This is a genomic window from Sphingomonas sp. Leaf67 (assembly GCF_001421965.1).
In the GTDB taxonomy this organism is placed as follows: domain Bacteria; phylum Pseudomonadota; class Alphaproteobacteria; order Sphingomonadales; family Sphingomonadaceae; genus Sphingomonas.
This window is the reverse complement of the sequence record NZ_LMLP01000012.1, coordinates 1-57,553: the sequence shown is the minus strand read 5'-3', so window position 1 is coordinate 57,553 and position 57,553 is coordinate 1. Positions and strand designations below refer to the sequence as shown.

The 57,553-nt window shown below is 66.7% G+C and carries 49 protein-coding genes and 1 tRNA gene (1 of these 50 cut by a window edge); 27 read left to right on the top strand and 23 right to left on the bottom strand.

All coding sequences use genetic code 11. The annotated features are described in order from the left end of the window. A protein-coding gene (locus ASE90_RS07935; protein ID WP_162235070.1) for a hypothetical protein crosses the window boundary here: on the top strand, positions 1 to 849 show its 3' portion. It extends 75 nt beyond the left edge of the window; only the last 849 of its 924 coding nucleotides appear in the window; its start codon lies beyond the left edge, outside the window; it ends in the stop codon at positions 847 to 849. A gap of 66 nt (positions 850 to 915) precedes the next feature. On the opposite strand, the gene ASE90_RS07930 is transcribed toward ASE90_RS07935, so the two are convergent. The 3 genes from ASE90_RS07930 to queF all read right to left on the bottom strand — a co-directional run bounded on the left by ASE90_RS07930 (position 916) and on the right by queF (position 5,088). After that, on the bottom strand, positions 916 to 2,196 hold the full coding sequence (locus ASE90_RS07930; protein WP_055998632.1) for a glycoside hydrolase family 130 protein: 1,281 nt from the start codon (positions 2,194 to 2,196) through the stop codon (positions 916 to 918). A gap of 37 nt (positions 2,197 to 2,233) precedes the next feature. Further along, the gene (locus ASE90_RS07925) at positions 2,234 to 4,501 is read right to left on the bottom strand and encodes a glycosyltransferase family 4 protein (protein WP_156361504.1); all 2,268 of its coding nucleotides are present in this window, start codon (positions 4,499 to 4,501) and stop codon (positions 2,234 to 2,236) included. 143 nt (positions 4,502 to 4,644) lie between these two features. Further along, the gene (queF, locus tag ASE90_RS07920; protein ID WP_055998628.1) at positions 4,645 to 5,088 is read right to left on the bottom strand and encodes a preQ(1) synthase; all 444 of its coding nucleotides are present in this window, start codon (positions 5,086 to 5,088) and stop codon (positions 4,645 to 4,647) included. A gap of 30 nt (positions 5,089 to 5,118) precedes the next feature. Here queF and ASE90_RS07915 point away from each other — a divergent pair, with 30 nt between their 5' ends. From ASE90_RS07915 to ASE90_RS07895, 5 genes are all read left to right on the top strand, one after another. Further along, positions 5,119 to 6,666 (top strand): cryptochrome/photolyase family protein, encoded by a 1,548-nt coding sequence (locus ASE90_RS07915; protein WP_055998626.1) that lies wholly within the window; start codon positions 5,119 to 5,121, stop codon positions 6,664 to 6,666. A gap of 32 nt (positions 6,667 to 6,698) precedes the next feature. Beyond that, complete coding sequence (locus ASE90_RS07910; RefSeq protein ID WP_055998625.1) at positions 6,699 to 7,520, top strand: sulfurtransferase; 822 nt, start codon at positions 6,699 to 6,701, stop codon at positions 7,518 to 7,520. Next, positions 7,517 to 8,710 (top strand): cystathionine beta-lyase, encoded by a 1,194-nt coding sequence (gene metC, locus ASE90_RS07905; RefSeq protein WP_055998624.1) that lies wholly within the window; start codon positions 7,517 to 7,519, stop codon positions 8,708 to 8,710. The genes ASE90_RS07910 and metC overlap by 4 nt, the downstream gene beginning before the upstream one ends. After that, a complete protein-coding gene (locus tag ASE90_RS07900; protein WP_055998622.1) occupies positions 8,707 to 9,987 on the top strand; it encodes a mechanosensitive ion channel family protein in 1,281 nt (426 codons plus the stop codon). Before metC ends, ASE90_RS07900 begins: the two co-directional genes overlap by 4 nt. Positions 9,988 to 10,140: 153 nt before the next feature. Then, positions 10,141 to 11,271: a GNAT family N-acetyltransferase gene (locus ASE90_RS07895; protein WP_055998620.1), complete on the top strand. Its 1,131-nt coding sequence runs from the start codon at positions 10,141 to 10,143 to the stop codon at positions 11,269 to 11,271. Between the two features lie 4 nt (positions 11,272 to 11,275). Here ASE90_RS07895 and ASE90_RS07890 read toward each other — a convergent pair whose 3' ends face one another. From ASE90_RS07890 to ASE90_RS07880, 3 genes are read right to left on the bottom strand one after another with little or no spacing between them, the layout of a single operon-like run. Then, positions 11,276 to 11,593 carry a hypothetical protein gene (locus tag ASE90_RS07890; protein WP_055998618.1) on the bottom strand — a complete coding sequence of 106 codons (318 nt, stop codon included), beginning with the start codon at positions 11,591 to 11,593 and terminating at the stop codon, positions 11,276 to 11,278. 12 nt (positions 11,594 to 11,605) lie between these two features. After that, positions 11,606 to 13,228 carry a hypothetical protein gene (locus ASE90_RS07885; protein WP_055998616.1) on the bottom strand — a complete coding sequence of 541 codons (1,623 nt, stop codon included), beginning with the start codon at positions 13,226 to 13,228 and terminating at the stop codon, positions 11,606 to 11,608. A gap of 49 nt (positions 13,229 to 13,277) precedes the next feature. Next, positions 13,278 to 15,062: a hypothetical protein gene (locus ASE90_RS07880; protein WP_055998614.1), complete on the bottom strand. Its 1,785-nt coding sequence runs from the start codon at positions 15,060 to 15,062 to the stop codon at positions 13,278 to 13,280. 95 nt (positions 15,063 to 15,157) lie between these two features. Between ASE90_RS07880 and ASE90_RS07875 the strand changes: the two genes are divergently transcribed. After that, positions 15,158 to 16,348: a glycosyltransferase family 2 protein gene (locus tag ASE90_RS07875; protein WP_055999187.1), complete on the top strand. Its 1,191-nt coding sequence runs from the start codon at positions 15,158 to 15,160 to the stop codon at positions 16,346 to 16,348. A gap of 61 nt (positions 16,349 to 16,409) precedes the next feature. Here ASE90_RS07875 and ASE90_RS07870 read toward each other — a convergent pair whose 3' ends face one another. The 6 genes from ASE90_RS07870 to ASE90_RS07845 form a co-directional block, all read right to left on the bottom strand. After that, entirely contained in the window at positions 16,410 to 17,000 is a 591-nt protein-coding gene (locus ASE90_RS07870) for a class I SAM-dependent methyltransferase (protein WP_055998612.1), read from the bottom strand. 106 nt (positions 17,001 to 17,106) lie between these two features. Continuing rightward, a complete protein-coding gene (locus ASE90_RS07865; protein WP_055998610.1) occupies positions 17,107 to 18,324 on the bottom strand; it encodes an argininosuccinate synthase in 1,218 nt (405 codons plus the stop codon). A gap of 245 nt (positions 18,325 to 18,569) precedes the next feature. Then, the gene (locus tag ASE90_RS07860; RefSeq protein WP_055999184.1) at positions 18,570 to 21,971 is read right to left on the bottom strand and encodes a chromosome segregation SMC family protein; all 3,402 of its coding nucleotides are present in this window, start codon (positions 21,969 to 21,971) and stop codon (positions 18,570 to 18,572) included. Positions 21,972 to 22,017: 46 nt separating this feature from the next. Continuing rightward, entirely contained in the window at positions 22,018 to 22,749 is a 732-nt protein-coding gene (locus ASE90_RS07855; RefSeq protein WP_055998608.1) for a thioredoxin domain-containing protein, read from the bottom strand. Between the two features lie 25 nt (positions 22,750 to 22,774). Continuing rightward, entirely contained in the window at positions 22,775 to 23,467 is a 693-nt protein-coding gene (locus ASE90_RS07850; RefSeq protein WP_055998607.1) for a DsbA family protein, read from the bottom strand. Further along, positions 23,467 to 24,000 carry a DUF721 domain-containing protein gene (locus ASE90_RS07845; RefSeq protein ID WP_055998606.1) on the bottom strand — a complete coding sequence of 178 codons (534 nt, stop codon included), beginning with the start codon at positions 23,998 to 24,000 and terminating at the stop codon, positions 23,467 to 23,469. Before ASE90_RS07845 ends, ASE90_RS07850 begins: the two co-directional genes overlap by 1 nt. Positions 24,001 to 24,028: 28 nt before the next feature. Here ASE90_RS07845 and ASE90_RS07840 point away from each other — a divergent pair, with 28 nt between their 5' ends. From ASE90_RS07840 to nudC, 3 genes are read left to right on the top strand one after another with little or no spacing between them, the layout of a single operon-like run. After that, positions 24,029 to 25,060 (top strand): A/G-specific adenine glycosylase, encoded by a 1,032-nt coding sequence (locus tag ASE90_RS07840; RefSeq protein ID WP_235531716.1) that lies wholly within the window; start codon positions 24,029 to 24,031, stop codon positions 25,058 to 25,060. Beyond that, a complete protein-coding gene (locus tag ASE90_RS07835) occupies positions 25,057 to 26,379 on the top strand; it encodes a serine hydrolase domain-containing protein (RefSeq protein WP_055998605.1) in 1,323 nt (440 codons plus the stop codon). The genes ASE90_RS07840 and ASE90_RS07835 overlap by 4 nt, the downstream gene beginning before the upstream one ends. Next, a complete protein-coding gene (nudC, locus tag ASE90_RS07830; protein WP_055998603.1) occupies positions 26,376 to 27,227 on the top strand; it encodes an NAD(+) diphosphatase in 852 nt (283 codons plus the stop codon). Before ASE90_RS07835 ends, nudC begins: the two co-directional genes overlap by 4 nt. A 153-nt stretch (positions 27,228 to 27,380) precedes the next feature. Here the strand turns inward: nudC and ASE90_RS07825 are convergent, their stop codons facing one another. Beyond that, positions 27,381 to 28,271: a prephenate dehydratase gene (locus tag ASE90_RS07825; protein WP_055998601.1), complete on the bottom strand. Its 891-nt coding sequence runs from the start codon at positions 28,269 to 28,271 to the stop codon at positions 27,381 to 27,383. Between the two features lie 142 nt (positions 28,272 to 28,413). Here ASE90_RS07825 and ASE90_RS07820 point away from each other — a divergent pair, with 142 nt between their 5' ends. Beyond that, entirely contained in the window at positions 28,414 to 29,094 is a 681-nt protein-coding gene (locus tag ASE90_RS07820; protein WP_055998600.1) for a c-type cytochrome, read from the top strand. Positions 29,095 to 29,146: 52 nt separating this feature from the next. On the opposite strand, the gene ASE90_RS07815 is transcribed toward ASE90_RS07820, so the two are convergent. After that, positions 29,147 to 29,830, bottom strand: coding sequence for an HAD family hydrolase (locus ASE90_RS07815; RefSeq protein WP_055998598.1), 684 nt, complete (start codon positions 29,828 to 29,830; stop codon positions 29,147 to 29,149). 16 nt (positions 29,831 to 29,846) lie between these two features. Further along, the gene (locus tag ASE90_RS07810; protein WP_055998596.1) at positions 29,847 to 30,509 is read right to left on the bottom strand and encodes a YggS family pyridoxal phosphate-dependent enzyme; all 663 of its coding nucleotides are present in this window, start codon (positions 30,507 to 30,509) and stop codon (positions 29,847 to 29,849) included. A 22-nt stretch (positions 30,510 to 30,531) separates the two neighbouring features. Between ASE90_RS07810 and ASE90_RS07805 the strand changes: the two genes are divergently transcribed. Continuing rightward, on the top strand, positions 30,532 to 31,059 hold the full coding sequence (locus tag ASE90_RS07805; protein WP_055998594.1) for a thiamine phosphate synthase: 528 nt from the start codon (positions 30,532 to 30,534) through the stop codon (positions 31,057 to 31,059). Here the strand turns inward: ASE90_RS07805 and ASE90_RS07800 are convergent. Together ASE90_RS07800 and ASE90_RS20275 are read right to left on the bottom strand one after the other, a co-directional pair. Beyond that, complete coding sequence (locus ASE90_RS07800; protein ID WP_200910847.1) at positions 31,042 to 32,901, bottom strand: TonB-dependent siderophore receptor; 1,860 nt, start codon at positions 32,899 to 32,901, stop codon at positions 31,042 to 31,044. The genes ASE90_RS07805 and ASE90_RS07800 overlap by 18 nt on opposite strands. A gap of 6 nt (positions 32,902 to 32,907) precedes the next feature. After that, on the bottom strand, positions 32,908 to 33,153 hold the full coding sequence (locus tag ASE90_RS20275; RefSeq protein WP_200910837.1) for a hypothetical protein: 246 nt from the start codon (positions 33,151 to 33,153) through the stop codon (positions 32,908 to 32,910). 152 nt (positions 33,154 to 33,305) lie between these two features. Here ASE90_RS20275 and ASE90_RS07795 point away from each other — a divergent pair, with 152 nt between their 5' ends. Continuing rightward, positions 33,306 to 34,376, top strand: a complete 1,071-nt coding sequence (locus ASE90_RS07795) for an AI-2E family transporter (RefSeq protein WP_162235069.1) — start codon at positions 33,306 to 33,308, stop codon at positions 34,374 to 34,376. A 181-nt stretch (positions 34,377 to 34,557) separates the two neighbouring features. Here the strand turns inward: ASE90_RS07795 and ASE90_RS07790 are convergent, their stop codons facing one another. The 4 genes from ASE90_RS07790 to crtY form a co-directional block, all read right to left on the bottom strand. Continuing rightward, positions 34,558 to 35,484: a phytoene/squalene synthase family protein gene (locus tag ASE90_RS07790; protein WP_055998590.1), complete on the bottom strand. Its 927-nt coding sequence runs from the start codon at positions 35,482 to 35,484 to the stop codon at positions 34,558 to 34,560. Next, a complete protein-coding gene (locus ASE90_RS07785) occupies positions 35,481 to 36,062 on the bottom strand; it encodes a TIGR00730 family Rossman fold protein (RefSeq protein ID WP_055998588.1) in 582 nt (193 codons plus the stop codon). The genes ASE90_RS07790 and ASE90_RS07785 overlap by 4 nt, the downstream gene beginning before the upstream one ends. Before the next feature lie 204 nt (positions 36,063 to 36,266). Beyond that, positions 36,267 to 37,745 carry a phytoene desaturase gene (locus tag ASE90_RS07780; RefSeq protein WP_055998586.1) on the bottom strand — a complete coding sequence of 493 codons (1,479 nt, stop codon included), beginning with the start codon at positions 37,743 to 37,745 and terminating at the stop codon, positions 36,267 to 36,269. Then, positions 37,742 to 38,905: a lycopene beta-cyclase CrtY gene (gene crtY, locus ASE90_RS07775; RefSeq protein WP_055998584.1), complete on the bottom strand. Its 1,164-nt coding sequence runs from the start codon at positions 38,903 to 38,905 to the stop codon at positions 37,742 to 37,744. The genes ASE90_RS07780 and crtY overlap by 4 nt, the downstream gene beginning before the upstream one ends. Before the next feature lie 229 nt (positions 38,906 to 39,134). On the opposite strand from crtY, the gene ASE90_RS07770 reads away from it, so the two are divergent. The 6 genes from ASE90_RS07770 (at position 39,135) to ASE90_RS07745 (ending at position 45,950) form a co-directional block, all read left to right on the top strand. Beyond that, on the top strand, positions 39,135 to 39,947 hold the full coding sequence (locus ASE90_RS07770) for a sterol desaturase family protein (protein WP_055998582.1): 813 nt from the start codon (positions 39,135 to 39,137) through the stop codon (positions 39,945 to 39,947). Further along, complete coding sequence (locus ASE90_RS07765) at positions 39,889 to 40,302, top strand: DUF2141 domain-containing protein (protein ID WP_235531714.1); 414 nt, start codon at positions 39,889 to 39,891, stop codon at positions 40,300 to 40,302. The genes ASE90_RS07770 and ASE90_RS07765 overlap by 59 nt, the downstream gene beginning before the upstream one ends. A 67-nt stretch (positions 40,303 to 40,369) precedes the next feature. Next, positions 40,370 to 41,239: a MipA/OmpV family protein gene (locus tag ASE90_RS07760; RefSeq protein WP_055998580.1), complete on the top strand. Its 870-nt coding sequence runs from the start codon at positions 40,370 to 40,372 to the stop codon at positions 41,237 to 41,239. Between the two features lie 520 nt (positions 41,240 to 41,759). Then, the gene (locus ASE90_RS07755; RefSeq protein ID WP_055998578.1) at positions 41,760 to 43,445 is read left to right on the top strand and encodes an ABC transporter transmembrane domain-containing protein; all 1,686 of its coding nucleotides are present in this window, start codon (positions 41,760 to 41,762) and stop codon (positions 43,443 to 43,445) included. Beyond that, positions 43,429 to 44,514, top strand: coding sequence for an efflux RND transporter periplasmic adaptor subunit (locus ASE90_RS07750; protein ID WP_055998576.1), 1,086 nt, complete (start codon positions 43,429 to 43,431; stop codon positions 44,512 to 44,514). The genes ASE90_RS07755 and ASE90_RS07750 overlap by 17 nt, the downstream gene beginning before the upstream one ends. Further along, positions 44,511 to 45,950, top strand: coding sequence for a TolC family protein (locus ASE90_RS07745; RefSeq protein WP_082449656.1), 1,440 nt, complete (start codon positions 44,511 to 44,513; stop codon positions 45,948 to 45,950). Before ASE90_RS07750 ends, ASE90_RS07745 begins: the two co-directional genes overlap by 4 nt. 385 nt (positions 45,951 to 46,335) lie before the next feature. Here the strand turns inward: ASE90_RS07745 and ASE90_RS07740 are convergent. Beyond that, positions 46,336 to 46,422: transfer RNA gene (locus ASE90_RS07740), tRNA-Leu, on the bottom strand. Positions 46,423 to 46,557: 135 nt separating this feature from the next. On the opposite strand from ASE90_RS07740, the gene ASE90_RS07735 reads away from it, so the two are divergent. The 6 genes from ASE90_RS07735 (at position 46,558) to gltB (ending at position 55,236) form a co-directional block, all read left to right on the top strand. Beyond that, the gene (locus tag ASE90_RS07735) at positions 46,558 to 47,502 is read left to right on the top strand and encodes a complex I NDUFA9 subunit family protein (protein WP_055998575.1); all 945 of its coding nucleotides are present in this window, start codon (positions 46,558 to 46,560) and stop codon (positions 47,500 to 47,502) included. Further along, positions 47,499 to 48,344 (top strand): undecaprenyl-diphosphate phosphatase, encoded by an 846-nt coding sequence (locus ASE90_RS07730; protein WP_055998574.1) that lies wholly within the window; start codon positions 47,499 to 47,501, stop codon positions 48,342 to 48,344. The genes ASE90_RS07735 and ASE90_RS07730 overlap by 4 nt, the downstream gene beginning before the upstream one ends. A gap of 151 nt (positions 48,345 to 48,495) precedes the next feature. Beyond that, complete coding sequence (locus tag ASE90_RS07725; RefSeq protein WP_055999175.1) at positions 48,496 to 49,941, top strand: NAD(P)-dependent oxidoreductase; 1,446 nt, start codon at positions 48,496 to 48,498, stop codon at positions 49,939 to 49,941. Further along, the gene (locus ASE90_RS07720) at positions 49,938 to 50,237 is read left to right on the top strand and encodes a nucleotidyltransferase domain-containing protein (RefSeq protein ID WP_055998573.1); all 300 of its coding nucleotides are present in this window, start codon (positions 49,938 to 49,940) and stop codon (positions 50,235 to 50,237) included. The genes ASE90_RS07725 and ASE90_RS07720 overlap by 4 nt, the downstream gene beginning before the upstream one ends. Then, complete coding sequence (locus ASE90_RS07715) at positions 50,234 to 50,707, top strand: hypothetical protein (protein WP_055998572.1); 474 nt, start codon at positions 50,234 to 50,236, stop codon at positions 50,705 to 50,707. Before ASE90_RS07720 ends, ASE90_RS07715 begins: the two co-directional genes overlap by 4 nt. Beyond that, on the top strand, positions 50,704 to 55,236 hold the full coding sequence (gene gltB, locus ASE90_RS07710; RefSeq protein WP_055998570.1) for a glutamate synthase large subunit: 4,533 nt from the start codon (positions 50,704 to 50,706) through the stop codon (positions 55,234 to 55,236). The genes ASE90_RS07715 and gltB overlap by 4 nt, the downstream gene beginning before the upstream one ends. A 65-nt stretch (positions 55,237 to 55,301) precedes the next feature. Here gltB and ASE90_RS07705 read toward each other — a convergent pair whose 3' ends face one another. Continuing rightward, positions 55,302 to 55,889: a hypothetical protein gene (locus ASE90_RS07705; protein ID WP_156361503.1), complete on the bottom strand. Its 588-nt coding sequence runs from the start codon at positions 55,887 to 55,889 to the stop codon at positions 55,302 to 55,304. 45 nt (positions 55,890 to 55,934) lie between these two features. Here ASE90_RS07705 and ASE90_RS07700 point away from each other — a divergent pair, with 45 nt between their 5' ends. Both ASE90_RS07700 and ASE90_RS19650 read left to right on the top strand, forming a co-directional pair. Then, positions 55,935 to 56,606 (top strand): glutathione S-transferase family protein, encoded by a 672-nt coding sequence (locus tag ASE90_RS07700; RefSeq protein WP_055998566.1) that lies wholly within the window; start codon positions 55,935 to 55,937, stop codon positions 56,604 to 56,606. Between the two features lie 170 nt (positions 56,607 to 56,776). Then, positions 56,777 to 57,534, top strand: a protein-coding gene (locus ASE90_RS19650; protein ID WP_156361502.1) for an IS5 family transposase whose coding sequence is annotated in 2 segments (ribosomal slippage) — positions 56,777 to 57,095 and positions 57,095 to 57,534 — 759 coding nt in all. Because the reading frame shifts where the segments join, the coding sequence is not laid out codon by codon here. The last annotated feature ends 19 nt before the right edge of the window (positions 57,535 to 57,553 follow it).

Sequence of the window (57,553 nt, the reverse complement as noted above, 5' to 3'; positions counted from 1 at the left end):
ATCCGGTACGAACGGCCCGATCCGGCGCTGGCCGACTATACGACCGGCTATCACCTCTATGCCGCCAGCGGACCGGCATCGATCGGGATGGAGAACTGGTTCCTGCCCGGCACCGCCAATGTCCGGGTGACGCTGAACGCAGGGCCGATCGCGGTGTCGATCGGGCGGCGGATATTCAACCCGATGCCGCAGGCCAGCCTGTGCGGGCCGAGCAGCCATGCGCTGCATACGCTGACCAATGGCGGGATCATGATCGGCTTCGGGGTCAGTGCGCTCGGCTGGTCGCGGTTCTTTGCGGAAGGCGCCGACCGCTATGCCGACCGGATCGTGCCGCTGGACGATGTCGCGTCGCCGGGGTTCGCCGAGCGGCTGGTCGCGACGCTGTCGGCGGTGGAGGACGAGCATGGCGTGAAGGCTGCACTCGACCGGTTCCTGCTCGCCGAGATCGGACCGCCCAGTCCCGACGAAGCGCTGATTCGGCGTATTGCCCTGCTGGTCGTCGACGATGCGCCGGGCGGGCTGGCGCAAGCGGCGCGGGAATGGGATATCTCGCCCGAAGCGCTGCGGCGGATATGCCGCCGGCATTTCGGTTTCCTCCCCAAAACGCTGCTGATCCGCTCGCGTTTCCTGCGTTCGTTGATCCCGTTGATCGAGTCGCGCGGTGAGATCGATTATTCGAGCATCGATCCGGCCTATTTCAGCGCCTCGCATTTCCTGCGGGACTCACATGCGGTGCTTGGCACGACACCGCGGCGGTTTTTGCACGAACAGATCGATTTTCTGGTCGCCAGCCTGCGAGCGCGGGCGGCGGTGCTGGGAACCGCGACACAGGCGCTGCACCGGTTGTGAACCGGTGGCGACGTGGCGGCGGGCACGCCGTTCGTTGGCACGGTTCGCAGCGCCACTAAAGGCGCGTCACATCGCGCCGAGCAGCGCCTCGATCGTAACGAACGCGAAGGCGACCGAGCTGTCGGCGACGCCGTACGGAATGAAGATCCGGTCGCCATGGCGGATCGCGCCGCACGAATAGACGACGTTGGGGACATAGCCCTCGCGGTCCTCGTTCGCCGCTGCAAGGATCGGGTCGCGGGTGCGGCCGATGACCTTCGACGGATCGTCCTTGTCGAGCAGGACCGCACCGATCGCATATTTGCGCATCGCGCCGACGCCATGGGTCAGCAGCAGCCAGCCTTCGTCGATCTCGATCGGCGGACCGCAATTGCCGATCTGCACCAACTCCCATGGATAGACGGGCTTGAGCAGCATCTCGCCCTCGTCCCAATGGGTCAGCCTGTCGGATTTGATGAGGAACAGGTTCTCGCCGTCCTGCCGGCCGATCATCATATATTGCCCGCCGATCTTGCGCGGGAACAGGCCCATGCCCTTGTTACGGGCGGCGCTGCCGGTCATCGGCACGAGATCGAACGCGCGGAAATCGCGGGTGCGCAGCAGTTCGGACTGGATCATCGACCCGTTATAGGCGGTGTAGGTGCCGAGCCATTCGAAGCTGCCGTCATCATGCTGGAAGCGGACGAGGCGCATGTCCTCCAGCCCCTTCGACTGGGCCTGCGTGATCGGGAAGATCACCGTGCCCGACAGCGTCGAATCGCGGTGGCGGAAGACGGTCACCTCACCCTCGGGCGCTTCGTCCTCTTCGCCGATCGCGTCGGCGGCGGTGGCGAAGGGCGGCTCGGGCGCCAGCGTCAGTTCGTTTTCGTCGGTGATGATGCCTTCGCGGAACGCGACCGACGAAATATGGCCTTCGCCCACCGCGCGCAGCGACATCAGGATGCGCAACGACCCGTCGGGCATCCCGGTCTGGTCGAAATGCGGCACCGCGCTGGGGTTCATCAGCGCGGCGGCCGCGTAGCTATATTCGTGACAGAAATAGGCACCGATCAACTGGCGCTTTTCGTCGCCGATCTCGGCACCGTTCAGTCCCAGTACCGTCTCGATCTCGTCATAGCGGGTCATGAACACGCGGCGCGTCTGCCAGTGGCGTGCCTCGAAATCCTTGAGCACGGTTTCGAGTTGCGCGCGCGTTTCCTGCGCCGACATCGCCAGTACTTCGCCGACCAGTCGTTCGGTCCGGCTGGGGGCGGAGCCGTTGCGCTGCCACGCGATATGAAACGGGCGCACCACCACGCGCGAGGGATCGGCGTACAGCCGCATGGGGTGGTTGTAGATATCCAGCATTCGCGCGTCCAATAGTCCCGGCCGAAACCGTAGCCGGTCAGGCTACGGCGCGGCGCGGGTCTGCCACGGATGCGCGGCCCTTTGAAAGGGAAGAAATGGCGCAGGATGCCAATTGCAGCGCGAGAATCGACTCCGCACCCTGATTGCGGTTCAATCCGGTCGGCATCAGTCCGTCGAAACAGCCGCCATCGGCGACGGTCGCCAGCGGCAGGTCGAGATCGTTGGCCCCCAGATACCAGTTATACGCCCTGACCGCTTCGTCCATCCAGCGCCGGTCGCGCGTGGCTTCGAAGGCAGCGGCGCAGGCTTCGACCGTCGCCTGCGCCTCCAGTGGTTGCTGATCGAAGGGCAGCGGGTCGGCATAGGCACGATGGAAGCTTTCGGTGCCGACCGCGCGGAAGCGACCCTCGGGCGAGGTTTGCTGCCCGACGATCCAGTCGAGCGTTTCCAGCCCGACCTTCAGGTAATCGTCGCGCTTCAGCGCCTTGCCGGCGCGGATCATCGCCTCGGGCAGGCGGGCATTGTCATAGGCCAGCACGATTTCGAACCAGCGCCATTCGGGACGACGAGCCGCGTCGAGCAAGGTTACCAGTTCGGCACCGAAACGGGTCGCGATCTCCGTCGAGAGCGCGTGACCGGAATTGACTTCCAGCATCGCCACCGCTGCCAACATCGCAAAGGCACGAGCACGTGGCGAGCCCAGATCGAGTGCGATCGACGCCGTTTGTTCGTACAGGGCGGTCGCCCAGTCGCGATGCTTGCGCGAACGCGCGTCGCGGGCGGTGATGGCCAACGCCCAGAGCGCACGGCCGTTCGAGTCTTCCGACCCTTCATCCTCGCACCAGGTCCGGTCGAAATTCATGAAGTTTCGGAAACGCAGCTTGTCCGGATTCCACGCATATTGGACAAACGATGCATAGATCGTGGTCCATTTGTCGCGTTGAACCTCGTCAAGGTCGTCGATCTGGGACATCAGGATCAGTGCGCGGGCATTGTCGTCGATGCAATATCCGTGGCGGCGATCGGGCACCGAATAGATCGAGTGCTGCAACATGCCGGTCGCATCGCTCATCCGTTCTACTGCGGCAAAATCGGGCGTCAGCGCGGTCAGGTCGGTGCTGGGCCGCACCCGACTGGGACGGGCGGCGACGGCGCGCTCGATCTCGACCATCGCCGCTTCGGCGAGGCACGGGAACAACATCGTCCGGCCACGGGCATAGGCGCGGAGCGCCAGCGTGTCGCGGCGCAGGTCGTTGTCGAGCAGGTCGTTGATTTCGCGCGCGAACGCATCGGCATCGCCGAAATCGACGATCACGCCGTGTTCGTCGGCGAGGATTTCGGTAGCATGGACGTACGGAGTCGATACCACGACCTTGCCGACGCCCACCGCATAGGACAGCGTGCCCGACGTGATTTGCGCCGGATTGCTGTACGGGGTGACGTACAGGTCGGCCGCCTGCAGATAGTCGAGCAGTTCGTCCTGTTCGACGAAGCCGTCGAGGAAACAGACATTGTCGGCGACGCCCAGCCGGGCGGCCTGCGCCTTCAACCGGTCGCGATATGCCTCGCCCTCATGCGCCACGAGATGCGGGTGGGTCGCGCCCAGCACGACATACAGCGCATCGGAATGCTTTGCCGCGACCTGCGGCATCGCATCGATCATCGTTTCGATGCCCTTGTTCGGCGCCAGCAGGCCGAAGGTCAGGACCACGGGACGGCCGGTCCAGCCGAAACGACCCTTCATCGTGTCGGGCACAACGAACGGACGATCATGAACACCGTGCGGGATCGTCACGATCTTGCGCGCATCGGTTCCGTGAACGCGCATCAGGATCTCACGACCCTTGTCGGCCATCACCACCACCTTGGCAGCGCGGCGCAGCAGCGCTTCGAGCACGCGGCGCTCATCCGCATTGGGGGTTTCGAGGATCGTGTGCAGCGTGATAATGACCGGTACGTTCACCCGGTCGAGCAGGCCGACGATATATTCGCCCGCCGACCCGCCATAGATGCCATATTCGTGCTGAACCCAAACCGCCTGCGCCCCGCTCGCCTCAATCCGGCGAGCGGCTTCGAAATAGGCGATACGGTCGTTCTGATCGATCGCGTGGGTAACTTCGGGGGGATAGTCATAGGCGCCGGGCCGGTCGTCCATCGCATAGACGTCGACCGCCAGATCGGGAAACCGATCGCGCAACGCATTATAGGTGTCGGTCGTAAAGGTCGCGAGCCCGCATTTACGCGGCAGGAAGTTACCGATCAGCGCGATACGATCGAGCGGCTTCGTGGCGACCATTCGGTCCATCTGCGTTCCTCTTTGCGATGCGGTGAGCCGCTCCCCGAAGGGGCGGTGTCCATAACCAGAAACATTCCGATACGCATAAAAGTTGCATGATTTGTGCGTTGCGGCAGGATTCGACCGTCGAAACGTTGCCGCAACGCGACGAATCAGCCGCGTCCGCGATATCCGGGCACGTCCTGTTCAGGAATCCACACGCCGGCGGGTTTTTCCCCCGATTGCCAGAACACGTCGATCGGAATGCCGCCTCGCGGATACCAGTAGCCGCCGATACGCAGCCACACCGGGTTCATTTCACGGAACAGGCGCTCGCCGATACCGACGGTGCAATCCTCGTGAAACGCCGCATGGTTACGAAAGGCGCCAAGGAACAGTTTCAGTGATTTCGATTCGACGATCGTCGCACCCGGCACATAATCGATCACCAGATGCGCGAAATCGGGCTGTCCGGTGACCGGGCATAGCGAGGTGAATTCGGGCGAGGTGAAACGCACCAGATACGGCGTGCCGCGCGGGTTCGGAACATAATCGAGTTCGGCGGCTTCCGGGTTGGCGGGAAGCGGGCTGGCCTGGCCAAGGAATTTCGGGTCCATGGCTGCGTATGTAGGAAAAGGCGGGCGCGAATGGAACGGGTGCTGATCCCGGTGCTGGGCGACCAGTTGTCGATGGGCCTGTCGTCGTTGCGCGACGCAGACCCCGGCTGCACCACGATCCTGATGATGGAGGTGGTCGAGGAGGCGACCTATGTCCGCCATCATCCCAAGAAGATCGCGTTCCTGTTCGCTGCGATGCGGCATCATGCGGCCGCGTTGCGGGAGGCGGGTTGGCGCGTCGACTATGTAACGCTCGACGATCCCGACAATGCCGGCAGCTTCACCGGCGAGGTCGCGCGGGCGGTCGAACGGCATGATCCGACGCGGATCGTCGTCACCGAAGCCGGCGAATGGCGGGTGCAGGCGATGCTGGAGGCATGGGAGACGGTCTTCGGCATACCCGTCGATGTCCGCGCCGACACGCGATTCCTGTGTTCGCACGACCGGTTCGCTGCGTGGGCGGACGGACGACGCGAATTGCGCATGGAATATTTCTATCGCGACATGCGCCGCGAGACCGGTCTGTTGATGGAGGGCGACAAGCCGGTCGGCGGCAAATGGAATTTCGATCACGACAATCGCAAACCCGCCCAGCGCGACATGCTGATGCCGCGACCGCTGTCGTTCGCACCGGACGACGTGACGCAAGCGGTGCTGGCGTTGGTCGGCGAACGCTTCGGCGATCATGCCGGGTCGCTCGACGGGTTCGACTTCGCCGTTACCCGCAAGGACGCCCTGCGCCAGCAACGCGCCTTCCTGACCCATGCCTTGCCGGGGTTCGGCGACAATCAGGACGCGATGCTGACCGACGAACCGTATCTGTGGCACGCGGTGCTGTCGCCCTACCTGAATGCCGGGCTGCTCGATCCGCTCGACCTGTGCAAGTCGGTCGAGAAGCAGTTCTTGGGCGGCAAGGTGCCGATCAACGCCGCCGAGGGCTTTATCCGGCAGGTCATCGGGTGGCGCGAATATGTTCGTGGCATCTATTGGCGCGAGGGACCGGACTATGTCGAGCGCAACTTCCTGAATGCGAAGCGCGACCTGCCCGGATTCTACTGGACCGGCGAGACCGACATGCACTGCCTGTCCCAAGCGATCGGGCAGACTTTGTCCAACGCCTATGCCCATCATATCCAGCGGTTGATGATTACCGGCAACTTTGCCTTGCTCATCGGGGCCGAGCCGCAACAGGTGCATCGCTGGTATCTGGAAGTGTATGCCGACGCCTATGAATGGGTCGAGCTGCCCAATACGCTGGGGATGAGCCAGTTCGGCGATGGCGGGCTGCTGGGGTCGAAGCCCTATGCATCGTCGGGTGCCTATATCGACCGGATGTCCGATTATTGCAGGTCGTGCCGCTATGACGTGAAGCAGCGCACCGGGCCGGATGCGTGTCCGTTCAACGCGCTGTATTGGGACTTCGTGGTCCGCAACCGCGACAAGTGCGGCAACAATCCGCGCATGGCGATGCCGTATCGCAGCTGGGACAAGATGGCCGGGGAAACGCAGCAGGCGCTCCGCCAACAGGCGGCGGGGTTTCTCGAGGCACTCGATGAACTGCCGCGGTACGGGGATTGACCGGCGGGACCGCTCGCCTAAGCCTCTCCCCCATGCAATCGCTCCTTTCCACCGCATGGCTGGCCGACCGGATCGGTACCCCCGGCCTGATCGTCCTCGACGCGACCTTCGTGCCCGTACAGCCCGATCCGCCGCGCGACGAAGCCGCGGAATATGCCGCCGCGCATGTGCCCGGCGCGCGCTTTCTCGACCTGCGTAGCCTGTCGACGGGCCAGGCGACGTCGCTGCCGACGGCGGACACCTTCGCCGGGCGGTTGGGTGCGCTCGGCGTCGGGCAGGATGCGCAGATCGTGCTGTACGACAATTCGCCGCACCATACGGCGGCGCGCGCGTGGTGGCTGTTCCGGCGGTTCGCGCCGGCGCTGCCGGTTGCGATCCTCGACGGCGGCCTGCCGAAATGGCGCAGTGAGGGCCGCCCGGCCGAGCGCGGCATCGCGACGTCCGAACCGACCCGCTTCGTCGCCGATCCCGATCTGGCCGCGGTGCGCACCAAGGCGATGATCCTTGCCGGTGATGGCGCGCAGCTGGTCGATGCCCGCTCGCCGGCGCGCTTTGACGGCAGCGAGGCCGATCCGCGCGGGCTGCCGTCGGGGCATATTCCGGGCAGCCGCAACCTGCATTATGCACGCTTCTTTCGGGACGACGGGACGTGGCGGTCCCCTGAGGAACTGGCGGCGCTGTTCGCGGGCGAGGGCGTCGATCTCGACCGGCCGGTGACGACCACCTGCGGGTCGGGCGTCACCGCCGCGATCCCCGCTTTTGCACTGCATCTGCTGGGGCGCAGCGCCGCATTGTATGACGGTAGCTGGACCGAATGGGCCGCCGATCCGCAGACGCCGAAGGTGACCGCATGAGCAAGCACGATACGCCCCAATCGCCCGCGACGCGCGTCGTCACCGGCGGCCGGCGCGATGAATGGACCGGCGGCGTGGTCAACGTACCGGTGTGGCGCGCGTCGACGATCTTGTACGACGACGTCGCCGACCTGCGCGCGGCGGCGGGCGGCGATACCCATCATCGCCTGTTCTACGGCCGGCGAGGCACGCCGACCCAGTGGTCGCTGGCCGAGGCGTTGACCGGACTGGAGCCGGGGGCGGAGGGCACGTTGCTCTATCCATCGGGGGTCGCGGCGATCACGACGGCGCTGCTCGCCTATCTCAAGCCCGGCGATCACCTGTTGCTGCCCGACAGTGCCTATGATCCGACCCGCGCCTTCGCGCTGGGAATGCTGCGCACGATCGGGGTCGAGACGACCCTGTACGATCCGATGATCGGGGCGGGCATCGCCGAGTTGATGACGCCGAAGACGCGGGTGCTGTTCCTCGAAAGTCCCGGCAGCCTGACCTTCGAGGTACAGGACGTGCCGGCGATGACCGCCATCGCGCGCATGCGCGGTATCACCACCATCCTCGACAATACCTGGGCGACGCCGCTGCTGTTCCCGGCCATGGCGCACGGGGTCGATGTGACGATCATGGCCTGCACCAAATATGTCGTCGGCCATTCCGATGCGATGCTGGGATCGGCGACGGCGGTGGCATCGCACTGGCAGGCATTGCGCGACGCGACCTATCAACTGGGCCAGCATGTCGGGCCGGACGATGCCGCGCTCGGCGCACGCGGCCTGCGGACGATGGCGGTGCGGTTGAAGCAGCATGGCGAATCGTCGATCCGGATCGCGACATGGCTCGGCGAACAGCCGGGCGTCGCGCGGGTGCTGCACCCCGCGTTGCCGGGCAGTCCGGGACACGACATCTTCGTCCGCGATTTCCGGGGCAGCGCCGGGCTGTTCGCCTTCGTCCTCGACGGCGGCAGCGACGATGCCCGCGCGGCGCTGATCGACGGCCTCACGCTGTTCGGTATCGGGTATAGCTGGGGCGGGTTCGAAAGCCTCGCGCTGCCGATCGATCCGCATCGCTATCGCAGCGTCACCCGCACCCCGGCGGAGGGGCCGATGATCCGGTTGCAGATCGGGCTGGAGGACGTGGACGACCTGATCGCCGATCTCGACGCCGGTCTGGCGCGGTTCCGGGCGACGCGGTGAACGGGATCGCCGGCTGGCTGACGGCGCGCGGCCTGCCGGTCGGGGATGGCGCGCAACTGGCCGAGGCCGGGGTGGCGCTCGGCTGCGTGCTGTTGTCGCTCGCGCTCGGCTGGTTCGTCGGGCGCTGGGCCGGGCCGGGGCTGACCGGCCTGTGGCGCGACCGGGTGGGCGACCATGCCACCGGCATCGTCGAGCGGCTGTGCGACATCGTCCGCCATCTGGTCGCGGTACTGGCGCTGGCGGTGGTGGGGAAGGCGCACGACTGGGGCGCGTTGGCCGACATCGTCGTCGGGCTTGCGCTGGGCGCGGCGGTGGCGCGGCTGGTAGTGCAGCTGTTGCGCGGCGTCCATCTGGCACGGTGGATGGCGTGGGTGGTCGGGTTCATCCTGTTCGTCGCCGTGCTGTCCGGGGCCGTCGGCGGGCTGGAGCCGATCACCGATACGCTCGACGCGATTGGATTTTCGATCGGGCGGCGGCGATTGTCGCTGCTGGCGCTGGTCAGTACCCTGCTGACCGCGGTCGTGCTGTATGCGGTCGTGCGGATCGTCAACAAACTGGTCGCGCATGGCGTCGCGCAGGCCAAGGGACTGGACCCGGCGCAGAAATTGCTGGCGCAGAAGCTGGCATCGATCGCGGTGGTGATTACCGCGTTTTTCTTCGGGATCGATGTGCTCGGCATCGACCTGACGACCTTTGCGATCTTTTCCGGTGGCCTTGGCCTTGCGGTCGGATTCGGGTTGCAGAAGACGGTCGGCAATCTGATCGCGGGCATCATCCTGTTAATGGACCGGTCGATCAAGCCGGGCGACGTGATCGTGGTCGGCGACAGCTTCGGATGGGTCAACAAGATCGGCGTGCGCGCGGTGTCGGTCATCACCCGCGACGGCAAGGAGCACCTGATCCCCAACGAAAACCTGATGACGCAGGAGGTGGAGAACTGGTCCTTTTCCGACCGCAACGTCCGGGTCCGCATTCCGGTGGGCGTGGGATACGAGACCGATTTGCGGCTGGCGCAGAAGCTGATGTTGCAGGCGGCGACCGAAAGCCCGCGCGTGCTGCGCAGTCCCAAGCCCAATGTCTGGCTGATCTCGTACGGCGACTATGCCGTCGAGCATGAGATACTGGCGTGGATCAGCGACCCCGAACAGGGCGTCGGCAATGTCCGGTCCGATGTGCTCAACCGGCTATGGGATCTGTTCAAGGAGAATGGGATCGAGATTCCGGTCCCTCGGCGCGAGCTGTTGTTCCGGGATGGGTTGAAGGTGACGAAAGACTGATCGGTTCGTCATTCCGGCGAAGGCCGGAATCCACGGACAGACCGGCGCCGCGCCTCTTACCGGGAGGGCCGTATCCATGGATCCCGGCCTGCGCCGGGATGACGGTGTGAAGGGGGCTACCCGACGCCTGCCATCACCCCTATCTTCGCCCATGTGACGACCATCACCGCCCGCATCGCCGAGGGCGTCCGCGCCGTTCCCGCCGACCAGTGGGACGCCTGCGCGGGCAAGGGCAATCCGTTCCTGTCCCACGCCTTTCTGTCGGCGCTCGAACAATCGGGCAGCGTCGGTGGACGGTCGGGGTGGCAACCGCTGCCGATCATCGTCGCCGATGCCGACGGCGTGCCGGTCGCGATCGCGCCGGCCTATGCCAAGTCACATAGTCAGGGCGAATATGTGTTCGATCACGCATGGGCCGATGCGTGGGAGCGGGCCGGCGGCGATTATTACCCCAAGCTGCAGATTGCCGTGCCCTTTACCCCGGTGCCCGGCCCTCGGTTGCTGCTGCGCGATCCGGCGCAGGCATCGGCGCTGATCGCGGCGGTCGAGGCGGTAGTCCGGCAGAACGGGCTGTCGTCGGCGCACGCGACGTTCGTCGACGAAGCGCAATTGCCGGCGTTGCAGGCGGCGGGCTGGCTGACGCGGGCGGGGACGCAGTTTCACTGGGCCAATCGCGGCTATGACAGCTTCGATGATTTCCTGAACGACCTTGCCAGCCGCAAGCGCAAGGCGATCCGCAAGGAACGTGCGGCCGCGCTCGACGGGCTGACCGTGCGGCACCTGACCGGGCGTGACATCCGGCCGGAGCATTGGGATGCGTTCTGGGCGTTCTATCAGGACACCGGCAATCGCAAATGGGGTCGGCCGTACCTCACGCGCAGCTTCTTTCCGCTGCTGTCGGAGGCGATGGGCGACGACGTCCTGCTGATCCTCGCCGAGCGCGACGGCCGGCCGATCGCGGGCGCGCTGAACCTGATCGGCGGCGATGCGCTGTACGGGCGCTATTGGGGCGCGGTGGAGGAGGTGCCGTTCCTCCATTTCGAGCTATGCTATTATCAGGCGATCGATGCCGCGATCGCGCGGCGGTTGCAGCGGGTCGAGGCGGGGGCGCAGGGCGAGCACAAGCTGGCGCGCGGTTATGTCCCGGTCACGACGTGGTCGGCGCATTTCCTGCCCGACCCTGGTTTCCACCGCGCGGTCGCCGAATTCGTCGATCGCGAGCGCGCGGCGATCGGGCAGGAGCAGGAATATCTGGGCGAGATGACCCCGTTCCGGCGGGGCTGACGCCTTACTTCCGCCCGAACATGCCGCCGAGATTGCCGAGCAGGTCGCCCGCGCCGCCCTTTGCATCGATGTCGAAGCCGAATGCCTGTGCCACCTGTCCCAGCGCGTCGGCCCCGCCGATTTCGGAAAGGATCGATTCGATCTGATGACGCGATACGCCGCTATGGTCGGCGGCGTCCTGTGCCGGGTCGGCATGGCCGGCGAACTTGCCGAGCAGGCCGATGACCGTCTGTACCTGTTCGGGGGTGATGCCAGCCTTTTCGGCAATGGCGGGCAGGTCGAAGCGGCCGGCAAGGTTCAGCGCGTTGTTGAGAAAGTCCATGAAGCGTCTCCTTTACCGGACGATGGTGTCGCGCGCCGCCATCTGGCGCGACGGGCGGCGGCGGGGTTTGGCAAACGGCCGATTGCCCAGATCGCTCCAGGTCAGCACCGGCGGGGGGATGCGGTGGTCGATCCGGAACAGCGCGCTGCTGCCATTGCGCCAGACCGGGATCAAGCCCTGTTCCAGCCGCCGGTCATATTTGGGCGGGCGGATCAGCCAGACATAGTCGAACGCGTCGCGCGGGAACTTGTAGAGCGCGCCGGCGATCGGCCGCCAATATTCGCGCGGGCATTTGACGTCGGTGACCAGTTCGGACGGGTCGTGCGAAAATCCGCGCGCCGGGAAATAGCGCACCGTCAGCAACTGCCCGCCGGCCATCGACCATTGGTCGTTGGCATAGGCCAGCCGCCGGGTCAGCGCCATGCCGGGCAGATGTTGCAGCCGGGTCATCCGCCATTCGTTGTAGCACGTCTCCCCGACGAAGGTGACCAGCCGCGCGCCGATCGGCACATGGTCGAGCGCCGCCAGTTCGCGGTCGTACGCGCGGTCGTACAGCCAGAAGCTGGCGGTGGTCGCACCGATCCGCCCGACGAAGATGGCCAGCCCGATCGCGGCCAGTACCGAGGCGTTTCGGATCGACGTACCGGGTTTGGGACGCAGGGCGATCAGGCAGATGCCGAAGAGATACGGGACCAGCCGCATATCGGCATAGGCCGACCCGAACACGATGCGCGGCAACAGGACATAGACCGCGATCAGGAACAGCGCCGACAGGCCCAGATTGCGCGAATAGCCGATATTGGGATCGCGCACCCCCTTGAACAGCACGAGATAGAAGACCGCGACCGAGGCGAGGTCGTAGAGCTGCCACCGGTCGCGCAACGTCATGGTCAGCCACAACATCTTCGCGCGCCAGTTGAACCAGTCGGCGGTCTGCCCGCCGACATGCCCGCCCGACCGCCACAACAGCATCAACAGCGCCGGCGGGGCAAGGACGAGGCAGTGGAGCCCGGCATGGAAGGCGGCGGCGAACCAGTTGCGCCGCTTGTCATGCTCGCGGATCAGTTCGGCCGATGCGGCGAGCACGCCGAGCGTCCCCCAGCCGAACGTATGGGTCAGCCAGACCAGTCCGGCGATCGGCACGAACACGATCCCGCGCAGCAGCAGCCGCCCCTGCCGCCCCAGCCGCAGCCACAGTGCAAAGGCGTTGAGCGCCAGCGCCATCGACAGCGCGAAATTGGCGAACCCGAAATGCAGCGGAAAGCTGTAAACGATCGGCAGCGCGAACAGCGCGGTGGCCGGAATGCGGCCATGCACCTCGCGCGCGATCCACAGCAGCCCGATGGCGGTCAGCGGCGGAATGGCGAGGATGATAAGCTTGACGGTCGGTTCGAGACCGAGCAGCGGTTCGAACAGCCAGACGAGCAGGTCGACGCCGAGATTGCCGATCAGGCTCCAGTCGAAATTATACCAGTCGTGAAACCAGGGGGCCTGTCCGGTGTCCCACAGTTGCTGGACGCGATATCGCCCCATATGACCGGGCAGGTCGACCATCGGCGGAACATCGGGCCACAGCAGCGGCACCGCCGCCAGTATGGCCATCAGCGCGACGAACCACCGCGTCTGCCACCACATACGGCGGTGTTCACCTGCCAACGTCTCTATTCCCCGTATGCCCGCGCCTCTAGTCGAGTCTGCGATAAAGCCGGAGCGGCGTTCCGTGCAAGGGGACACGCACAAAGCCTGGCGGCGTTCCACCATGGGTCAGGACCGTGGCGAGGCTGTTCGGATAGGTCCGCTCGACCTTGATCTCCGAAAAATCGCCGGGGCAGAACATCACATAGTCGGCCCGCCACGCCCGCACGATGGGATCGCCCACGCCCGGCGGCGACAGAAAATAACGGTACATGTCCATGTTCGCACGGTCGTTGCGGTGATAGCCCGCGCCCACCGTCTTCATATGCGTTGCCCCGATCATGTACGATGCCATGTTGGTCGGTGCCATCACGACCCCTGCGGGCAGCCGGTCGACCTGTTCCCAGGTATCGCCGCTGTTGCACGCCATCTGCGGCGTCGCGTACGCCGCCCGCCCCTTGGCAAGCAGGGCGGCGGGCGGCGGGTTCAGCCAGCGATCGATATAGGACGGAACTACCAGATACGTGACGCCGGCACCGGCCAGCCAGGCGGCCACAACCAGCAGCGGCCGTCCGTCTCGCCGTGCCGTAACGACCCACCCTGCGAGCAGCGGTACGCTGAGTGGCGCGCCGATATAGACGCCGCGGACCTGCGACAGCGTGATCAGCCCCGATACCACCACGACTGCCGCGATCGGTGCCCATAGCGGCCAGCGTCGCGAGGCATGCCACGTGGTCCAGCCGCAGGCGACGAGGCCCGCCGCCATCAACCCCGCCAGCGAAACCATGCGCCACCACAGCGTTTGCGCAAAGATGCTGTTCGCTTCGTCGATATGGGCAATGAACCGGATGCGCAGGAACGGCGATACCTGTCCGTACGGCCCGGTCATGCAGGCAGGATAGCGCGCCAGTACCAAGGCGATCACCAGTCCGCCGAGCGACGCCCCTACCCCCAGCCGCTGCCAGGGGGACGTCAGGCGCGGTGTCAGCCATGCCAGCAACGCCAGCACACCCGATACAAGGATGATCGCGCTGGCCGAGGCGGGGGTGAAGGCATCGCACAGCGTGTCCGACCAATAGGTCGGCCGCATCGTCAGGTAGAAGACCAGCGTCAGCCCGGTGAATCCGGCCGCCAGCATGGTCAGCCGCGCCGAGTCGCGCTGCCCCCGCACCGCCCAGCCGACCGCGGCGACGCCGATCAGCGCCACGACCTGCGGCGCGGTCTCCAACCCGATCATCATGCTGCACGCCAGCGCCAGTCCGGCGATCGTTGCCGCAACGCGTCCGGGCGTCATGAGCGCCAGAACCGCGATCTGGATCGCGACCACCTGCAATGCGTGATGATCGATCCGGCCGGGAATGAACAACGTCGTTCCCGGATAGGCCAGCCCGGCGAGCACCACCGCCGGCACGCCCGCACGTTCGCCCCACAGCCGCCGGGCGATACGGGCACCCAGCAGCATCGAGACGAACAGCAGCAGCAGCGGATAGCCGACCACCGTAACCAGTTCGGCAAGATAGCGGCCAAAGATCGGCGTCAGTGTCAGGATCGATGCCGCCGGGATCAGGTCGTTCAGCCGCGACCAGTGCATCGGCGAGCCCATCGGCGGCGCCATGCGATATTGCGTCCAGTCGTTCATCGCCTGCCCGCCGATCCAGTCGCGAATCTGCGCGAGGCGCATCATGTCGTCGGCATCGGGCAGGATCAGCCGAGACAACCGCCCGATATCGGCAAGTCCCCAGCTGAGCCCGAGAATCGTCACCATCGCCAGCGCGATCACGGTTTCGATCAGGCCGGGGCGGGACACGGCGCGGGCGGGGCGTGGCGAGGTCATCGCCGGCGACGATAGCCGACAATGGTTAACCGTCTTTTCAACCTTCCGGCCTAGCTTTGTGGCGTATCTGGTACAGGGGAATACGCGTGCAGGCCATGATCATCCCGACCGCGCCGGTCGATGTCCCGCATCAACCGGCCATCGACGACATCGAACTGTCGATCGTCATGCCCTGCCTCAACGAGGCGGAGACGCTCGCGCTTTGCATCCGGAAGGCCAGAACCTTCCTCGATTCCAGCGGTATTGCGGGGGAGATCATCGTCGCTGACAACGGTTCGACCGATGGGTCGCGACAGATCGCCAATGCGATGGGTGCGCGGCTGGTCGGGGTCGAGGCACGCGGCTATGGCGCGGCGCTGATCGGCGGGATCGCGGCTGCGCGCGGACGCTATGTGATCATGGGCGATGCCGATGACAGCTATGACTTCTCGGCGCTGATGCCGTTCGTCGATGCCCTGCGCGCGGGCGGCGAGCTTGTGATGGGCGATCGTTTCCGTGGCGGGATTGCCAAGGGTGCGATGCCGCTTCTGCACCGATATCTGGGCAATCCGGTACTCAGCTTTCTCGGTCGGCACCTTTTCGATTCGTCGGTCGGCGATTTCCATTGCGGGCTGCGCGGGTTCTGCCGCGACAAGGTTCTGGCGCTCAACCTCGCCTCTCCCGGCATGGAATTCGCCAGTGAAATGGTGGTCAAGGCGGTCCTAAACCGGCTCGACGTGCGGCAGGTGCCGACGACGCTTTCACTTGATGGACGCAGTCGCGCGCCGCACCTGCGCACATGGCGTGACGGGTGGCGGCACCTGCGCTTCCTGTTGACCCATGCGCCGCGGCACCTCTTTCTGTATCCGGGCATAGCGCTGGGTGCGGTCGGTGGGATCGGGGTCGCCGTCCTGTCAACGACCAGCGTCGAGCTGGGTCGCGTGGAACTGTCAGGTACGACGCTGCTGTTCTGTGCGCTTGCCGCGTTTCTGGGCAGCCAGTTGATCGGGTTCGGCGCGGTCGCCCGCCTGTATGGCGTTGCCAGCAAATTGTGGCCGACCAGTGCGGGCGTCGAGCGGTTCCGCCGCCACTTCACCGTCGAGCGCGGCTGTTTACTGGGCGGTGGGCTGTTCGTGACGGGGTTGGCCGGGCTGGGCGGCGCGGTGGCGATGTGGATGGACAACGGCTTCGGTCCGATGGAACCCGTGACCATGCTGCGGCTGACCATCCCGGCGATGCTCGCGACGCTGATCGGGTTGCAGACGGTCTTTACCAGCTTTCTGATCGGGCTGATCGACCCGCGCTGATCCGTCGGCACAAGCAAAGGGCCGCGCGGGGATTGTCTACGCGAACCCTTTTCGCCTGATGTCAGCGCGACAGGATGGTCACGAAATGCAGCCCACGGTCGAACGCCCAGCTGAACGGGCGGGGGTAGAGCGACAGGCGGCTACCGAATTCGCTCGGCTTGAGCGTCAGCCTGTCCCAGATCGCGCTCCATTCGCAACGCGAGAGGTAATTGTACGGCAAGCGCACGCCGTGTGCGGCATTGCCGACCCAGTCCATGAAGCGCAGCGTGATCCCGGCGGCGATGCCGTCCCGTAGATGGTCTTTGAGAATGACGACCTTTGCCACGCGTGCGATTTCCGCCAGCACCGCTTCCGGGTCATCGGTGTGGTGGAGCACGTCGACGACGATTGCCGCATCGAACGCCCCGTCGGCGTGCGGAATGTTCGCACCGTCATAGGCTTCGACAGGAATGGCGGTATCGAGCCGGACCAGCACGTCGATGCCGCGAATGGTGACATCGGGTCGCAGCGTCACGATCAGCGCGGCCAGATCGCCGCTGCCGCAGCCGACGTCGAGGACGCGCGCGTTTCGTGGCAGTCGGCCGGCGATCTCGCGCGCGAGTGTCGCGATGCGCCGCCCGAACACCAATTTGCCATGTAACTCACCCAACATCGCCGATTCTCCCGGTCACTCATCGGCCCCACCATGGCGGTGAAGCCAATGAAGAATGGTTAACGGCAGGCAGGTGCTGGAGGCGGCCGTGCCGCGGACGACAGACTTACCGGTCGCGACGCCCCAGCAGGCGTAGGCGCAGTGCGTTCAGCTTGATGAAGCCCGCCGCGTCGCGCTGGTCATAGGCGCCCTGATCGTCCTCGAACGTCACGACCTTTTCGCTGTAGAGCGAATTGGGCGAACGGCGGCCGGTGACATGGACGCCGCCCTTGTACAGCTTCAGCCGGACTTCGCCCGACACCTTGTGCTGGCTGTGGTCGATCGCGGCCTGCAGCATCTCGCGCTCCGGCGAGAACCAGAAGCCGTTATAGACCAGCTCGGCATAGCGCGGGGCCAGTTCGTCCTTGAGATGCGCGGCACCGCGGTCGAGCGTGATCTGTTCGATCGCGCGGTGCGCGGCGTGCAGGATCGTGCCGCCGGGCGTTTCGTACATCCCGCGCGACTTCATGCCGACGAAGCGGTTCTCGACCAGATCGAGCCGGCCGATGCCGTGCGCGCGGCCGAGGTCGTTCAGCTTGGCGAGCAGCGTCGCGGGCGACATCCCTTCGCCATCGACCGCCACTGCATCGCCGCGTTCGAACGCGATCGTGACGACCTGTGGCGTGTCGGGCGCGTCCTCCGGGCTGACCGTCCGCGAGAAGACATATTCGGGGACTTCGTCCCACGGGTCCTCCAGCACCTTCCCCTCGGACGAGGTGTGCAGCAGGTTCGCATCGGTCGAGAAGGGCGATTCGCCGCGCTTGTCCTTGGGCACCGGGATCTGATGCTGTTCGGCAAAGGCGATCAGCGCGGTGCGGCTGGTCAGATCCCATTCGCGCCACGGGGCGATGACCTTGATATCGGGCTGCAGCGCGTAATAGCCGAGTTCGAAGCGGACCTGGTCGTTGCCCTTGCCGGTCGCGCCGTGGCTGACCGCGTCGGCATTCACCTGACGCGCTATCTCGATCTGGCGCTTGGCGATCAGGGGCCGTGCGATCGAGGTGCCGAGCAGGTACAGCCCCTCGTACAGCGCGTTCGAGCGCATCATCGGGAACACGAAGTCGCGGACGAATTCCTCGCGCAGGTCGTCGATGAAGATGTGCTCGGGCTTGATGCCCATCAGCTCGGCCTTCTTGCGCGCCGGTTCCAGCTCCTCGCCCTGGCCGAGGTCGGCGGTGAAGGTCACCACCTCGCACTTATATTCCTGCTGCAGCCATTTCAGGATGACGCTGGTATCGAGGCCGCCCGAATAGGCGAGTACGACGCGGTTGATGGACTCGGCCATGGGCAGGCTCCTTGAGGCTCGCAATTTGGTGTTGGCGCGCGACTAGGCGAGGCGGGGCCGGTGCGCAAGGATGCGCGAGGGGCGCTTTCTCTCACCCGCCCCCACCGCTTGCTTCGAGCGTAGGTTCGAGCTTGTCGAGAACCGAAGTCGAGAAGGTGGTGCCACAGGTGAGGGGGTTCTCGACGGACGCTTCTCGACAAGCTCGAAGCTGCTCGAACCAAACGGGATGGGGTGGGCGAAGGAGGCTACTCCGCCGCCAGCAGACTGGTCGCGCCGCCCAGATCGACCGACACCAGCCGGCTGACGCCGCGTTCGATCATCGTCACGCCGAACAAGCGGTGCATCCGGCTCATCGTCGCGGCATTGTGGGTGACGATCAGGTAGCGGGTGTCGGTATCGGCGGCCATCCGGTCGAGCAGGTCGCAGAAGCGGTCGATATTGGCATCGTCGAGCGGCGCATCGACTTCGTCGAGGACGCAGATCGGCGCGGGGTTGGTCAGGAACAGCGCGAAGATCAGTGCGACGGCGGTCAGCGCCTGTTCGCCGCCGGAGAGCAAGGTCAGCGATTGCAGACGCTTGCCCGGCGGCTGGACGAGGATTTCGAGACCTGCTTCCAAGGGATCGTCCGAATCGATCAGTTCGAGCCGGGCCTGCCCGCCATCGAACAGCGCACCGAACAGCCGGCGGAAATGCGCGTCCACCGCTTCGAACGCCGCCAGCAGGCGTTGCCGTCCCTCGCGGTTCAGCGTGCCGATCGATCCGCGCAGCCGCTGGACCGCCTCGGCCAGATCGGCGCGTTCGGCGGCGGTTTCGCCCTGTGCGGCCTCCAGTTCGGCGAGTTCGGTCTCGGCGATCAGGTTGACCGGGCCGATCCGGTCGCGATCGGCGAGCAACCGGTCATGCGCCGCCGTCTCGGCCGCCGCGTCGCCGACCTCGGCCGCGACGAAGCCGATGCGCGGCAAGAGCGGCGGGGGGCATTGGAAACGCTCGCCCGACAGCCGGCCCGTTTCCAGCCGGCGTTGTTCATGCCCCTCGGCACGCGCCGATGCGCCGGCGCGGGTTTCGCGGGCGGCGGCGAGCATTTCGGCAATGCCGCTCACGATGCGCTCGGCGGCACGCAGGCGCGCGTCGGCGGCCTGTTCCGCAGCAGCCGTCTCGGCAGCGGCAGCGCGCAACCGGGCGAAGTCGCTTTCGATCCGCGCCAGTTCGGCGGCGAGCGCGGCGGGCCGATCGCGCAGGGCGTCGCGGTCGGCGGCGATGGTCGCCATGCGCTCGTCGATCTCGGCGATCCGGCCGGCGGCGTCGGCGGCGCGGGCGTGCCACGACGCGATCTCGCTCGCTGCCGCCCCGGCACGCTCGCGGTCGCGGACCAGCGCGGCGTCGAGCGCCGACCGGGCGGCGCGGGCGTCGGCGACCCGCATGCGGGCGGCATCGGCTTGCGCCAGCGAACCGGCGACCCTTGCGGTGGCCATGGTCCGGTCGGGCAGTTGCGCGACCGCAGCGGCGGCGCGGTCCGCATCGGCCAGTGCTTCGGCGAGGTCGCCGCGCAGACGCTGCAGGCGGGCCGCGACATCGTCGGCGCGCGCCTGTGCCCGTTCGATCGCGGCGGCAGCGCGGTCTTCGGCACGGGCGGCATCGCGGGCGGTGGTCTCGGCAGCGTCGAGCGTACGACGCGCGGCGGTCAGGGTCGTGCGCGCTTCGGTGATCGCGGTATCGGCCGAACGCAGCGCGGCATCGGCAACGTCGCGTCGATCGACCAGCGCCGGCCGCCCGTCGCGCAACAGGCGCAGCCGGTTGGTCCGCGCCAGCCGCTCCGCCGCCGCCGCTCCCGATCCGGCGCGGCTGCGCAAACCGTCCCAACGGCGGAGCGCCCCGTCGAGCGTCACCAGCCGCTGCCCGACCGCCAAGGGCGTACCCTCGTCGCGTTCGACGACCAGGATCTGCGCCAGTCGCCGGGCGAGGAGCGGGGCGGCGACATGCGCCGACAGCCGGCCAACCCCGATCGGTATCGCCGGTCCATCGGTCGGACCATCGTCACCCTGCCAATAGCGATCGTCGGCCGGATTGGTACCGGCATCGAGATCGTCACCCAGCGCCGCCGCCAATGCCGCTTCGAAGCCGGGTTCGACCACGACCGAATCGATGATCCGGGCGCGCCCGCCGCGGCGGAGCGCACGGTCGAGCGCCGCTATCTCGCTGTCGATCGCGGCGAGTTCGGCGGCGGCGGCGGCGCGGTCGGACTGGGCGCGATCCCGGGATTCCTGTGCGGACCGGTCGGCGGCTTCGGCATTGGTGATTGCCGCACGAGCCGTGTCTGCGTCGGTCAGCGCCGCGGCCCGTCGTTCGGTCGCCGCCGTGCGTTCGGCGAACAGCGGCGCGACCGCCGACAGCGCCACTTGTTCGGCGAGCAGCCGCGCTTCGTCGCGCCGGACGCGGTCGAGCCGGGCGCGGGCGGCATCGTGCGCGGCAGTGGCGACGCGCGCTTCGGCCAGTTCGGCGGCCTGTGCCGCCAGCGCCTCGGCATGGGCGGTGTCGGCCATCGCGGCGGCGCGGGTCGCCGCGTCCAGCGCGGTATCGAGCAGGGGCAGGCGGGCGGTGGCTTCGGCCAGCGTGTCGGCCAGTCGTGCGCGTTCGGCCTCGAGTCGCGCGACGGCCGTTTCGGCGTCGCCGGCCAGCGCCGCCTCGCGTGCCCGGTCCTCGGTCAGGCGCGCCGCCTGCGCCGTCAGGTCGGCCAGCCGCCGGGTCGCCGCATTGGCCTGTGCCTGCACCCGTTCGCGGGCATGGCCGACATCGCCGACCTGCTGGCGCAGGCGTTCGGCATCGGCGCGGGCGGTGGCGAGCGCCTGCGTGGCGCCGGACAGTTCGCCGGCAGCCTGTCCCTGCGCCCCGGCCTGACCGGCGACCAGCGCCTCGGCGGCCTTCGCTTCCGCCGTCGCCGCGTCGGCAGCCGCCACCGCGTCGCGCCACCGCGCATAGATCGCCCGCGCCTCCGCCACCCGGATCGCATCGGTCAGTTCACGGTAGCGCGCGGCGACCCGCGCCTGCCGCCGGAGCGTCGCGGCGCGGGCATCCTGTTCGTGCGCCATCTCGCCCAGTCGATCGAGATTGGCCTCGGTCGCGCGCAGCTTGCCCTCGGCATCCCTGCGCCGGACGTGCAGTCCGGCGATGCCGGCCGCTTCCTCCAGCATCGCGCGGCGTTCGGCGGGGCGGGCGGCGATGACCGCGCCGATCCGGTTCTGGCTGACCAGCGCGGGCGAATGCGCGCCCGTCGCGGCATCGGCGAACAGCAGCGACACGTCCTTGGCCCGCACGTCGCGACCGTTGATGCGATAGGCGGAACCGGCACCGCGTTCGATCCGGCGGACGATCTCGACCTCGTCGCCATTCGCGTCTTCGGCAAGAATCGCGACTTCGGCGAAGTCGCGTTGCGGGCGGGTGGCGGTGCCGGCGAAGATGACGTCGTCCATGCCGGCACCGCGCAGCGATTTCGCGCTGTTCTCACCCATGGTCCAGCGCAGCGCTTCGAGCAGGTTCGACTTGCCGCAGCCATTGGGGCCGACCACGCCGGTCAGCCCGGCCTCGATCACCAGATCGGCGGGATCGACGAAGCTCTTGAACCCGCCGAGCCGCAGCCGCCGGAGCGTCAGCCCCGGCGCGCGGGGGATGGCCGCGTCATCCGGCGCGGCCATGGGGTCAGGCGCCGGCGGCCTTCAGCGCCGCTTCGATCTGTGGCCAGCTGACCGCATTCTCGACCTTTTCGCCGTTGATCAGGAAGGTCGGGGTGCCGGTGACGACCGAACCGCCTTCTTCGGTGATCTTGACCACCTGTTGCAGCAGATTCTGGTCGGCGAGGCACTGGCGTGCCTTTGCTTCCGGCACGCCGCGTTGCTTGACGAAATCGACGAAGCCGGCGGCATCCGCCCATGCCGAAACCGCCTGCAACGGCGGGATCGACTGGAGCCGGGCCTGTTCGGCCTGCGGCAGCGCCTGCATCCGGTCGAGCGTGGCGGCCTGATCCTGATACATCGCTTCGAGCAGCGGGAAGAAGGTGGCGGTGCCGTTGCAACGACCGAGGACCGCCGCGGCAAGATCGGGCGCGCCATGGACGGCGAAGTCGCGGAATTCGAAGCTGACCTTGCCGGTCGAGACATAGTTGTTGATGAGCGGTTCGTTGCCTTCGCGACCGAACGCGCCGCAGGTCGGGCAGGTGCGCGAGCCATATTCGAGCAGCTTCACCGGCGCGTCGGGATTGCCGATGCGATAGCCGCCCTCCGGGGTGACCGCGACCATGTCGGACCATTTCTGTCCGGCGGGCGCGGCGACATTGGCGACCGGCGCGGCGGCGCTGCCATTACCGCCGGTATCACCGCCGCCGCCACAGGCCGACAGCGAAGCAAGCGCGATCAGGGGAAGTGCGAAACGCATGGGGAATACTCTCTTGCGAACGGGGTTATTTGGCGGTGAGCAGCGGCTTCAGGGTCGCCCAGTCATGGACGTCGGCCTTCTGACCGTTGACCTCGAAGCTGGGCGTGCCGGCGATACCGGCGGCCTGCGCTGCTTCGGCGATGGCGATGACCCGCTTCTGCGCGGCTTCGTCGTTCAGGCAGGCGGTGATCTTCGCATCGTCGAGGCCGTGGCCGCGCATCAAGGCGCGCAGACCGGTCGCCTCGGCCAGCTGTTGCAGGCGGATCGCGATCGTCGCGGCGCGGGTCTGCGCGGCGGGCGTCTGGGCAAAGGCATCGGCCTTGTCGAGCATCGCCGCCTGTTGCGCCATGATCGCGTCATGCGCGGCGATGAAGCGGTTCGGACCGCCGCAACGCACGAGCAACGCCGCCGCGAGGTCGAGCGCGTCGCGCGGCAGCGTGCGATATTCGACCCGTACCTTTCCCGACCGCAGCAATGCCGGCAGCTCGGCCCGCGCATCCTTGGCGAAGGCGGCGCAGTGCGGGCAGGTATAGCTGGCCCATTCGACCAGCTGCACCCGCGCCATCGGGTTGCCGACGACGATCCCGCCGGTCGGCAGCATCGTGACGTTGGTCGACCAGTCGCGGCCGGCGGTAGCGCGGACCGGTGCCTGCGCCTTGGCCGGGGGCATGCCGAACAGCGCCAGCAGGAACGAACAGACCAGAATGAGGATACGCATCAGCGGACCTTGCCAAGAATCGGAATGGCGGGGGGCGGCGGGGCGGCGACGGCACCGGCCAGCGCGGCAAGCACCGCGCGCAGTTCGGGATCGGCGATGTCGCGGATCGATTCGCCCATATCGGCCGGGACCGGCAGCGGATCGCGCCGGACCGGGATCGCGCGGCGCGGACGGACCTCGCCATGCCGGAACTGCAATCGCGCGACTGCGGGATAGCCAAAGAAACGGTTGACCCGTTCGACGATTTCCGGCGCGATATGCTGCATCATCGTCCCGTGCGCGCCCGATACGGTCAGCGTCAGCGTACCATCGGCGCGCTTGCCCGGCGGGAAGCGGATCGATTCGGGCGCGGATACGCGGGCGAAGCGTTCGCCGACGATCTCTCCCCAGCGGCTGACCACCGCCGACTGCACGAACCCGAATTTGCGGAAGGCCGCGCCGCCGATATCGGGCAGCAATTCGGCCACGGCGCGCGCGCCACCACGGCGGCGGGGTTCGGGAATCGTCGCATGGGGGCGGGGACGCGTCGTCATTGTCGACACCCCATGCCATAGAGCCGCGGTGGACGCCAAGCATCTCTCTGTCGCCGAACGGTTGCTCGACTGGTACGACCGCAATCATCGCAGCCTGCCATGGCGGAGCCCGCCCGGCGCCCCGCCGCCCGATCCGTATCGCGTGTGGCTGTCGGAAGTGATGCTGCAACAGACGCAGGTCGCAACCGTCCGGCCGTATTTCCTGGACTGGACGGCGCGCTGGCCATCGTTCGCGGCGCTGGCGGCGGCGGCGGATGCCGATGTCATGGCAGCATGGGCCGGGCTCGGCTATTATGCGCGGGCACGCAATCTGCTGGCGTGCGCACGGGTCGTCGCGGCGCGGGGCGCGCTGCCCGATACCGAGGATGGCTTACGCGCCCTGCCGGGGATCGGCGACTATACCGCCGCCGCAATCGCCGCGATCGCGTTCGGGCGGCGGGCGGTGGTGGTCGATGCCAATGTCGAGCGCGTCGTCTCGCGGCTGTTCGCGATCGGTGCCCCCCTGCCCGCCGCCCGGCCGGCGATTCGCGCCGCGACCGACACCATCACGCCCGACGACCGCGCGGGCGATTTCGCGCAGGCGATGATGGATCTGGGGTCGATGGTATGCAAGGTGCGGGGGCCGCGCTGCCTGTTGTGCCCGCTGCGCGACGATTGCACCGCATTTCGCGCCGGGACGCCCGAAGCCTTTCCGGTCAAGGCCGCGAAGAAAGCCAAGCCGCAACGCTTCGGCACGTTGTTCTGGGCGGAGCGCGATGGACGGGTGTTGCTGGTGCGGCGTCCCGACAAGGGGCTGTTGGGCGGGATGCGCGCGCTGCCGACCGGGCCATGGGTCGACAGCGATCCGGGGATGGAGGGCGCGCCCTTTGCTGCCGACTGGCGCAGCATCGGGTTGGTTCGCCACGGTTTCACCCATTTCGATCTTGCCTGCACGGTCATGGTGGCGGATGCAGGCGACGAACCCATGCAGGGCGAATGGTGGCCGGTGGCGGAGATCGCCGATGCCGGGCTGCCGACGCTGTTCGCGCGGGCGATAGCGGTGGTGGAGGGAATGCGATGACGATCGGACGATGGGCGCACGGATCGATGGCGCTGGCGGTGCTGCTGGCGCAACCGGTGGCGGCCTTTGCTCAGGCGGCACCGCCTCGCGCACCGGCCGCTCCCGCAACGCGTTCGCTGCCGGCGACCGGGGCGATGGTCAAAACCTATGTTACGGACAAGAAGGTCCCGGGCATGGTCGTGGTCGTCGGCGGTCCGACGTGGACCAGCGCGCAGGCCGCCGGACGCACCGCCGCCGATGCGAGCGCGCCGGCGGCCAATGTCGATACGCTGTGGCGCGTCTATTCGATGACCAAGCCGATCACCGGCATCGCGGCGATGATGCTGGTCGAGGACGGCAAGCTGAAGCTCGACCAGCCGATCAGCGACTTCATCCCCGCGTTCAAGTCGATGAAGGTGCTGACCGATCCCGACAACAGCCTTGCCAGCCGCGCGGCGACCAAACCGATCACGGTCCGCAACCTGCTGACCCATACCGCCGGGCTTGGCTATACCATCGTGACCAAGGGGCTGCTGCTCAAGGAATATGAGCGGTTGGGCATCGTGCCGGCGGCGGTCAACGCCCAGACCGAGGTCGCGATGGCACAGGCTCGGCCCAAATCGCTGGAAGAATTCGCCAACCGGGTCGCCTCGCTGCCGCTGATCGCCGAACCGGGGACGAAATGGAGCTATTCGATCGGTCTCGACGTGATGGGCCGGGTGATCGAGGTCGCGAGCGGCATGTCGTTCGAGCGCTTCCTGCAATCGCGGATGTTCGGCCCGCTCGGCATGACGTCGACCTATTGGCAAGTGCCGGAGCTTGAGAAGGCGCGGCTGGCGACCAACTATGCGTGGGCGGGCGACACGCTAACCCCGGTCGATCCGGCGGCGACGTCGGTCTGGTTGCAGAAGCCAAGTTTTCCCTATGGCGGCGCGGGGCTGGCGATGTCGGCGCGCGATTACGACCGGTTCCTGCACATGTTGCAGAATGGCGGGACGCTGGACGGCAAGCGGGTGATGAAAGCGGAGACGGTCGCGCTGGCGATGTCGAACCTGCTGCCTGACGGCGTCCCCTTCGGCGGGGTCGACGGTGCGACCGGTGGGCAGGCGGGCCCGAAAATGGGCTTCGGTGCCGGCGGTTCGGTCTATCTGGAAACGTTGCCGGGGCGGCCGGGCAAGGGTACCTATGGATGGGGCGGCGCAGCGGGCACCGTCGCGTTCGTCGATCCGGTGCGGCAGGTGCGTGGCACGGTAATGGTCAATTATTTCCCGGCCGATCGTTTCCCGCTGCGCGAGGATCTGGTGAAGGCGCTGGCAAGCGATCTCGCGGGCGCGCGATGATCGGTTTTACCGGCGCGACGCTGGAGCGGGTCGATCACGAGCGCGACGATCCGACGGCGTTCGCGCGGGCGCTGGCGCATCCTGGTGCGCGGTTGCTGGTGCTGAACGGACTTGCCCCGCCGGTCGAGGGCGATCGGCTGGCGTTGGTGCCGATGGACCCGGCGCGGGGCGACGCGTTGCTGCTCGGCAATCTGGACGGCGCGCCGTTATTCGCGATCGGCGATGGCATCGCAACCGCGCCGGCGATGCGATCGCCGACGTTGATGACGACGCTGGCTGCCATGCCGGTCGGCGAGGCGGCGCTGTACGGCATCGCCCGCAGCCTGATCGACTGGCATGTCCGGCATGGCTTCTGCGCGAATTGCGGACAGGCGACGGCGGTGTCGCGGGCGGGGTGGGCGCGCGCGTGCGGTACCTGCGCCGCGCAGCATTTTCCGCGCACCGACCCGGTGGTCATCATGGCGGTCGAACACGGCGACCGGGTGCTGCTGGGGCGGCAACCCAGCTGGCCACCGGGGCGCTATTCGACGCTGGCCGGGTTCGTCGAGGTCGGCGAATCGATCGAGGAAGCGGTGACGCGCGAGGTGCTGGAGGAAGCGGGCGTGCGCATCGGCGCGGTGCGCTATGTCGCGAGCCAGCCCTGGCCGTTCCCGTCGCAGCTGATGATCGGATGCATCGCCGTTGCCGAGGACGACCGGTTGCGGGTGGACACGGTCGAGCTGGAGGATGCGTTCTGGGCGACGCGGGCGGAGGTTCGCGCGGCGCTCTCGGGAGAGACCGAGCGGTTCATCGCACCGCCGGCCTATGCGATCGCGCATAGTTTGCTGGCGGCCTGGGCCAACTCCTAAACTACCGACCCCGTTTGCTTCGAGCGCAGGTTCGAGCGTGTCGAGAACCGAAGTCGAGAAGGGTTGCCGCAAGCGACCGGGCTCTCGACAGACGCCTCTCGACTTCGCTCGAAGCTGCTCGAACCGAACGGATTTTTACCCCGGGGGGCGGGCCTACCCTCGCTCGCGCGCCCGTCCGTAGCTGCCCAGCAGTCGCATGCTCTTGGTATGGAAGGCCAATTCCTCCAGCGCGCGGTCGACATGGGGTTCGCCGGGGCGCCCTTCGATGTCGCAGAAGAACTCGGTCGCGGCGAAGGTGCCGCCGCGCTGATAGCTTTCCAGCTTGGTCATGTTGACGCCGTTGGTCGCGAAACCGCCCATCGCCTTGTACAGCGCGGCGGGTACGTTCTTCACCTCGAACACCAGCGTCGTCATGCACGGCCCGGCGGGCAGTTCGGCCAGCGGAGCGCGGGCGAGGACGACGAAGCGGGTGGTATTGTGATCGGCGTCGGCGATGTCGTCGGCCAGCACCTGCAACCCGTACAGCGTCGCGGCGGCGGGCGGCGCGAGGGCGGCGACGGACGGATCGGCCATTGCCGACGCCGACGCTGCCGCGCCCGCCGTGTCGGGATGCGCCACCGGTTCGATGCCGCGCGCGCTGAGCCAGTGGCGGCATTGGCCGAGCGCCTGTTCGTGGCTCATCGCCTGGCGCACTGCCTCGATCGGGCCGAGGCCCAGCAGCGCGTGCCGGATCGGCAGGAAATGTTCGCCGGTAATGACCAGCCCCGATTCGGGCAGCAGGAAATGAATGTCGGCAACGCGACCGTGCAGCGAATTTTCGATCGGAATGATTGCGCAATCGGCCTTGCCCGAACGCACCGCATCGATCGCATCGGCAAAGCCGAAACAGGGCAGGGGCAGCGCGTCGGGAAACGCCTGTGCCAGTGCGACGTGCGAATTGGCGCCGGGCGCGCCCTGAAACGCCACGGCGCGATGCGGTTCGCGGGCGGCGGCTTCGGTCATCTGCGCGACAAGGGGGCGCGCCGGTGCGGCGTATTTGTGCATGGGCGGCGGCGATTATCGGTCATCGCCCTCAGCGGCAAGCCCGTCTTGCCAGTCTCGCCCGGCAAGGCTGTCTTGCCAGTCTCGTATGCCGCCTCTAAGCATGACCCCAAACAAAACCATCTTAGGCGAGACGGCTCAGCGCATGGACGACCGGACGAACACGATCGCGGGTTGGGTATTGGCCGGATGCGCCGCTGCCCTCGGACTGTCCATTGCCAGCGGCATGATCTTTCATTCCGGCCCGCCGGAAAAGCCCGGCTATCCGGTGGAGGGCGCTGCCGAGGCGGGTGGCGGCGGCGGTGCGGCGGCGGTGCCGATCGCAACGCTGCTGGCGACGGCCGACGTCGCCAAGGGCGCGGAAGTCTTCAAGAAATGCGCCGCCTGTCACACGGTCAATCAGGGCGGGGCCAATGGCATCGGTCCGAACCTGTGGGGTGTGATCGGCAAAAAGCATGGCCATCTGGCCGGTTTCGCCTATTCGAGCGCGTTGACCGGCGTTGCCGGCAATTGGGACTTCGACGCGATGAACGCGTGGCTGACGTCGCCACGCAAATATGCGCCGGGGACCAAGATGACCTTTGCCGGTTTGGGCAGTGCCGAGGACCGGGCGAACGTCATCGCCTATCTCAACACGCAAGGGTCGAACCTGCCGCTGCCGGCCGCGCCCGCCGCCGGGGCCGCGCCGGCGGAGGAAGGCGTGAAGAATGTCGAGGAGGGTGCCACCGCCAATACCGCCGACATCGTGAACGCGGCCACGCCCGCTTCTGGCGCGCCATCGGTCGATCCGGCCGCGGCGGAACAGGCAGCGAAGAAGGCGGAGTAATCGGGCGCGGTTTTGTTGCGAGCGGGTAAGGACGCCTGCCCGCGAACCCGGTTTACGCCGTAGCCGGCTCAAGCCCGAGCAAACGCGACACATTCTCGAAGCCATGGGCGATGTCGGTGACGCCCAGTTCGCGCAGGCGGGCGTCGTGGCCGACGCCGCAATGCGTGCCCGCGCACAGCCCGATGACGCGCGCGCCCGATGCGACCGCGCCGGTGACGCCGACCGGCGAATCCTCAAGGATCGTGCAATGTTCGATCGGCACGCCGAGCTGCTTCGCGCCGTGGAGATACAGGTCGGGCGCGGGCTTGCCGTTCGCGACATGCTCCTTGCCGCTGTAGATGTGGTCGCCGAACGCGTCGGCCAGCCCCAGATGGCGCAGATGGGTCGAGATCCAGTGGGTCGTGCTCGACGAGACGATCGCGCGCGGCAGGTCGGCGGGGAGCGAGCGGACGAAGGCGATCGCGCCGGCGACTGCCTCGACGCCCTCTTCCAGCACCCGGGCATCTTCGATCGCGCGGGCTTCGAAGAAGCCGGCGGGGATCGGTCCGCCGACCCAGCGTTCGATCGCTTGCGTGAAGTGGGTGCCCGACAGGCCCATGAAATTGGCCATCGAATCGGCGGCGCTGGTCGGGTGACCGGCGGCGGTGAGGAATTCGGCGATCTGGCGATTGCCGGCGAATTCGCTCTCCAGCAGCACACCGTCAAAGTCGAACAGCAAGGCTTGCGGACGGGTCATGATACGCTCCGTAACGTCAGCCGCGTGGGCCGAACAGCGCCGATCCGACGCGGACATGGGTCGCGCCGAGGGTGACGGCAGTCTCGAAATCGTCGGACATGCCCATGCTCAACCCGGTCAGGCCGTGGTCGCGGGCGAGCTTGGCGGTCAGCGCGAAATAGGGGGCGGCGTCGAGGCCGGCGGGCGGCACGCACATCAGGCCCGCGATGGGCAGTCCGGCGACCTTCGCCTTGGCGAGCAGTGCGGGCAGATCGGCTAGGGCGCAGCCGCCCTTTTGCGGTTCGTCGCCGATATCGACCTGGAGGAAACAGGCGGGTGCGCGGCCGGTCTTGTCGATCGCTTTCGCCAGTGCCGCGACCAGCGACGGGCGGTCGACCGAATGGATCGCGTCGAACAGGCGGACCGCGTCCTCGGCCTTGTTCGACTGCAGCTGGCCGACCAGATGCAGTGCGATGCCGGGGGTAACGTCCTGCAACGCCGGCCATTTCGCCTGCGCCTCCTGCACCCGGTTTTCGCCGAAGACGCGTTGTCCGGCGTCGATCAACGGCTGGATGGCGGCGGCGTCGCGGGTCTTGCTGACCGCGATCAGCGTCGTCGCGCCCGGCTCCCGGCGCGCGATCGATTCGGCATGGGCGATCCGGTCGCGAAGGTGGCCAAGCGAGGTTGCGGTTTCGGTCATCGCGCGCGCTATAGAGGCGGTCATGCGTCGCCGCCACCCTTTGCCGAGCCGCTGGCTGATGACCGATGAGCGGCTGGGCGACGACATGCCCGCGAAGGTGGCGAAGTTGCCACGCGGCAGCGGGGTCGTCTTTCGCCAATATGCTACACCGGAAGGGAAAAGGCGGCGGATGTTTACACAGGTGCGGCGGATCGCGCGGGCGCGGCGGCTGGTGCTGCTGGTCGCGGGACCGTTCCTGTCGGGTGGCGACGGGGTGCATGGCCGGAAAGCGCGCAAGAACAAGGGGTTGGCGACGCGGCCGGTGCATTCGGTGCGCGAACGCATCGCCGCCGAGCGGGCGGGGGTCGATGCAACCTTCGTCTCGCCGGTCTTCGCCACCCGATCGCACCCCGGCGCGCGGCCGCTCGGCCGCATCCGTTTCGCGCTGCTGATCCGCGGCGCGCGCCTGCCCGTCATTGCGTTGGGCGGCATGACCGAGCGGCGCGCGCGCACGCTCCCGGGCATCGCCGGCTGGGCAGCGATCGATGCGTGGTCAGAATTTGGTGCGTAGTTCGACGAAGGCGGTGCGCGGTTCGCCGGGGAAATGGCCGGTCTGCGCGGTAAAGCCCGACGCGGCATAGACTTTGTCGAACAGGTTATCGACGCGCAGCATCAGTTCGGCAAAGCCGAGCTGGTGCGTGATCGACGCGTCGAAGATGGTGTAGGGCAGCACCGGCTGTCCCGAGCGGCTGACCCGGCGCGACACATGCTCGCCGCCGAACGCGAAGGCGGTGCGGAGCGGTGCGACCTGATAGCGGGTCCAGAACCCCAGCTTGTGCGCGGGCGCGTTGGCGAAGCGATTGCCGATCGCATCGGTCAGCGACTGGCCGGCGACGCTGCCGGTGATGCGCGTATCATTGTACCCGTAATTGGCGAGCAGCACCCAGTCCGGCGTCAGGTCGGTGGTCAGATCGATTTCGAACCCCTTGCTGGTCACCTCGCCGATCGGGCGCAATTGATCGACGCCGCCGACCGGGGGCAGGCTGGGATCGACCTGCAACAGATTGCGGCGCACGATGCGGTAGAGCGCGGCATTGGCCTGTACCCGGCCGTCGAGCAGCCGCGATTTGACGCCGGTTTCAATCTGGTTGCCGGTGATCGGCGCAAAGGGGCCACCGGCGGCGGGCAGCTGGCTGGCCGGTGCCTGCGGATCGAAGCCCTGCGACCAGCTGACATAGAGCGACACATCGTCCCGCGGTTTGTAGATCGCGCCGGTGCGGAAGGTGATGTCGCTGTCCTCGTAGCGTGCGTTCGACGTCACCCGGCCGGCGGTGGCGACCCGGGTGCTGTCCTCGAACCGGTCGTAGCGGACGCCCGCGACCAGCAGCAGATGCGTGGTCAGGTCGATCTGATCCTGCGCATAGACGCCGAAGCGGCGCGAATCGGTATCGGTGACGGTGAAGGGCAGCGCCGTCGCCCGCAGCGCGTCACCATCGGACCGGCCATAGACCGGGTTGGACAGGCTGAGCGGGAGCACGCCAGCGCGCAGGATACGCGATTCCAGCCCGTTCGATTCGCGATACCAGTCGGTGCCGACCTGAATGCGGTGCGACAGGCCGAGCAGGGTCGTGCGCGCGGTGGCATTGGCCATGAACGACAGGCCGTCGACCGGGCGGACCTGATCGCGAAACTCGCGCAGGACCAGATCGGGATTGGTTGCGCTCAACCCGCGCGGCTCGTGATATTGCTGCCGTTCGATCGAGCGGAAGCTGCGTACGCCGGCATCGAGCGTCGCCGCATCGCCGATCGCCGTTGCATAGCGCGCGGCCCATGCGGTCGAGGCGAGGTGGAGATCATCGCTCCTTTCGTTCGCGTTCCAGCCGATCGAGGTGCGGAAGCGTCCATTGTCGTCGACCAGCACCCCGCGCAGGCGGTTGGCGCGCAGGTAATTGTCATAGGTCGTGACCTGCAGCGTCAGCAGCCCGCCGGGATTGGTACGGATCGACAGGCCGGCATCGCCGATCAGCGCCTTGTGCAGCGTGTTGAAGCGAAAGGGCTGCATCGCTTCGTAAAAGCCGCCGATGCGATAGGATACGACACCATCGGCATCGATGCGGTTGGTCGCCTCCGCCGAGATACCGACCCGGTCGTAATTGCCGGCGGTGACGACGGTGCGCAGCCCGGTGCGGTCGGACGGCGTCTTCGACACATAGTTGATGATCCCGCCCGGTGCGCCGGGACCGAAGAACAGCCCTGCCGGTCCCTTCAGCACCTCGACCCGGTCGATGTTGAACAATTGCGGCACGGTGAAGCCGACGAAGGGATTGCCGCGCATTCCGTCGTAGAAGGATTCGTCCTGGCGAAATCCGCGGAAGGTGACGCCGGCATAGCTGTACGCGCTGACGCCCGAAATATTGCGCTACAGGTCGGTCGCGTCGCGTGCGCCCTGATCGGTGAACAGGTCGCGGTTGATGACCTGCAACGCCTGCGGAATGTCGAGCGGGTCCTGCGCCGATTTGCCGACGGTGGTGAGCGTGGTGCGATAGAGTTGCCGGGCGCGCCCCTCGACCACGATGTCAGCGTCGTCGTCGGTCGCGCGTTCCTGCGCCGCGACCGGTCCCGCCACCATTGCTGCCGCCATCACCGGCATCCACCACCGTTCCACCCGCTTCCCCCCTTTAATGCAACTCGGTCGCATTAGCTAACTACGGTTTTATGTGCAATCGTTTCGGATACGATTTTTCGAACGATCGTGACGGTATCGAACCGGAACGGTGCGCGACCTCTGTCCGTTCACGCGCGAAAGGGGAACCGATGATGCAAGGCGAAACGGAACGGCAGGGCCCAAGCTATGGCCGGGTCGCGACGATGACGGTGATGGTGCTGGCGATCGTCGGGGCGGGGCTGTTGCTCATATCCATGATGCGGCTGGTGCTGCTGGTGTTTGGGGCGACGGTCATCGCGGTACTGTTCAGCGCGGTGGCGCGCCGTATCCAGAAATGGACCCGCCTGCCGCGCGGATTATCGCTGGCAGCGGCGATCATCCTGCTGCTGGGGATCGTGATCGGCATCTTCTATGGCTTCGGCGCGCAGCTGGTGCAGCAGTTCGACACGATCCGCGAACAGATTCCGTCCGCGCTGCAGGCGATCCAGCGGCAACTGGACGCATGGGGGCTGGGCGGGCCGGCGCGCGACCTGTTGTCGCAGGGCAGCAGCGATATGTCGACGATCATGTCGCGCGCGGGCACCTATGCCCTGTCGATCGGATCGGGACTGTCGGACGCGGTGCTGGTGCTGGTCGGGGCGATCTTCCTTGCGGCCGACCCCGAACTCTATCGCCGCGGGCTGGTGAAGCTGGTGCCGCCAAAGGCCGAACCGGTCGCGCGCAAGGCGGTGGACGATGCCGCCGGGGGCCTGCGCGGATGGATGAAGGGCGAGGCGGTGGCGATCATCGTCGTCGCGGTGCTGACCGGCACCGGGCTGTGGCTGCTGGGGGTGCCCGCCGCGATCGGGCTGGGCCTGATCGCCGGATTGATGGACATCGTGCCCTATGTCGGGCCGATCATCGCCGGTCTGCCGGCGGTGATGCTGGCGTTTACCCATTCGCCGTCGACCGCGTTGTGGACGATCGTGCTGTTCCTGATCGTCCAGCAGATTCAGGGCAATATCCTGCAACCCATCGTCCAGAAGCACGCCGTCGACGTGCCGCCCGCCGTGCTGCTGTTCTCGGTCATCGGCATGGGGCTGATGTTCGGGTTCATCGGCGTGGTGCTGGCCGCGCCGCTGACCATCGTCGTGTTCGTGCTGGTGCAGCGGATCTACGTGCAGGCGTTGCTGGGGCGGGATATTACGGTGGCGACCGACAAGGTGAAGGGGGAGGATCAGTGAGGAAGCGGATGTTTCCGCTCCCCTCCTTCCGGTCCCCAGCCGATGCTCTGTCGTCACTCCCGCGCAGGCGGGAGTCCATATGCGCCGAGATCACTGCTTCAGCACAAACCTCAGCGGCTATGGATTCCCGTCTGCGCGGGAATGACGAACATTCGTTTGGATCGCTGAACGTCGGTCCCTCCTAGTTCGGGCGCGTCCAGAGCGACTGGTCGCGGGGCGTATCCCGTGCCGGGCGCCAGCGCGCCGCCACGAACGCGCGGGCGATGGCTGCGATCTTCTCGCCCTTCGACGTCGTCTGGCGCTGGTCCCATGCCGCAGGGCCAGCCGCCGCGACCTTGCGGGCGATGCCGCCATAAATGTCGGCGGCGGCCAGTACCGCCCATGCCGACCGCCATGGCAGGCGTGCCGCACCGATCCGGGCGCTGTCCTCGTGAAGCGCGGCACGCGCCGCCATCCGGCGGGTGAGGACCGCGACCCGATCGGGCGTCGCCATCGGATCGGCGGGGTCGATGCGCTGTTCGGCCAGCCATTCGCGCGGCAGGTAGCAGCGCCCGGCATCCGCGTCTTCGCGCACGTCGCGGGCGATATTGGCAAGCTGGAACGCCAGCCCGAGATCGCAGGCACGGTCGAGCGTGTCGCGGTCCTCTGCGGGCACGCCCATCACCACCGCCATCAGCCCGCCGACCGCGCCGGCGACGTGATAGCAATATTGGTACAGGTCGTTCTCGGTCACCGGTTGCCAGCCATCGGCGTCGAGCTGGAACCCGTCGATCACGTCGTGGATCAGCCGGTGCGGCAGGCCGACCTCTACCGCGACCACGCCCAGCGCGTCGAAGGCCGGATCGCCGGTCGGCTGCCCGGCCAGCGCCGCTGCGGTGCGCTCGCGGATCAGCAGCAGGCGCGCGGGCGCATCGTCGAGCCGCTGCATCCCGTGCCCCATGTCCTGCCCGTCGGCGAGGTCGTCGCAGGCGCGGCACCATGCGTAGAGCAGCCAGGCGCGTTCGCGGGTTTGCGGATCGAACAGCTTGCTCGCCGCCGCGAAACTTTTCGAACCGCGCGCGATCGTGTCGCGGGCGTGCGCGACGAGCTCGGCGCGGGGCGGGATCAAAGGTCTTTGCTGCTCATGTGGATGATCGCCTGTACCGGGGTATGCGCGGCCATCCTGTCGAGCAGCGTGTCGAGGGTGTCGGCGACCAGCAGGATGTCGCGGTGCATGGGGCGCATGAAGCCGACCTCGGCCATCTTGTCGACGAAGGCGATCAGGTGATCGTAGTAGCCGGCGGTGTTGAGCAGGCCGACCGGCTTGGCATGATAGCCAAGCTGTGCCCAACTCATCGCCTCCCACAATTCGTCCATCGTGCCAGTGCCGCCAGGGATGGTGACGAAACCGTCGGACAGGTCGGTGAACGCCTGTTTGCGCTGATGCATGGTGTCGACGACGTGGAGTTCGGTGAGGCCCTTGTGCGCGGCCTCCGCCTTGACCAGCGCGGTCGGGATGACGCCGATGACGTCGCCGCCGGCCTCGATCGCGCCATCGGCGACCGCGCCCATCAGGCCGAGCCGCCCGCCGCCATAGACGACGCCGATGCCGCGTTCCGCAAGGGCACGACCGACGGCACGGGCGGAATCGATGTAGATCGGATCGGCGGGGGTCGCGGACCCGCAGTAAATGGCCAGACGCTGCATGGTCGCGAGCGGTAGGCGATCGGGGGGAGGGGGGCAAGCTGGTGGCTGCGATGGCCAGACCTTATCCGTTCGGTTCGAGCAGCTTCGAGCCTGTCGAGAAGCGAATGTCGAGAACGCCCCGTTTGAGGCATTCCGTTCTCGACCGGCGCTTCCCGACAGGATCGAAGCTGCTCGAACCAAACGGTTTCTACTGGTGGAGGACCGTCAGTCCTCCTCGCCCAGCATCAGCGCCGCCGTCGCCTTGGCACTGCCGACCACGCCCGGAATCCCTGCGCCCGGATGGGTGCCGGCCCCGACGACATACAGGTTCGGGATATCGTCGTCGCGGTTGTGCGCGCGGAAATAGGCGCTCTGCGTCAGGATCGGCTCCAGCGAGAAGGCCGAGCCGTGATACGCGTTCAGATCGTGGGTGAAGTCGCTCGGCATATAGCTGAACTTCGTCACGATCCGGTCGTGGATGTCGGGGATCAGGCGGCGACCGACCTCGTCCAGAATCCGTTTTTCGAGGATCGGGCCGATCTGGTCCCAGTCGACCGGGAACTTGCCGGTGTGCGGCACCGGGCACAGCGCGTAGAAGGTCGAATGCCCCTCCGGCGCCATCGATGGGTCGGTGACGGTCGGGTGGTGGAGGTAGAGCGAGAAATCCTCGCTGAGCACGCCATGGTCGTAAATGTCGGCGAGCAGCCCCTTATAGCGCGGGCCGAACAGGATCATGTGGTGCGGGATGCCCGGCCACGTGCCCTTGATGCCGAAATGGACGACGAACAGCGACGGCGAGAAACGCTTGCGTTCCAGCCGCTTGGCCTTGCGCTGCGCGCTGCGCGATCCCGACAGCAGGTCCTTGTAGCTGTGCATCAGGTCGGCATTGGTCGCGACCATGTCGGCACCGATGACCACGCCGCTTTTCGTCGTGACGCCGGTCGCGCGGTCGCCCAATGTGTCGATGCTGGCGACCGGGTCGTTCAGGATCAGCGTGCCGCCCAGCTTCTCGAACAGGCGGACCATGCCGGCGACCAGCTTGTTGGTGCCGCCCAGCGCGAACCAGACGCCGCCGTCACGCTCCAGCTTGTGGATCAGCGCATAGATGCTGCTGGTCTTCATCGGATCGCCGCCGACCAGCAGGGTATGGAACGACAGCGCCTGCCGCAGTTTCTCGTTCTTCACGAACGACGACACGATCGAATAGACCGAGCGCCATGCCTGATATTTGACCAGCGCCGGCGCGGCCTTGATCATCGAGGCGAAGTCGAGGAACGGCACGTGCCCCAGCTTCACATAGCCTTCTTCATACACGCCCGCCGAATATTCGAGGAAGCGGGCATAGCCGGCGATGTCGCCGGGATCGAGCTTGGCGATTTCCGACCGCAGCAGCGTGTCGTCGTTGGTATAGTCGAAATTGGTGCCGTCGGGCCAGTTGAGCCGGTAGAAGGGCGACACCGCCTGCAGCGTCACGTCCTCCGCCATGTCGCGGCCGGTCAGCTGCCACAGTTCCTGCAACGCTTCGGGCGCGGTGATGACGGTCGGGCCGGCGTCGAAGACGAAGCCGTCGCGTTCCCAGTAATAGGCACGACCGCCGGGCTTGTCCCGCCCTTCGACCAACGTCGTCTGTACGCCGGCGGATTGCAGGCGGATGGCGAGCGCGAGGCCGCCGAACCCCGCACCGATTACGACTGCCGTCTTCACCCCTGTCTCCCCACCAAAGCCTGTACCGCACGTCCGATCGGTACCGGCGGTTTGCCTGTCAGCACGCGCAATTTGTCGAACAGCGTCGACCCGCCGGCGTAGAAACGCCCGACCAGTCCCGCATCCAGGCGGTAGAAGCGTTCGAGCACACGGTAGCGTTCCGCCGGTTCCGCCGCACGGAACAACATCGTCGCCAGCATCCGGTAGAATCGCCGCTGCCGCCACAGCGTCGCGGCATAATCATGGGTCAGCGTGTGCAACGCGCCGCCCGACCAGTCGCCGCTGTCGGCGACCAGATGGGCGAGGCGCACCGCATCGGGCAGCGAATAGCCGGTCAGCGGATGGAACAGCCCGGCGCGCATCCCGCCCTTCGCGACGCGATTGCCGCCCGAGCGCCAATATTCCTCGAAATCGCCGCCCATCGCGACCGGCAGCACGCCGGTTTCGCTGCGACCGACCCGGGCGACGTTCCAGCCCTGCGCTTGCGCATAGCCGCTGATGCGCCCCGCCAGCAGCTGCGTGTCGATATCGGGGGTGTCGCTGTAATAGGTATCCTCGACGAACAGCGTCGAGGCGTCGAACGGCAGGGTATAGACGAAGCGATAGCCGTCGAGCTGTTCGACCGATCCGTCCATGACGATCGGCCGGTCGACGCCGTGCAGGTCGTCGGTGATGAGCTCCATCCCCATGAACTTCTGCCAGCCGAGGTCGAGCAGCGACACGTCGCCGGGACCGCGACAGTCGATCACGCCCTGCGCCTCGACCCGGTCGCCATCGGCGAGGACGACCGCGGTCGGGCTGGCCCCCAGCACGCGGACCGATGGCATCAGGGTTTCGCGCGACAGCGTCTGACGCAACACTGTATCGAGCCGTTCGGAGGTGATCGAATAATAGGCGGTGTCGAGCGTGCGGGCATGGGCGGGAAAAACGATGTCGTAGCCGCGCCACGCATGGGCGATGAGCGGGGCGACCAGCGCGCGATGATCGTCGGACACGTCGCTGCCGAAGAACGACCAGACATGGTTGCCGCCGAAATGCGATGCGCCCTCGATCAGGCGGATGCGGGCATCGGGTCGCCGCTTCGCCGCCGCCAGCGCGATCAACGCACCGGCAAGCCCTCCGCCGACGATGGCGAGGTCGCAGTGATGGATGGTTGGCATGGAACGGCCCTAGGGGAGGGCGGCAACAGTAGCAACGGCGCGCAGAAAATCCTTTCCGTGCGCGGGAAGGGAACCCATGCGCAGCATGGTGGAAGGGGGACCGCCGCGTGCGAAGCCGTTGTTTTCGTGGACGCCCCCCTCCACCATCGCCTTCGCCGACGGTCCCCCTACCCGTGCCGGGGAGGATCTTGGGGTGTCATCTGCCTGTGCAATCCGCTACAGCGGCGGCATGTCGATCCCGTTGGCTATTTTCCTGTCCGCCGTGGCGATGACGGCGATCGTCGGTGTCCGCTATCTGCTGGCGTCGGCCGGCTTCGCCTTTGCGACGCGCAGCAAGCATCCGGGGCTGTACCGCGGACTCGACGCGCAGATCGCCAAGGAAATCCGCTGGTCGCTGTTGTCCGCCGCGATCTACGGCGTGCCGGCGGGCATCGTCGCGTGGGGCTGGGAGCATCGCGGCTGGACCGCGATCTACCGCGACGTCCACGCCTATCCCTTATGGTACCTGCCGGTATCGGTGCTGCTGTACCTCTTTGCGCACGATACCTGGTTCTACTGGACGCATCGCTGGATGCACCGGCCGAAATGGTTTCGCATCGCCCATGCCGTCCACCATGCCAGCCGCCCGCCGACGGCATGGGCAGCGATGGCGTTCCACCCGATCGAAGCGTTAACCGGCGCTGTGGTAATTCCGTTACTGGTATTCGTCATTCCGATTCACACCGGCGCGCTGGCGTTGGTGTTGACGATCATGACGGTTATGGGGGTAACCAACCATATGGGGTGGGAAATGTTCCCGCGGTTCATGTGGTCGGGGCGATTGGGGGGCTGGCTGATTACCGCCAGCCATCATCAGAGGCATCATGAGCGCTATGGCTGCAATTTCGGGCTCTATTTCCGCTTTTGGGACCGGTTGTGCGGCACCGATGGCGGCCTCGGCAACTTCGAAAAGGAACGTGCGCGCGTCGCGCGGCGGGCGAATCGTGCTGGCGGCGCTGGCGCTGGCGACGCTGCCGGGGGCCATGCCGACCGGCACGCTTGACGTCCGTATCGCCGACCTGCGGTCGGCCAAGGGCGTCATCCGCCTGTGCCTGACCGCCGATCCGAAGAATTTTCCCGGTTGCACCGACGACCACAATGCCGTCACCCGCACCTTTGCCGCGGCGGAGCGCGGCGTACGCATCGCCGGGCTGGGGCGTGGCGATTATGCCGTGTCGGTGATCCACGACGAGAACAACAATTCGAAGCTCGACACCTTTGCCGGCATCCCGCGCGAGGGGTTCGGATTCTCGCGCAACCCGGCGATCCGGTTCGGCCCGCCCGCCTTCAGTTCGGCGGAGTTCCCGGTGGTGGGTGATGTAACCATGCAACAGGTGCGGATTCGCTACCTGCTATAACAGTCGCGACGGACCGAAGCGCGCGGCGTAGCGTTACGGCCGGGTAACATTTCTCGGAGCTACGCCCTTGCGCGCCTTTCTCGCCGCCATCCTGACCGCCGCCGCCGTTGCCGGCCCCGCTTTCGCACAGGAAGCCGCGACCCCGGCGGTGCCGGCATCGTCGCTGCCCAACACCGATACCGGTGCCGATTTCTATGTCGTCGGCCTCGGCGCGGCGGTGCTGCCCGATTATGAAGGGTCGGACGATTATTCGTTCAGCCCGGTGCCGGCCGCGACCGGTCGTGTGTCGGGGTTCAACTTCCTCCTCGCCGGCAATCGCCTCAGCGTCGACGTTATTCCCGATGGCATCGGGCCGACATGGGATTTCCAGGCCGGGCCGATCGCGGTCGTGAACCTGAACCGCAATTCGACCAAGGGCATCGACGATGCGCAGGTCCGCGCCCTGGGCACGGTCGATACCGCGATCGAACTGGGCGGCTATGTCGGGTTGGGCAAGACCGGGGTCATCACCTCGCAATTCGACCGGCTGTCGGCATCGATCAGCTATCGCAAGGACGTGGGTGGCGGCCACAAGTCGACGGTGCTGGCACCGACGATCAACTATGTCACGCCGCTGAGCACCAAGGCGCTGGCCGGCATCTTCGTGTCGGCCGAACGGGTCGGCGAAGGCTATGCCGACAGCTATTTCTCGGTCACGCCGGCGCAGTCGCTGGCGAGCGGCCTGCCGGTCTACAATGCGCGGGGCGGGTGGAAGAACTGGACGCTGGGCCTGCTCGGCGGGCGGTCGATCAGCGGCGACCTGCGTTCGGGCTGGCAGCTGTTCGGCACCGTCGTCTATCGCAAGCTGCTGAACGATTTCGCCGACAGCCCGATCGTCGCGCGCAACGGGTCGAGCAACCAGTGGCTGGGTGCGGTCGGGGTCGCTTACAGCTTCTGATTTGGCGTCGGATCGGGCGGGTAAGCTCGGGACGGGGAAACTTCTGCGAAAATACTGATTCCTGCCCTCCGCCGTACCCCCGCGCAGGCGGGGGGGGCCAGGGTTCCAAGCACAAGCCGTTGTTCTGCTTGGCTCTGGACCCCCGCCTGCGCGGGGATACGGTGAGTTTGTCGCTAGGCTTGCGACTTTCGCAGCGGTCTCGACGATCGTGCTGCTGCATTGCGGCGAACCAGAACGCCACCGGCTGCCATCCGCTTTGGCAACCTCGGCCTATCGGCCGGCGCTGGCCATGTGCCGGCGCCCCCTCTCGTTTCACACCGGTTTGCACGATAGCGACTGTCGACGGTCGTAACGGGCCGAAGCCCGCGTCCATCCTCCGGACAATGGTGCACAGCAACAATATTTAACAGTGCGTCCAATACCCAGACGGGATTTTCGACGTAAGGCGCGGCAGGGCGGTCTGGCGTCGGTAGCACGCGGCCATCGCGACCGGCCGCGGACGCGGGAATAGGGGTGTGTTTTGGCGACGCAACGACTGGGGTTCCGGGATGCGATCGGCTGGCTGTCGCAGATCATCGGTCCCGATTCGGCCTATGTACGGCTTGGCATCGTCTATACCGTCGCGATCAGCCTGCTGGCGCTCGCGACGCCGATCTCGGTGCAGTTGCTGATCAACAGCGTCGCCAATACGGCGATGCCCGCGCCGTTATGGGCGCTGTCCGGGGTCCTGCTCTTGCTGCTGCTGCTGGTGGTAGCGCTGAGTGCGTTGCGGGTGTGGATCATGGCGGGGTTCGAACGCCGCCTGTTCTCTCGAATCGTCGCCGAAGTCACGCTGCGCGCGGTGCATGCGCAGGACCCGTTCTTCACCGATGGCAATCGTGGCGACTTGTTCAACCGGTTCTTCGATCTGGTCGTCGTTCAGAAATCGGTCCCGAGCCTGGTGATCGGAGCCTTCACCATCGTGTTGCAGGCGGTGATCGGGCTGACCATCACCAGCTTCTATCATCCGGTCTTTCTTGCCTTCAACGTCGTGCTGGTCGCGGCCATCTTCATCGTTTGGCTGATCTGGCGGCGGGGCGCGATCGGCGGGGCGGTGGCGCTTAGCCATGCCAAGCACAAGGCCGCCCACTGGCTGGAAAGCGTCGGCGGGTCGAACGGCTTCTACAAATCGTCGCGCCATCTGGATTTCGCGATGCAGCGTTCGGAGGCGGTGACCGCCAGCTATGTCGACACGCATCGGCGGTATTTCCGGTATCAGTTCGCGCAAACGGTCGCGTTCCTGCTGATCTATGCCTTTGCCAGTGCCGGGCTGTTGCTGCTGGGCGGCATGCTGATCCTGCGCGGACAATTGTCGCTGGGGCAGCTGGTCGCGGCCGAGCTGATCCTGTCGGGCGTCTTTTACGGCATTTCGCAGTTCGGCTGGTATCTCGACAGCTTTTACGAACTGGTCGCGAGTTCGGAGGAATTGTCGCTGCTGTTCGCCATTCCGCAGGAAACCACCGTGCGCGGCGACCATGGTCCGCGCGACGGTGCGGTGAAGCTGACCGACGTGGTGCTCGACGGTGCGCGCTATACCCTGACGCTGGCGGCGGGCGAACAACTGGTCACCGTCGCCGAACCGGGAGCCGAGCGGCGGCTGGCGATGCTGCTGAAACGCCATGCGCTGCCCGAACGGGGGCTGCTTCGCATCGGCGGGGCCGATCCCGGATCGTTCGACATCTACCGGTTGCGATCGGACGTGACGGTGCTCGACCGATCGACCATCGTCGAGGCGACGATCCGCCAGTATCTCCGCCTCGCGTCCGAAGACCTTGACGAGGTGGCGATGGAGGCGCTGGCGACGGTCGGTCTCGAACGCCGCCTCGCCAGCCTGCCCAAGGGGCTCGACACGCAGCTGGGATCGACCGGCTATCCGCTCAGCGTCGGCGAGACGATGGCGCTGAAGCTCGCCAATGCGCTGCTGGTCCGGCCGAAGCTGTTGCTGCTCGGCCAGCTGTACGACCTGTTGCCGCCCGAACGGCTGGCCGCGGCGCTGCGACTGCTGAAGGCGCATGGCACGACGGTGCTGCTGTGTACCGGACGGCCCGAGGATCTGGAACTCGACGGTTATCTCCATCTCGGCATGACCGAACAGCGCCGATTCGACCGGCTCGCCGATCTGCAGGCCGTAGCCAACCGCGAGGGCGCAGATGACGCATCGGCCTGAACAACTGGCGCATTTCCGCACCCTGGCGGCGCTGCGTCCGCCGCGCGTGGCGGTGGCGATCGCGTGGATGCTGGTGGTCGGCATCGCGGCGGCGGCGGTCGTGCTGTTCGTGGTGCCGTGGGTACAAACCGCGCAGGGACGCGGGCAGGTCGTGTCGCTCGACCCCGACGACCGTGCGCAGGAGGTGACGGCGCTGGTGCCGGGGCGGGTCGAGCGCTGGTATGTGCAGGACGGGCAGTATGTCGGACGCGGCGACCCGATCGCGCGCATCGTCGACCTCGACCCCAATCTGCTGTCGCGGCTGGCGGCCGAACGCGCGCAGGTGCTGGCCGAGATCGCATCGGTGCAACAGGCGCAGGCCGTCGCGCAGATCGATGTCGGGCGGATGCGGCAGCTCTATTCCGAAGGGCTGGCGTCGCGGCGCGATTACGAACAGACGCAGATCAAGGTCGCGGAGTCGGGGGCGAAGCTGGCCGAATCGCGCGCCAAGCTGAACCGCATCGACGTACAGCTCAACCGGCAGTCGGCGCAGCTGGTGCGGGCACCGCGCGATGGCCGTATCCAGAATCTGAACGCGGCGACGGGCGGTGCGCTGCTGTCGGCGGGAACCGTGCTTGCCGTTGTCGCGCCCGAACGGGTCGAGCGCGCGGTCGAATTGCTGATCGACGGCCGCGACGTGCCGCTGCTGCGGCCGGGGCGTCCGGTACGGCTGGAGTTCGAAGGCTGGCCGGCGATCCAGTTCAGCGGCTGGCCGTCGATCGCGCACGGTTTTTTCGACGGGCGCGTCCGCACGATCGATCCGAATGCCAATATGCAGGGGCTGTTCCGCATCCTCGTCGAACCGGCCCCCGGCAAGCCGGCCTGGCCCGAACGACGCTTCGTCCGGCTGGGCGGCAAGGTCCAGGGCTGGGTCCAGGGCGAGACCGTGACCGTCGGGTATGAACTCTGGCGGCAGCTGAACGACTTCCCGCTCGAATTCGGCCAGACCGCGAGTGACAAGACCGCGGGTTCGGCCGGCGAGAAGGAGGAAGACCGGAAGATCGCGACGAAGGCGGGCAAGCCGAAATGATCCGGTCCAGCCTCCTGTCCGCGCTGGTCGCCGCGCAGTTGTCGGTCGCGCCCGCCGTCGCGCGGCAGGTGCCGCCGGCCCCCGTGCCCGCTACTGCACCGCTGACCCTCGACGAGGTATTACGCGCCTCGGCCCGCGCCGCACCGCAGATCGTCGAGGCGCTGGCCAAGGTCCGTGCGGCGCAGGGGCGTGCCGTCACCGCCGACGGGGCGTTCGATACCGTGTTCGATGCCGAGGGCCGCTCGCTCGCGCTTGGCTATTATGACGGGACCTATGTCACCGGGCAGGCGACCCGTCCGCTGACCGGCAATGGCGGCTATGTCTATGGCAAGTACCGCGTCAGCCGCGGCGACTTTCCGGTGTACGAGGACGAGCAATACACCAACCGGCTGGGCGAGGCGAAGGTCGGCGCGCTCTATGCGCTGTTGCGCGACCGGTTGATCGATGAACGCCGAACCAGGCGTACGCTGGCGTCGGGGGACATCGACATCGCGCAGTTCGAGCGCGGTGCCGTGGCGATCGGCGTGCAGCGGCGTGCGATCGACGCCTATCAGAACTGGGTTGCGGCCGGATTGCGCCTGCGCGCCTATCGCGACCTGCTCGCCCTGTCGGAGAGCCGGCGCGGCGGCCTTGCGCGGCAGGTTCAGCTGGGCGCCCGGCCCGAAATCCTGCTCGCGGAGAACGACCAGAATCTCGTCCGCCGCCGCGCGCTGGTGGTCCGTGCGGAAGGCGATTTCGCGGCGGCGGCCAATGCCCTGTCGCTGTATTTCCGGGATGGTGCGGGGGAACCGGTGCTGGTCGGTCCCGAGCGTCTGCCGAACGATCTCGGCGCGCTGACCGGCGTCGCCGCTGTCGCCCGCGCCGATTTCGCACAGCGCCGCCCCGATCTGCAGATGCTGCTGACCCGGATCGATCAGGGGACGGCGCGGCTGGCGCTGGCGGAGAACGACCTGCGCCCCCGGCTCGACCTGCGCGGCGAGGTCGGCAAGGATGTCGGTCCGGTGGGGCTGGGCGGATCGTCGCGGACCCCGCTGGAGACGGCGGTCGGCTTCCGCTTCTCGATGCCGTTGCAGAATCGTGCGGCCAAGGGTCGCATTGCCGAAGCGCAGGCCGAATTGGACGCATTGTCGGCGCGCAGCCGGTTCCTGCGCGACCAGATCACGGTCGAGGTGGAGGGCATCGCGATCGGCGTCGACGCGGCCGAGCAGCTGGCGGTGATCGCCGAACAGGAGCGCCAGCTCGCCGAGCGACTGGCGGCCGCCGAGCGGCGACGGTTCGAACTGGGGTCGAGCGATTTCTTCCTCGTCAACCAGCGCGAGGAAACGGCGAACGACGCGCGCGTACGCCTGATCGAGGCGCAGGCACGGATCGCCGCCGCCCGCGCCGAACTGGCCGCCGCTACCGCCGATCGTGGGGCACTGGGTCTCGTTCCATGACGCACGAAGGATGCAAGGCAGAATGTTGACCGTTCGCGCCGACGGCCGGGCGGGACAGATAGTCACGGTCCGGCACGTGTGCGAACCGGGACCGCCACGGCCGGTAAGGCAACCGTTGTGCGGCGGGCACCGTCGATCCTGAAGCGGCGTCGCTCGTCGGGTACGACGCTTCGGCATCCCGTCCCGACGGGGCCTCCCGAATCCGCGCCATCACCGTGTCGATGAGCCATCCCGATCGTATCTTGGCGGGGCTGTATTATCGCACCCGCCGCGAGCGCGACAGTTCAATTCGTTCGCATCGAAGCGTAGCCTGAAGGATCGGTTGGGGCGGTGTTCTCCGGGGATCGTTCTGAACGATCCCCGCGCATGTTCATGCTGTGAGAAATGGTGCCCAGAAGAGGACTCGAACCTCCACGACCTTGCGATCGCCAGCACCTGAAGCTGGTGCGTCTACCAATTCCGCCATCTGGGCACGGGGTAGGAGGGCGCCTCTACGGGGGCGTCGGGGGGGTGTCAACAACTTGTTTCGCGATTTTACGTTGTCCTTGCCGTTTGGACGCGGGAACGGCATGGGGCGTGGCATACAGGCCAAGCAAAGGCGGGCACGATGAAGAACCAGTTGGTGACGCTGTTCGGCGGTGGCGGTTTCGTCGGCCGCTATGTCGTACAGGAATTGTTGAAGGCGGGCGCCCGCGTCCGCATCGCACAGCGCGATCCGCGCCAGGCGCTGTACCTGCGGACGCAGGGCGGCCTTGGCCAGACACAGTTCGTCGCGGCCGATCTGTCGCGCCCCGACACGCTGGCGCGGGCGGTTGCGGGTTCGGATGCGGTCGTGAACCTCGTCGGCATTCTCGACGGCGATTTCGACAAGGTCCATGTCACCGGTGCGCGCAACGTCGCAGAGGCGGCGGCAGCGGCCGGGGCGAAGGCGTTCGTCCAGATTTCGGCGATCGGGGCCGACCCGGCGTCGCCATCGGCCTATGGCCGGTCGAAGGCGGCGGGCGAGGACGCGGTGCGCGCAGCGTTCCCGCATGCCACGATCCTGCGCCCGTCGATCGTGTTCGGGCGCGAGGACGGATTCGTCAATCGCTTCGCCGGCATGATCGCCGGCGCGCCGGCACTGATCGGGCGGCCGATCGTGCCGGTGATGGCAGCAGCGACCCGGTTCCAGCCGATCTATGTCGTCGATCTGGCGCAGGTAGTGGCAAAGGCGCTGGCCGATCCCGACCGGTTCGGGGGCCGGACTTATGCGATCGGCGGCCCGGACGTGATCTCGATGGGGGAACTCAACCACTGGATCGCGCGCGCGATCGGTCGTGACGTGCGCTTCGTAAAGGTTGCCAACGAACTGGGTGGCATGATTGCGGCGTTGCCGTTCACGCCGATCAGCAAGGATCAGTGGGCGATGCTGTCGCGCGACAATGTCGTCACCGGCGACGTGGCCGGGATCGAGGCATTCGATATCCGCCCGGTGCCGTTGTCGACGGTCGCGCCCGAATGGCTCGTCGCATATCGCAAGAACGGCCGCTTCAACAAAGTCGCCCGGATATGAGCAATGCGCAATCGTGGCTCGAAGCCGCGATCCTGGGGGTGATCCAGGGGTTGACGGAATTTCTGCCGGTCTCCTCCAGCGCACATCTGCGCATCGCCGGCGCGTTCCTGCCGTCGGGCACCGATCCGGGCGCCGCCTTCACCGCGATCATCCAGATCGGGACCGAAGCGGCGGTGCTGCTGTATTTCCGCAAGGACATCTGGCGGATCGCGACAGCGTGGCTCGGCCAGTTTTTCGGCAAGCAGGCGACACACGATGCCGACAATGCCCGGATCGGCTGGCTGGTCATCATCGGCACGCTGCCGATCGTGGTGCTGGGGCTGTTGTTCAAGGACGCGATCGAGACGTCGCTGCGCAACCTGTGGTTCACCGCGTTCAGCCTGATCGGCTTCGGTATTCTGCTGGGCATCGCCGACCGGGTGGGGCGGCGACGCTGGGGCATCGACCGGCTGGGTTGGGGCAGCGGCATCGCCTTTGGTTTCGCGCAGGCGATGGCGCTGCTGCCGGGCGTTTCGCGCTCGGGCGGCACGATCACCGCCGGACTGTTCATGGGTTTTACCCGCGAAGCGGCGGCGCGCTATTCGTTCCTGCTTGCGATTCCAGCGGTGCTGGCATCGGGTCTGTACCAGTTGCTCAAGACATGGGGTCAGTTCGGTCCCTATGGCCCGGGACCGACCCTGCTGGCGACGGGTATCTCGTTCGTCGTGGGATATGCATCGATCGTCGGATTCCTGAAGCTCGTGTCGACGCGCGGGTATATGGTGTTCGTCGTCTATCGGGTGCTGCTGGGTAGCGCGTTGATTATTCTGCTTTCCCAAGGGCGGCTCTTGCCACTTGGATAGGGCCGAAACGGCCACGAAACGCCTATTTAAGAATTGTTTGCATTAGTAATCATGGCTACCTCAGGTTATTAGGTCAGCGTTAATTACCTATCGATCGTTTATTGCGTGACTTGGCCGGTCGAATATGCTTTCCAATGCGTCGGAGGGCATCATGGCCGATCAAGCAATGCTGAAGTTCGTTTCGCGTCCCCAAGCCTATCCGGCGAAGCGGGAAGCCGAATTGCGTGCGGAGGACTTCCGCGAGATCGCGGAGCGTTACGCTCCGCCCACTGCCGAGGATCAGGCAGGGCGCTGCTCGCAATGCGGCGTCCCCTATTGTTCGGTCCATTGCCCGCTGCACAATCATATTCCCGACTGGCTGCGCCTGACCGCCGAGGGGCGGTTGCAGGAAGCGTATCAGCTGTCCAACAGCACCTCGACCATGCCCGAGATCTGCGGTCGCATCTGTCCGCAGGACCGGCTGTGCGAGGGCAATTGCGTCATCGAATTTTCGGGCCACGGCGCGGTCACGATCGGGTCGGTCGAAAAGTTCATCACCGATACCGCATGGGAAAATGGCTGGGTCGAACCGGTCGCGGTCGGTCCGGCGCGGGGCCAGTCGGTCGGCATCGTCGGCGCGGGTCCGGCGGGGCTGGCGGCGGCGGAATGGCTGCGCAACCTCGGCTATGAGGTCCATGTCTACGACCGGTACGACCGCGCGGGCGGGTTGCTGACCTATGGCATTCCCGGCTTCAAGCTGGAAAAGCCGGTGGTTATGCGCCGGGTCGAACGGTTGAAGGAAGGCGGCATCGTCTTCCACGAAAAGTTCGAGGTCGGTCGCGACGCCACGCTCGACGATCTGCGCCAGCGGCACGATGCGGTGCTGATCGCGACCGGCGTGTACAAGCCCCGCGCGATCAAGGCACCGGGTGTCGGCAGCGGCGGGGTGGTCGATGCGCTCGATTATCTGACCACGTCGAACAAGATCGGTTTCGGCGACAGCGTGGCCGCCTATGACGACGGTTCGCTCAATGCGGCGGGCAAGCATGTCGTCGTTGTCGGCGGCGGCGATACCGCGATGGACTGCGTTCGCACCGCGATCCGCCAAGGCGCGAAGTCGGTCAAGTGCCTCTATCGCCGCGACCGCACCAACATGCCGGGATCGCAGCGCGAAGTCGCCAATGCCGAGGAAGAGGGCGTCGAGTTCGTCTGGCTTTCCGCCCCCGCTGCGTTCGACGAGCGCGACGGTCAGGTGGTGCAGGTACGCGCTACCGGGATGCGCCTCGGCGCGCCCGACGCTTCGGGCCGGCGTGCGCCGGAAACCGATCCGGGCAACGAATTCGTGCTCGACGCCGATCTGGTGGTGAAGGCGCTGGGTTTCGATGCCGAGGATCTGCCGACGTTGTTCGACGCCCCCGAACTGGGCGTGACGCGCTGGGGCACGGTCCGCGTCGACGGCAAGTCGATGATGACGTCGCTCGACGGCGTGTTCGCGGCGGGGGACATCGTACGCGGTGCGAGCCTCGTGGTGTGGGCGATCCGCGACGGGCGCGACGTGACCGAGCGGATGCACGGTTATCTGAAGGCGAAGGCCAAAGCGGGAAGGCAAGCGGCGTGAGGCTGAAGCCGAACGAGGTGCAGGCGATCAAGGCGGCGGCGCGCGAAGCGTTCGGCGAGGATGTCGTCGTGCGCCTGTTCGGCAGCCGGGTGCGCGACGACCTGCGCGGTGGGGATATCGACCTGCTGGTCGAGGTCGATGCGGGTCTTGCGACCGAGACACTGGCCGACCGGTTCCGGGACCGTCTGTTCGAACGGATCGATGAGCAGAAGGTGGATGTCGTCTTTGCCCCGCGATCGAGCGAATGGTCCGCTTTCGCCCGTATGGTCGCACCGCAAGCGGTGGCGCTGCCGTGAGCGATGCCGACGACGTCCTGCACGCAACGCTGTTGCGGTGCCGCCGGCTGTCGGTCGGCATCGACGAGTTGCGCCCGATATTGTCGGCACATCTTCCCACGCAAATCTCGGTGCTGGACGCGCTGCCGCTGATCGAGCGGATCGCTTCGATCGCGTTGCTGAAACGGGTCGAACAGTTGCAGGATATGATCGCGCGGCTGGTCCGCCTGGTCGCCGTCTGGGAGTTGCTCGACACCGCCATGATGACGCGGCGAGACATGGCGAACTGGATGGAAAAGACCCGGTTCGTCGAGGATGCCGATCAGTGGGTCGACCTGACTCTGCTGCGCAATCGTCTGGTGCATGAATATCCGATCGACGAGGCGGAGCAGGTTCGCCGGGTCAATCAATGCTGGGATGCCGTGACGCAATTGCAGTCGATCGTCACAGCGATCGTAACCTATCTTTCCACGAAAGGGTTTTCGGCATGACCGATATGACCTCCGAACGCCTCCGCCTCGCCACCGAAGGCATGTACCGCCCCGAATATGAGGGCGACGCCTGCGGCGTCGGCATGGTCGCCGCGACCGATGGCAAGCCGTCGCGCCGGGTCGTCCAGTCGGCGATCGATGCGCTGCGGGCCGTGTGGCACCGTGGCGCAGTCGATGCCGATGGCAAGACGGGCGACGGCGCGGGTATCCATGTCGACCTGCCGCACCGCTTCTTCGACGACGCGATCGCCGCGTCGGGGCACAAGCCGATGCATGCCCGGCTCGCGGTCGGCATGGTGTTCATGCCGCGCACCGATCTGGGTGCGCAGGAAACCTGCCGCACCCTGGTCGAATCGGAGATCATCGAGGCGGGCTGGTCGATCTATGGCTGGCGGCAGGTGCCGGTCGACGTGTCGGTCATCGGCATGAAGGCGCAGGCGACCCGCCCCGAGATCGAACAGATCATGATCGCCGGCCCCGCGCCGGAGGACATGGACGAGGCCGAGTTCGAGAAGAACCTGTATCTGGTCCGCAGGCGGATCGAGAAGCGGATCATCGCCGCGCAGATCACCGGTTTCTACTTCTGTTCGCTGTCGTGCCGCTCGATCATCTACAAGGGGCTGTTCCTTGCCGAATCGCTGTCGGATTTCTATCCCGACCTGACCGACGAGCGCTTCGAATCGCGCGTCGCGATCTTTCACCAGCGGTACTCGACCAACACCTTCCCGCAATGGTGGCTGGCGCAGCCGTTCCGCTGCCTTGCGCACAATGGCGAGGTCAACACGATCCGCGGCAACAAGAACTGGATGCTCAGCCACGAGATCAAGATGGCAAGCATCGCGTTCGGCGAGCGGTCGGAGGATATCAAGCCGGTGATCCCGGCCGGCGCGTCGGACACGGCGGCGCTGGACGCGGTGTTCGAAACGATCTGCCGGTCGGGTCGCGACGCGCCGACTGCCAAGCTGATGCTGGTGCCCGAGGCGTGGCAGGGCGCGGCGGACATGCCCGAAGCGCATACCGCGATGTATGATTACCTCGCGAGCGTGATGGAGCCGTGGGACGGCCCGGCCGCGCTGGCGATGACCGATGGCCGCTGGGCGGTCGCGGGGCTGGACCGCAACGCATTGCGTCCGCTGCGCTACACGCTGACCGGTGACGGGCTGCTGATCGTCGGGTCGGAAGCGGGCATGGTCCCGGTCGCCGAAGCGACGGTGGTCGAGAAGGGGCGGCTGGGGCCGGGCGAGATGCTCGCCGTCGATCTGAGCGAGGGCAGGCTCTACAAGGACCGCGCGATCAAGGACAAGATTGCGGGCGAGGCGGATTATGCCGCGATGACCGGCAAGTTCCTGACGATCGACGATTTGCCCGCCGCCACCGCCGAACCGTTGCGCTACGACCGGGCCGAACTGGCGCGGCGGCAGGTGTGCGCGGGACAGACGCTGGAGGATATGGAACTGATCCTGTCGCCGATGGTCGAAGGGGCCAAGGAAGCGATCGGGTCGATGGGCGATGATACGCCGCTGGCGGTCATTTCGGACAAGCCACGCCTTATCAGCCATTTCTTCCGCCAGAATTTCTCGCAGGTCACCAACCCGCCGATCGATCCGTTGCGCGAGCGGTACGTCATGTCGCTCAAGACGCGGTTCGGCAATCTCGCGAACATCCTCGACGCCGCCGACCGCGGAAATGCGGTGCTGGTGCTCGACAGCCCGGTGCTGACCAACACCGACTGGCTGCGGCTGAAAGCGCATTTCGGCACCCAGGCGGCGGAGATCGACTGCACCTTCCCGGCGGGCGAGGGGCCGGAGGCGCTGCGTGCCGCCATCGCTCGCATCCGGGCGCAGGCCGAACAGGCGGTGCGCGAAGGGCGCAGCGAGCTGTTCCTGACCGACGAGCATCTCGACGCGACCAAGGTGCCGATTGCCGGCGTGCTGGCGGCGGCAGCGGTGCATACGCATCTGGTCCGCAAGGGGCTGCGCTCCTACGCATCGATCAACGTGCGGTCGTCGGAATGCCTCGACACGCATTATTATGCGGTGCTGATCGGGGTCGGCGCGACGACGGTGAACGCCTATCTGGCCGAAGCCGCCATCGCCGACCGTCATGCGCGCGGGCTGTTCGGGGAGATCAGCATGGACGAGGCGCTGAAGCGCCATCGGACCGCGATCGACGAAGGGCTGCTGAAGATCCTGTCGAAGATGGGGATCGCGGTGATCTCCAGCTATCGTGGCGGCTATAACTTCGAGGCGGTCGGCCTCAGCCGCGCGCTGGTCAACGACTTCTTCCCCGGCATGCCGGCCAAGATTTCGGGCGAGGGCTATCATTCGCTCCACGTCAACGCGACCGAACGGCACGAGGCGGCGTTCGATACGGCCGTCGCGACGCTGCCGATCGGCGGCTTCTATCGCCAGCGCGGCGGTGGCGAGGCCCATGCCTATTCGGCGCAGCTGATGCACCTGTTGCAGACGGCGGTCGCGACCGACAGCTATTCGACCTATATGCAGTTCTCGCGGGGCGTGCGCGACCTGCCGCCGGTCTATCTGCGCGATGTGCTGGAGTTCAACTTCCCCGAAACCGGCGTGGCGATCGATCAGGTCGAGGCGATCACCGAGATCCGCAAGCGTTTCGTGACGCCGGGCATGTCGCTGGGCGCGCTGTCGCCGGAAGCGCATGAGACGCTGGCGATCGCGATGAACCGGATCGGCGCGAAGGCGGTGTCGGGCGAAGGCGGCGAGGATTCGATCCGCTATCAGCCATATGAAAATGGCGACAACGGCAATTCGGTCATCAAGCAGGTCGCGAGCGGAAGGTTCGGCGTAACCGCCGAATATCTCAACGCCTGCGACGAGATCGAGATCAAGGTCGCGCAGGGTGCCAAGCCCGGCGAGGGCGGGCAGCTGCCCGGTTTCAAGGTGACCGAGTTCATCGCCAAGCTGCGCCATGCGACGCCGGGGGTGACGCTCATTTCGCCGCCACCGCATCACGACATCTATTCGATCGAGGATCTGGCGCAGCTCATCTACGACCTCAAGCAGATCAACCCGAAGGCGCGGGTCTGCGTCAAGCTCGTGTCGTCCGCCGGAATCGGCACGGTGGCGGCGGGTGTGGCAAAGGCCCATGCCGACGTCATCCTGATCTCCGGCCATGTCGGCGGCACCGGCGCGTCCCCGCAGACGTCGATCAAATATGCCGGCACGCCGTGGGAAATGGGGCTGTCGGAGGTCAACCAGACGCTGACCCTCAACGGCCTGCGCGGGCGCGTGGTGCTGCGCACCGATGGCGGCCTCAAGACCGGGCGCGACATCGTCGCCGCCGCGATCCTTGGTGCCGAGGAATTCGGTATCGGCACGCTGTCGCTGGTGGCGATGGGCTGCATCATGGTGCGGCAGTGCCATAGCAACACCTGCCCGGTGGGCGTGTGCGTGCAGGACGAGCGGCTGCGCGCCAAGTTCACGGGGACCCCGGAAAAGGTCATCAACCTGATGACCTTCATCGCCGAGGAAGTGCGCGAGATCCTGTCGCGCCTGGGCGTCCGCAGCCTGAACGACGTGGTCGGGCGGACCGAGTTCCTGCGGCAGGTCAGCCGCGGGGCCGAGCATCTCGACGATCTCGACCTCAACCCGATCCTCGCGAAGGTCGATGCCGACGAGAGCGAGCGGCGGTTCAGCCTGTCGACCTTCCGCAACGAAGTGCCCGACAGCCTCGACGCGCAGATGATCAAGGATGCGGCGGCGGTATTCTCGCGCGGTGAGAAGATGCAGCTGACCTATTCGGTGCGCAACACCCACCGCGCGGTCGGCACCCGGCTGTCGTCCGAGATCACCCGCACGTTCGGCATGTCGAAGCTGGCCGATGGTCATGTGACGGTTCGCCTGCGCGGGTCGGCGGGGCAGAGCCTCGGCGCGTTCCTGTGCAAGGGCATCAAGCTGGAGGTGTTCGGCGACGCCAACGACTATGTCGGCAAGGGGCTGTCGGGTGGCACGATCGTCGTGCGGCCGATGGTGTCGTCGCCGCTGCGCAGCCACGAGAATACGATCGTCGGCAATACCGTGCTGTACGGTGCGACCAGCGGCAAGCTGTTCGCGGCGGGGCAGGCGGGCGAGCGCTTCGCGGTCCGCAATTCGGGCGCGACCGTGGTCGTCGAGGGCTGTGGCGCCAATGGCTGCGAATATATGACCGGCGGCGTCGCGGTCGTGCTGGGGCGGACCGGCACGAACTTCGGGGCGGGCATGACCGGCGGCATGGCATTCATCTACGACCATGACGCCAGCTTCGAACGCAACCACAACCCGGAGAACATCACACTCCACCGGCTGGGATCGACGCATTGGGAAGGCGTGCTGAAGGATCTGGTCGCCCAGCATCATGCCGCCACCGACAGCAAATGGTCGGGCGCGATCCTCGAGGATTGGGACCGGTGCAAAGGCCGGTTCTGGCAGGTGGTGCCAAAGGAAATGCTGACGCGTCTGCCGCACCAGTTGCTCGACGATGCAGCGGGGGAACCGGGACAGGCGGTCGCCGCCGCCTGAACCAGCGCGCCGCGACGGTCGGTCGATCGTCGCGACGTTGCGCTATCGTCCGGTAGCGTTCGCCGTCATGACGGATGCCGGCCGGTCGTGGAAACGGCCGGTCCGTCGGTCCCGCGTCGTACGGCGATCCAGCCGAACGCGGTATAGAGCATCAGCGCCCACCAGCCGCCATCGGTGACGAACAGATAGGCGATGCCGATCGCCGCCAGCGCCATGGCGGTCAGCAGCGCGAGCCCGGTCGGCAGCGCGGCCGCCAGCAGCACCGCGCCCGCGACGCTCGCCACCACCGCCTGAACCCCGAGCCACGCATAGGAACCGGACACGCCCAGCGATCCGATCGCCGGCAGCTTGACCGTCGCGAAGCCGCGCATCGCATTGGGAAAGGCGTCGGCGGCGAGATGCAGGCCGATGCCGATCGCGAGTCCGGCCATCACCGGTCGCCAGCGGCGCGCGATCAGCGCCAATGCCAGCGGCAGCAGCGAATGGGTCAGACCGCTGCGATGACCGATCGGCAGCCACAGGTCGAGATCGGGCAGGGTGGTGCCCGCGATCCCGGCACAGACCGCTGCCGCAGCGTGGACCATCGGCCGGCGCGAGGCGCGTGCCAGCAGGATCGCGCCCGCCAGCCAGACCAGAGCAATCAGCAATCCCACACGAATCCCCTTCCGCGCCGTCGCCGTGCCGCCTAACACGACGGCATGTGGCAGCTTCTGCAATTTCCGTTATGTCCCTTCTCGCGCAAGGTCCGTCTGCTGCTGGCGGAGAAGAGCATCGGCTATCAGCCGGTGCGCGAATCGCCATGGACGCGGCGGGACGAGTTCCTGCACCTGAACCCGGCCGGACAGACGCCGGTGATGATCGACGAGCAGGCTGGTATCCGGCTGATCGATTCGATGGCGATCTGCGAATATATCGAGGAGACGGGCGACAAGCCGGCGATGCTGAACGGCAGCGCCGCCGACCGCGCCGAACAGCGGCGGCTGGTGACGTGGTTCGACACGCAATTCTATCGTGAGATCACCGGACCGCTGCTGATGGAGCGGATGGAGAAGCGCATCGTCCACCGCCAGACGCCCGACACGCGCGTGCTGCGCGAGGCGATGAAAGCGGCGGTCGAGCATCTCGATTATATCGACTATCTGCTCGACCATCGGCACTGGATCGGCGGGGCGACGATGAGTCTGGCCGATCTGGCGGCGGCGGCGCAGATTTCGATCGCGGACTATCTGGGCGGGATCGACTTCAAGACGCACGACCTTGCGAAGCGATGGTATGTCGGCATGAAGAGCCGGCCGAGTTTCCGGCCGCTGCTCGCCGAGCGGATGGAAGGCGTGCCGCCGCCGGCCGATTATGAGAAGCTGGACGTCTAGGCGGTGTCTGCATTTGCAGGATTCCCATTCGGGTTGAGTTCTGGTTCAAGGCTGGCGAAGGAGCCGAGCCTTGAGCAGACGCACGCTGACGGATGAGCAATGGGAGCGGATTGCTGGTTATCTCCCGGGGCGCGAGGGGACACNTTCAAGGCTGGCGAAGGAGCCGAGCCTTGAGCAGACGCACGCTGACGGATGAGCAATGGGAGCGGATTGCTGGTTATCTCCCGGGGCGCGAGGGGACACGCGGCCGCAGCGGCGTGGACAACCGGCTGTTTGTGGACGCGATCCTGTGGATGGCTGGCAATGCGGCGCGCTGGCGCGACCTGCCAGAGGTATTCGGCAAGTGGACAGGGGTGCATGCCCGGTTCCGACGCTGGTCGCATGCCGGTGTCTGGGAACGACTTTTCCATAGCCTGGCCGACACGCCGGACTTTGAATACGTCCTGATCGACAGCACCATCTCGAAAGTCCATGCCGATGCGGCGGGCGCAAAAGGGGGGCTGAAGCTGCCGCGATCGGGCGATCTCGGGGTGGCCTGACGACCAAACTGCATGCAGCCGTCGATGCCATCGGCCTGCCGATCCGCATCCATCCGACGCCCGGCCAACGGGGCGATCGTCCCGAGGCCGAGACGCTGCTCACTGGCTTGAAGGGCATCGGCCACGTCATCGCCGATGCCGCCTATGACGCCGATCCGCTACGAGCCTTCATCGCCGACGACCTTGGCGCCACCGCGCAGATTAAGGCCAATCCGAGCCGAACCGCCAAACCTCCCATCGATTGGCGCCTCTACAAGGAACGTCATCAGGTCGAATGCTTCTTCAACAAGCTCAAGCGCTTCCGGCGCATCGCCCTGCGCTGCGAGAAAACCATCACCGCTTTCATGGGCTTCGTTCATCTCGCGTGCGCCATGATCTGGCTGCGCTAAATGCAGACACCGCCTAGGG

Excerpts from the sequence above, each read along its gene's own strand:
- ASE90_RS07930 (WP_055998632.1), bottom strand. The coding sequence starts at position 2,196 with ATGCTGGATATCTACAACCACCCCATGCGGCTGTACGCCGATCCCTCG.
- ASE90_RS07925 (WP_156361504.1), bottom strand. The coding sequence starts at position 4,501 with ATGGACCGAATGGTCGCCACGAAGCCGCTCGATCGTATCGCGCTGATC.
- queF (WP_055998628.1), bottom strand. The coding sequence starts at position 5,088 with ATGGACCCGAAATTCCTTGGCCAGGCCAGCCCGCTTCCCGCCAACCCG.
- ASE90_RS07915 (WP_055998626.1), top strand. The coding sequence starts at position 5,119 with ATGGAACGGGTGCTGATCCCGGTGCTGGGCGACCAGTTGTCGATGGGC.
- ASE90_RS07910 (WP_055998625.1), top strand. The coding sequence starts at position 6,699 with ATGCAATCGCTCCTTTCCACCGCATGGCTGGCCGACCGGATCGGTACC.
- metC (WP_055998624.1), top strand. The coding sequence starts at position 7,517 with ATGAGCAAGCACGATACGCCCCAATCGCCCGCGACGCGCGTCGTCACC.
- ASE90_RS07890 (WP_055998618.1), bottom strand. The coding sequence starts at position 11,593 with ATGGACTTTCTCAACAACGCGCTGAACCTTGCCGGCCGCTTCGACCTG.
- ASE90_RS07885 (WP_055998616.1), bottom strand. The coding sequence starts at position 13,228 with ATGTGGTGGCAGACGCGGTGGTTCGTCGCGCTGATGGCCATACTGGCG.
- ASE90_RS07880 (WP_055998614.1), bottom strand. The coding sequence starts at position 15,062 with ATGACCTCGCCACGCCCCGCCCGCGCCGTGTCCCGCCCCGGCCTGATC.
- ASE90_RS07875 (WP_055999187.1), top strand. The coding sequence starts at position 15,158 with ATGATCATCCCGACCGCGCCGGTCGATGTCCCGCATCAACCGGCCATC.
- ASE90_RS07870 (WP_055998612.1), bottom strand. The coding sequence starts at position 17,000 with ATGTTGGGTGAGTTACATGGCAAATTGGTGTTCGGGCGGCGCATCGCG.
- ASE90_RS07865 (WP_055998610.1), bottom strand. The coding sequence starts at position 18,324 with ATGGCCGAGTCCATCAACCGCGTCGTACTCGCCTATTCGGGCGGCCTC.
- ASE90_RS07855 (WP_055998608.1), bottom strand. The coding sequence starts at position 22,749 with ATGCGTTTCGCACTTCCCCTGATCGCGCTTGCTTCGCTGTCGGCCTGT.
- ASE90_RS07850 (WP_055998607.1), bottom strand. The coding sequence starts at position 23,467 with ATGCGTATCCTCATTCTGGTCTGTTCGTTCCTGCTGGCGCTGTTCGGC.
- ASE90_RS07845 (WP_055998606.1), bottom strand. The coding sequence starts at position 24,000 with ATGACGACGCGTCCCCGCCCCCATGCGACGATTCCCGAACCCCGCCGC.
- ASE90_RS07835 (WP_055998605.1), top strand. The coding sequence starts at position 25,057 with ATGACGATCGGACGATGGGCGCACGGATCGATGGCGCTGGCGGTGCTG.
- nudC (WP_055998603.1), top strand. The coding sequence starts at position 26,376 with ATGATCGGTTTTACCGGCGCGACGCTGGAGCGGGTCGATCACGAGCGC.
- ASE90_RS07825 (WP_055998601.1), bottom strand. The coding sequence starts at position 28,271 with ATGCACAAATACGCCGCACCGGCGCGCCCCCTTGTCGCGCAGATGACC.
- ASE90_RS07820 (WP_055998600.1), top strand. The coding sequence starts at position 28,414 with ATGGACGACCGGACGAACACGATCGCGGGTTGGGTATTGGCCGGATGC.
- ASE90_RS07815 (WP_055998598.1), bottom strand. The coding sequence starts at position 29,830 with ATGACCCGTCCGCAAGCCTTGCTGTTCGACTTTGACGGTGTGCTGCTG.
- ASE90_RS07810 (WP_055998596.1), bottom strand. The coding sequence starts at position 30,509 with ATGACCGAAACCGCAACCTCGCTTGGCCACCTTCGCGACCGGATCGCC.
- ASE90_RS07805 (WP_055998594.1), top strand. The coding sequence starts at position 30,532 with ATGCGTCGCCGCCACCCTTTGCCGAGCCGCTGGCTGATGACCGATGAG.
- ASE90_RS07795 (WP_162235069.1), top strand. The coding sequence starts at position 33,306 with ATGCAAGGCGAAACGGAACGGCAGGGCCCAAGCTATGGCCGGGTCGCG.
- ASE90_RS07785 (WP_055998588.1), bottom strand. The coding sequence starts at position 36,062 with ATGCAGCGTCTGGCCATTTACTGCGGGTCCGCGACCCCCGCCGATCCG.
- crtY (WP_055998584.1), bottom strand. The coding sequence starts at position 38,905 with ATGCCAACCATCCATCACTGCGACCTCGCCATCGTCGGCGGAGGGCTT.
- ASE90_RS07770 (WP_055998582.1), top strand. The coding sequence starts at position 39,135 with ATGTCGATCCCGTTGGCTATTTTCCTGTCCGCCGTGGCGATGACGGCG.
- ASE90_RS07750 (WP_055998576.1), top strand. The coding sequence starts at position 43,429 with ATGACGCATCGGCCTGAACAACTGGCGCATTTCCGCACCCTGGCGGCG.
- ASE90_RS07745 (WP_082449656.1), top strand. The coding sequence starts at position 44,511 with ATGATCCGGTCCAGCCTCCTGTCCGCGCTGGTCGCCGCGCAGTTGTCG.
- ASE90_RS07735 (WP_055998575.1), top strand. The coding sequence starts at position 46,558 with ATGAAGAACCAGTTGGTGACGCTGTTCGGCGGTGGCGGTTTCGTCGGC.
- ASE90_RS07730 (WP_055998574.1), top strand. The coding sequence starts at position 47,499 with ATGAGCAATGCGCAATCGTGGCTCGAAGCCGCGATCCTGGGGGTGATC.
- ASE90_RS07725 (WP_055999175.1), top strand. The coding sequence starts at position 48,496 with ATGGCCGATCAAGCAATGCTGAAGTTCGTTTCGCGTCCCCAAGCCTAT.
- gltB (WP_055998570.1), top strand. The coding sequence starts at position 50,704 with ATGACCGATATGACCTCCGAACGCCTCCGCCTCGCCACCGAAGGCATG.
- ASE90_RS07700 (WP_055998566.1), top strand. The coding sequence starts at position 55,935 with ATGTGGCAGCTTCTGCAATTTCCGTTATGTCCCTTCTCGCGCAAGGTC.